At 50.0% G+C, this 57,671-nt stretch carries 53 protein-coding genes and 1 tRNA gene (2 of these 54 cut by a window edge); 31 read left to right on the top strand and 23 right to left on the bottom strand.

The window, feature by feature from the left end; all coding sequences use genetic code 11:
- The 5 genes from VB741_RS15855 to VB741_RS15835 form a co-directional block, all read left to right on the top strand.
- Window positions 1–202, top strand: partial view of a response regulator transcription factor gene (locus VB741_RS15855; RefSeq protein WP_323366149.1) — the 3' portion only. The gene continues 164 nt to the left of window position 1, outside the view; the window shows 202 of its 366 coding nt (coding positions 165–366); its start codon lies off the left edge, out of view; the stop codon is at window positions 200–202.
- A gap of 105 nt (window positions 203–307) precedes the next feature.
- On the top strand, window positions 308–775 hold the full coding sequence (locus tag VB741_RS15850) for a CheW domain-containing protein (RefSeq protein ID WP_323366148.1): 468 nt from the start codon (window positions 308–310) through the stop codon (window positions 773–775).
- A 45-nt stretch (window positions 776–820) separates the two neighbouring features.
- Window positions 821–3,694 (top strand): methyl-accepting chemotaxis protein, encoded by a 2,874-nt coding sequence (locus VB741_RS15845; protein WP_323366147.1) that lies wholly within the window; start codon window positions 821–823, stop codon window positions 3,692–3,694.
- Between the two features lie 47 nt (window positions 3,695–3,741).
- On the top strand, window positions 3,742–7,359 hold the full coding sequence (locus VB741_RS15840; protein ID WP_323366146.1) for a hybrid sensor histidine kinase/response regulator: 3,618 nt from the start codon (window positions 3,742–3,744) through the stop codon (window positions 7,357–7,359).
- Entirely contained in the window at window positions 7,356–7,805 is a 450-nt protein-coding gene (locus VB741_RS15835; protein WP_323366145.1) for a hypothetical protein, read from the top strand. Before VB741_RS15840 ends, VB741_RS15835 begins: the two co-directional genes overlap by 4 nt.
- Before the next feature lie 69 nt (window positions 7,806–7,874).
- On the opposite strand, the gene VB741_RS15830 is transcribed toward VB741_RS15835, so the two are convergent.
- Together VB741_RS15830 and VB741_RS15825 are read right to left on the bottom strand one after the other, a co-directional pair.
- Window positions 7,875–8,831 (bottom strand): alpha/beta fold hydrolase, encoded by a 957-nt coding sequence (locus VB741_RS15830; RefSeq protein WP_323366144.1) that lies wholly within the window; start codon window positions 8,829–8,831, stop codon window positions 7,875–7,877.
- Between the two features lie 48 nt (window positions 8,832–8,879).
- Window positions 8,880–9,710, bottom strand: coding sequence for a DUF4058 family protein (locus tag VB741_RS15825; protein WP_323366143.1), 831 nt, complete (start codon window positions 9,708–9,710; stop codon window positions 8,880–8,882).
- A gap of 390 nt (window positions 9,711–10,100) precedes the next feature.
- Between VB741_RS15825 and VB741_RS15820 the strand changes: the two genes are divergently transcribed.
- The 3 genes from VB741_RS15820 (at window position 10,101) to VB741_RS15810 (ending at window position 13,407) form a co-directional block, all read left to right on the top strand.
- Complete coding sequence (locus VB741_RS15820; RefSeq protein ID WP_323366142.1) at window positions 10,101–10,523, top strand: tetratricopeptide repeat protein; 423 nt, start codon at window positions 10,101–10,103, stop codon at window positions 10,521–10,523.
- Between the two features lie 402 nt (window positions 10,524–10,925).
- Window positions 10,926–11,894: a UDP-glucuronic acid decarboxylase family protein gene (locus VB741_RS15815; protein ID WP_323366141.1), complete on the top strand. Its 969-nt coding sequence runs from the start codon at window positions 10,926–10,928 to the stop codon at window positions 11,892–11,894.
- Between the two features lie 133 nt (window positions 11,895–12,027).
- Window positions 12,028–13,407 (top strand): UDP-glucose dehydrogenase family protein, encoded by a 1,380-nt coding sequence (locus VB741_RS15810; protein WP_323366140.1) that lies wholly within the window; start codon window positions 12,028–12,030, stop codon window positions 13,405–13,407.
- Between the two features lie 165 nt (window positions 13,408–13,572).
- Here VB741_RS15810 and VB741_RS15805 read toward each other — a convergent pair whose 3' ends face one another.
- Window positions 13,573–14,034 (bottom strand): T3SS (YopN, CesT) and YbjN peptide-binding chaperone 1, encoded by a 462-nt coding sequence (locus VB741_RS15805; RefSeq protein ID WP_323366139.1) that lies wholly within the window; start codon window positions 14,032–14,034, stop codon window positions 13,573–13,575.
- Window positions 14,035–14,192: 158 nt separating this feature from the next.
- Here VB741_RS15805 and VB741_RS15800 point away from each other — a divergent pair, with 158 nt between their 5' ends.
- From VB741_RS15800 to msrA, 9 genes are all read left to right on the top strand, one after another.
- A complete protein-coding gene (locus tag VB741_RS15800) occupies window positions 14,193–15,608 on the top strand; it encodes a GTP-binding protein (protein ID WP_323366138.1) in 1,416 nt (471 codons plus the stop codon).
- 217 nt (window positions 15,609–15,825) lie between these two features.
- Entirely contained in the window at window positions 15,826–16,548 is a 723-nt protein-coding gene (gene thyX / locus VB741_RS15795; protein ID WP_323366137.1) for an FAD-dependent thymidylate synthase, read from the top strand.
- Window positions 16,549–16,758: 210 nt separating this feature from the next.
- Window positions 16,759–17,142: a hypothetical protein gene (locus VB741_RS15790; protein WP_323366136.1), complete on the top strand. Its 384-nt coding sequence runs from the start codon at window positions 16,759–16,761 to the stop codon at window positions 17,140–17,142.
- 44 nt (window positions 17,143–17,186) lie between these two features.
- Window positions 17,187–17,456 carry a hypothetical protein gene (locus VB741_RS15785; protein WP_323366135.1) on the top strand — a complete coding sequence of 90 codons (270 nt, stop codon included), beginning with the start codon at window positions 17,187–17,189 and terminating at the stop codon, window positions 17,454–17,456.
- 591 nt (window positions 17,457–18,047) lie between these two features.
- Window positions 18,048–19,190: an RNA polymerase sigma factor RpoD gene (gene rpoD / locus VB741_RS15780; RefSeq protein WP_323366134.1), complete on the top strand. Its 1,143-nt coding sequence runs from the start codon at window positions 18,048–18,050 to the stop codon at window positions 19,188–19,190.
- Window positions 19,191–19,480: 290 nt separating this feature from the next.
- On the top strand, window positions 19,481–20,086 hold the full coding sequence (gene lexA / locus VB741_RS15775) for a transcriptional repressor LexA (RefSeq protein ID WP_323366133.1): 606 nt from the start codon (window positions 19,481–19,483) through the stop codon (window positions 20,084–20,086).
- A gap of 167 nt (window positions 20,087–20,253) precedes the next feature.
- Window positions 20,254–21,873, top strand: a complete 1,620-nt coding sequence (locus tag VB741_RS15770; RefSeq protein ID WP_323366132.1) for a DUF3352 domain-containing protein — start codon at window positions 20,254–20,256, stop codon at window positions 21,871–21,873.
- A gap of 175 nt (window positions 21,874–22,048) precedes the next feature.
- Window positions 22,049–22,369, top strand: coding sequence for an STAS domain-containing protein (locus VB741_RS15765; RefSeq protein WP_442786377.1), 321 nt, complete (start codon window positions 22,049–22,051; stop codon window positions 22,367–22,369).
- Between the two features lie 174 nt (window positions 22,370–22,543).
- A complete protein-coding gene (gene msrA, locus VB741_RS15760) occupies window positions 22,544–23,218 on the top strand; it encodes a peptide-methionine (S)-S-oxide reductase MsrA (protein WP_323366130.1) in 675 nt (224 codons plus the stop codon).
- A gap of 135 nt (window positions 23,219–23,353) precedes the next feature.
- Here the strand turns inward: msrA and pheS are convergent, their stop codons facing one another.
- Window positions 23,354–24,346: a phenylalanine--tRNA ligase subunit alpha gene (gene pheS, locus VB741_RS15755; RefSeq protein WP_323366129.1), complete on the bottom strand. Its 993-nt coding sequence runs from the start codon at window positions 24,344–24,346 to the stop codon at window positions 23,354–23,356.
- A 71-nt stretch (window positions 24,347–24,417) separates the two neighbouring features.
- Here pheS and surE point away from each other — a divergent pair, with 71 nt between their 5' ends.
- Both surE and VB741_RS15745 read left to right on the top strand, forming a co-directional pair.
- Window positions 24,418–25,263, top strand: coding sequence for a 5'/3'-nucleotidase SurE (surE, locus tag VB741_RS15750; protein ID WP_323366128.1), 846 nt, complete (start codon window positions 24,418–24,420; stop codon window positions 25,261–25,263).
- A gap of 331 nt (window positions 25,264–25,594) precedes the next feature.
- A complete protein-coding gene (locus tag VB741_RS15745; protein ID WP_323366127.1) occupies window positions 25,595–26,476 on the top strand; it encodes an MBL fold metallo-hydrolase in 882 nt (293 codons plus the stop codon).
- Between the two features lie 236 nt (window positions 26,477–26,712).
- Here VB741_RS15745 and VB741_RS15740 read toward each other — a convergent pair.
- The 3 genes from VB741_RS15740 to psbZ form a co-directional block, all read right to left on the bottom strand.
- Window positions 26,713–26,784 (bottom strand) — tRNA-Gly (locus VB741_RS15740).
- A gap of 197 nt (window positions 26,785–26,981) precedes the next feature.
- Window positions 26,982–27,473 (bottom strand): 6,7-dimethyl-8-ribityllumazine synthase, encoded by a 492-nt coding sequence (ribH, locus tag VB741_RS15735; RefSeq protein ID WP_323366126.1) that lies wholly within the window; start codon window positions 27,471–27,473, stop codon window positions 26,982–26,984.
- A gap of 201 nt (window positions 27,474–27,674) precedes the next feature.
- Complete coding sequence (gene psbZ / locus VB741_RS15730; protein WP_323366125.1) at window positions 27,675–27,863, bottom strand: photosystem II reaction center protein PsbZ; 189 nt, start codon at window positions 27,861–27,863, stop codon at window positions 27,675–27,677.
- Window positions 27,864–28,148: 285 nt separating this feature from the next.
- Between psbZ and VB741_RS15725 the strand changes: the two genes are divergently transcribed.
- The 6 genes from VB741_RS15725 (at window position 28,149) to VB741_RS15700 (ending at window position 35,985) form a co-directional block, all read left to right on the top strand.
- A complete protein-coding gene (locus VB741_RS15725) occupies window positions 28,149–30,917 on the top strand; it encodes a CBS domain-containing protein (protein WP_323366124.1) in 2,769 nt (922 codons plus the stop codon).
- 273 nt (window positions 30,918–31,190) lie between these two features.
- Window positions 31,191–31,838 carry a hypothetical protein gene (locus tag VB741_RS15720; protein ID WP_323366123.1) on the top strand — a complete coding sequence of 216 codons (648 nt, stop codon included), beginning with the start codon at window positions 31,191–31,193 and terminating at the stop codon, window positions 31,836–31,838.
- Window positions 31,839–32,065: 227 nt separating this feature from the next.
- Complete coding sequence (locus VB741_RS15715) at window positions 32,066–32,374, top strand: DUF6825 family protein (protein ID WP_323366122.1); 309 nt, start codon at window positions 32,066–32,068, stop codon at window positions 32,372–32,374.
- 197 nt (window positions 32,375–32,571) lie between these two features.
- Window positions 32,572–34,326 (top strand): ABC1 kinase family protein, encoded by a 1,755-nt coding sequence (locus VB741_RS15710; protein ID WP_442786376.1) that lies wholly within the window; start codon window positions 32,572–32,574, stop codon window positions 34,324–34,326.
- Window positions 34,327–34,352: 26 nt separating this feature from the next.
- Window positions 34,353–35,084, top strand: a complete 732-nt coding sequence (locus VB741_RS15705; protein ID WP_442786375.1) for a PP2C family protein-serine/threonine phosphatase — start codon at window positions 34,353–34,355, stop codon at window positions 35,082–35,084.
- Between the two features lie 31 nt (window positions 35,085–35,115).
- Window positions 35,116–35,985, top strand: a complete 870-nt coding sequence (locus VB741_RS15700) for a universal stress protein (RefSeq protein ID WP_323366119.1) — start codon at window positions 35,116–35,118, stop codon at window positions 35,983–35,985.
- A gap of 36 nt (window positions 35,986–36,021) precedes the next feature.
- Here VB741_RS15700 and VB741_RS15695 read toward each other — a convergent pair whose 3' ends face one another.
- From VB741_RS15695 to VB741_RS15675, 5 genes are all read right to left on the bottom strand, one after another.
- The gene (locus tag VB741_RS15695) at window positions 36,022–37,542 is read right to left on the bottom strand and encodes a serine/threonine protein kinase (protein ID WP_323366118.1); all 1,521 of its coding nucleotides are present in this window, start codon (window positions 37,540–37,542) and stop codon (window positions 36,022–36,024) included.
- 325 nt (window positions 37,543–37,867) lie between these two features.
- Window positions 37,868–39,376 carry a serine/threonine protein kinase gene (locus VB741_RS15690; protein WP_323366117.1) on the bottom strand — a complete coding sequence of 503 codons (1,509 nt, stop codon included), beginning with the start codon at window positions 39,374–39,376 and terminating at the stop codon, window positions 37,868–37,870.
- Window positions 39,377–39,516: 140 nt separating this feature from the next.
- The gene (locus VB741_RS15685; protein ID WP_323366116.1) at window positions 39,517–39,963 is read right to left on the bottom strand and encodes a hypothetical protein; all 447 of its coding nucleotides are present in this window, start codon (window positions 39,961–39,963) and stop codon (window positions 39,517–39,519) included.
- Between the two features lie 363 nt (window positions 39,964–40,326).
- Complete coding sequence (locus tag VB741_RS15680; protein ID WP_323366115.1) at window positions 40,327–41,451, bottom strand: anhydro-N-acetylmuramic acid kinase; 1,125 nt, start codon at window positions 41,449–41,451, stop codon at window positions 40,327–40,329.
- 68 nt (window positions 41,452–41,519) lie between these two features.
- The gene (locus VB741_RS15675; RefSeq protein ID WP_323366114.1) at window positions 41,520–42,224 is read right to left on the bottom strand and encodes a potassium channel family protein; all 705 of its coding nucleotides are present in this window, start codon (window positions 42,222–42,224) and stop codon (window positions 41,520–41,522) included.
- Window positions 42,225–42,465: 241 nt separating this feature from the next.
- Here VB741_RS15675 and VB741_RS15670 point away from each other — a divergent pair, with 241 nt between their 5' ends.
- From VB741_RS15670 to VB741_RS15660, 3 genes are all read left to right on the top strand, one after another.
- Window positions 42,466–43,629, top strand: coding sequence for a GuaB3 family IMP dehydrogenase-related protein (locus tag VB741_RS15670; RefSeq protein WP_323366113.1), 1,164 nt, complete (start codon window positions 42,466–42,468; stop codon window positions 43,627–43,629).
- Window positions 43,630–44,192: 563 nt separating this feature from the next.
- The gene (gene trxA, locus VB741_RS15665; RefSeq protein WP_323366112.1) at window positions 44,193–44,513 is read left to right on the top strand and encodes a thioredoxin; all 321 of its coding nucleotides are present in this window, start codon (window positions 44,193–44,195) and stop codon (window positions 44,511–44,513) included.
- 506 nt (window positions 44,514–45,019) lie between these two features.
- A complete protein-coding gene (locus VB741_RS15660) occupies window positions 45,020–46,084 on the top strand; it encodes an LOG family protein (RefSeq protein ID WP_323366111.1) in 1,065 nt (354 codons plus the stop codon).
- 47 nt (window positions 46,085–46,131) lie between these two features.
- Here the strand turns inward: VB741_RS15660 and VB741_RS15655 are convergent, their stop codons facing one another.
- The 8 genes from VB741_RS15655 to prfB all read right to left on the bottom strand — a co-directional run bounded on the left by VB741_RS15655 (window position 46,132) and on the right by prfB (window position 53,620).
- Complete coding sequence (locus VB741_RS15655; RefSeq protein ID WP_323366110.1) at window positions 46,132–47,685, bottom strand: N-acetylmuramoyl-L-alanine amidase; 1,554 nt, start codon at window positions 47,683–47,685, stop codon at window positions 46,132–46,134.
- Between the two features lie 457 nt (window positions 47,686–48,142).
- The gene (locus VB741_RS15650) at window positions 48,143–49,459 is read right to left on the bottom strand and encodes an aminopeptidase P N-terminal domain-containing protein (RefSeq protein ID WP_442786374.1); all 1,317 of its coding nucleotides are present in this window, start codon (window positions 49,457–49,459) and stop codon (window positions 48,143–48,145) included.
- A gap of 23 nt (window positions 49,460–49,482) precedes the next feature.
- Window positions 49,483–50,241 carry an MBL fold metallo-hydrolase gene (locus VB741_RS15645; protein WP_323366108.1) on the bottom strand — a complete coding sequence of 253 codons (759 nt, stop codon included), beginning with the start codon at window positions 50,239–50,241 and terminating at the stop codon, window positions 49,483–49,485.
- Between the two features lie 127 nt (window positions 50,242–50,368).
- A complete protein-coding gene (locus VB741_RS15640; protein ID WP_323366107.1) occupies window positions 50,369–50,980 on the bottom strand; it encodes an anthranilate synthase component II in 612 nt (203 codons plus the stop codon).
- A 28-nt stretch (window positions 50,981–51,008) separates the two neighbouring features.
- Entirely contained in the window at window positions 51,009–51,452 is a 444-nt protein-coding gene (locus tag VB741_RS15635) for a diacylglycerol kinase family protein (protein WP_323366106.1), read from the bottom strand.
- A gap of 277 nt (window positions 51,453–51,729) precedes the next feature.
- Window positions 51,730–52,242 carry an rRNA maturation RNase YbeY gene (ybeY, locus tag VB741_RS15630; RefSeq protein WP_323366105.1) on the bottom strand — a complete coding sequence of 171 codons (513 nt, stop codon included), beginning with the start codon at window positions 52,240–52,242 and terminating at the stop codon, window positions 51,730–51,732.
- A gap of 5 nt (window positions 52,243–52,247) precedes the next feature.
- Window positions 52,248–52,439, bottom strand: a complete 192-nt coding sequence (locus VB741_RS15625; protein ID WP_323366104.1) for a DUF3285 domain-containing protein — start codon at window positions 52,437–52,439, stop codon at window positions 52,248–52,250.
- A 55-nt stretch (window positions 52,440–52,494) separates the two neighbouring features.
- Window positions 52,495–53,620 (bottom strand): peptide chain release factor 2 gene (gene prfB / locus VB741_RS15620; RefSeq protein WP_442786371.1). Its coding sequence is split into 2 segments (ribosomal slippage): window positions 52,495–53,544 and window positions 53,546–53,620, totalling 1,125 coding nucleotides; the frame shifts between segments, so codons are not numbered across the junction.
- 80 nt (window positions 53,621–53,700) lie between these two features.
- Between prfB and VB741_RS15615 the strand changes: the two genes are divergently transcribed.
- Entirely contained in the window at window positions 53,701–54,327 is a 627-nt protein-coding gene (locus VB741_RS15615) for a TenA family protein (protein ID WP_323366103.1), read from the top strand.
- Between the two features lie 40 nt (window positions 54,328–54,367).
- On the opposite strand, the gene VB741_RS15610 is transcribed toward VB741_RS15615, so the two are convergent.
- Window positions 54,368–54,949 (bottom strand): 2'-5' RNA ligase family protein, encoded by a 582-nt coding sequence (locus tag VB741_RS15610; RefSeq protein WP_323366102.1) that lies wholly within the window; start codon window positions 54,947–54,949, stop codon window positions 54,368–54,370.
- A 137-nt stretch (window positions 54,950–55,086) separates the two neighbouring features.
- On the opposite strand from VB741_RS15610, the gene VB741_RS15605 reads away from it, so the two are divergent.
- A complete protein-coding gene (locus VB741_RS15605) occupies window positions 55,087–55,353 on the top strand; it encodes a YciI family protein (RefSeq protein WP_323366101.1) in 267 nt (88 codons plus the stop codon).
- A gap of 51 nt (window positions 55,354–55,404) precedes the next feature.
- The gene (smpB, locus tag VB741_RS15600; RefSeq protein WP_323366100.1) at window positions 55,405–55,890 is read left to right on the top strand and encodes an SsrA-binding protein SmpB; all 486 of its coding nucleotides are present in this window, start codon (window positions 55,405–55,407) and stop codon (window positions 55,888–55,890) included.
- Here smpB and VB741_RS15595 read toward each other — a convergent pair.
- On the bottom strand, window positions 55,887–57,422 hold the full coding sequence (locus tag VB741_RS15595; protein WP_323366099.1) for a peptide ligase PGM1-related protein: 1,536 nt from the start codon (window positions 57,420–57,422) through the stop codon (window positions 55,887–55,889). The genes smpB and VB741_RS15595 overlap by 4 nt on opposite strands.
- A 147-nt stretch (window positions 57,423–57,569) precedes the next feature.
- A protein-coding gene (locus VB741_RS15590; protein ID WP_323366098.1) for an RNA polymerase sigma factor SigF crosses the window boundary here: on the bottom strand, window positions 57,570–57,671 show its 3' portion. The gene runs 684 nt beyond the window's last position; the window shows 102 of its 786 coding nt (coding positions 685–786); its start codon lies beyond the right edge, outside the window; the stop codon is at window positions 57,570–57,572.

Below are 57,671 nucleotides of genomic sequence, written 5' to 3'. Positions count from 1 at the left end.
GCCAGACCGTAGTGGGTTTGAAATTTGTCGTGATCTCAAAGCGGAGGATGCCACGAGTAATATTCCTATAATTATCTGTTCTACAAAAGACACTGACATGGATAAGTTTTGGGGCAAGAAGCAGGGGGCAGATGCTTATCTGACCAAACCTATCGATCAAAAAGAGTTATCCAAAACGGTCAAACAACTGATTGGTCGTTAGAAATAGTTCGATCTACACTAAATCGTTGTTGAGCCTTGGGCTCATATTTAAGAGTCGTTGGAAACCATGAAATTGTACCCCCAGGACCTACCTCAAGCGTCAACCATGACGCAGTTTCTAAAATTTAACGTGTCCCCAGACATGACAGCGCTATTGCCAGTCGATCAGATGGTGGCAGTATTGAAAATTGAAGCAGCAAAGATTACAGCCATGCCCCATTTACCTCCTTGGGTAATGGGGATTTATAACTGGCGGGGTGAGGTCCTGTGGATTGTCGATACAGCAAAACTTTTGGGGGTATCGCCCTGGCAACAGCAACCTACATTAACCGCCCGCTACGATGTTTTGCTAATAGAAAAACAACTATCTGAAGAGACAGTCGAACGATGCTGTCTAGGCTTATGGGTTAGAGAAATAGAGGGAATAGAGTTGCTGTCCCTAGATGTTATCCAGTCCCCAACCGTTGTATCTGAGACATTGGTACCGTTTTTGCGCGGCTATTGGTTGAACTCAACTGGTGAGATGTTCACTCTGCTTGATAGTCCAGCAATTTTTGACCGTATGCCGGCTTAGTTCCACCAACTATTCAATCAATTATCCGAGTTCGAGGTATTTTCCATGACATTAAGCACACCAAAACAGCCTGACAGTAGTAATCTCTCCCATGAAGCTTGGGCTGCTGCTGCGACAAAACCATCCGATGACTTATTGAGTAGTTTAGTGACCAAGTCTCCCCTAGAGATGGTGACACACCGATCAGTTCAGGCTGCCCCTCGCCAAGGCAAGCTAAAAGCTTGGTGGCAACAAATGGGCTTAAGAACTAAGGCATCGTTGTTGGCAATACTGTTAGGAACACTGCCGGTGGTGGGGGTGGGAGCAATTGCCTATAGTATTGCCAACCAAGGGTCTTTGGAAAAGTTAGAAGAGCTGGAAAAGATCCGTGTGAATGATCTGCACTTAGTAGTGGATCTCTTTATGAAGGATCGCTATTCGGATATTCAAGTTTTAGCAGGTTTAGATATTTTTGCTGATCCTAAGCTACGGGTGACCGTTACGGATCAAGAAAAGACCGAGGCCCTTGATCAAATGATGGCCGCCTACAACGGTGTCTATAGTAGCATTGCCTTTTTTGACCTCTCCGGTAATCCCATCGCCCAAAGCTCCGAGGGCGAAACATTGAAGAATCACCTCGATCGATCCTATATACAAGCGGCGAAGGCCGCCAATGGGGCAATCCTGAGCCAGCCGTCAATTTCCGCTACATCCGGTGAATTTAGTATATATTCGGCATCCGTCGTAAAAGACCAAGTAACGGGTCAACCCATCGGATACGTGCGTGCTCGTATTCCGGTCAAAGCCTTACAAACATCCTTGACTAGCTTTGGTAATGAGGGTAACGATTATTATCTAGCGAGCGCGTCAGGAGAGGTCTTTCTTTCTAGTGACACGGATTATATTATTCCGGTTAATTCAACTGGCCAACCCGTGGACCTATCCACAGCCGTGGATGTCAAGGTTTTATCCCTATCCGATATTTTTCCAGATGTTGCGGGTGTTTTCCGTGGTGAGAGCAGTGAAACTGTAGAAGCGAAAAACGTTCTCACAGGTATAGACGAGTTGGTGGGCTTTGCCCCTGGAGTAGCTGTTGAGGGCCTGCCTGATTTAAGCTGGAGTGCCGTAACCTCAGTGGATTTGGCATTGTTGCAGGTCGCTCAGAAACGATTGTTTTTTGCAATCGCCCTAGGAACCCTAGCTGCCGCAGGTGTAGCAACAGGTCTAGCCGTTTGGTCAACTCGCCGCTTCACAAACCCAATTTTACAAGCCGCTGACGCGGTAACTAGAATTGGTAAAGGAGATTTACGCACCCGTTTAGAAGTTTCTGGCCAAGACGAACTCGCCCAACTGGGGGGTAACATCAACCAAATGGCCGCACAGCTAAAACAGTTTAACAATGAGCAACAGGCCACAGCACAGCAGTCAAAACTACTGGCCTCAGCTACTGCAATCACCGGCGATTTAGACAGTGAAAATAATCAGACTCAGCTCAATCTATTTGTTGAGCAGGTACGTACCTTTCTGCATTCCGATCGGGTGGCACTGTATCGCCTCGAAGATCATCAGATACTCAGCCAGAATGAATCAATCACAGCGAATCAACCCAGTATTTTTGATGAGAGCATACCGGCCTTAAATCTTTCTCAAACTGAAATTGAGAATTATACCAATGGTCAGTTGTTGATTGCCGATGATATTGCCATTGCCGAATTATCTGAGGAATTAGGCCAGCGATGGCAGGCTCTGCAGGTTAAGTCTGCTTTGGTAGTCCCAGTCATCAATCAATCTCGATTGTTTGGGTTATTGACAATTCATCATGCCCAAGGATTGCACATCTGGACAGCTCCAGAGATTAGCTTTTGTAGCCAGCTAGGCCGCCAGCTGGGCGTCCTTATGACGGTACAACAATTTTCCACCCTAGCAGCAGAACAAAAAGAGCTAAAAGAGAACCTTCAGCAACGTGCCCTAGCACTCATGCTAGAAGTCGACCCTGTCAGCCAAGGTGATCTGACCGTGAGAGCCCAGGTCACAGCGGACGAAATAGGCACCATTGCTGATTCTTACAATGCCACCATTTCAAGCTTGAAAAAAATTGTAGAGCAAGTACAGACGGCGTCGCAGCAGGTAACCACGACCGCCAGTCAAAATGAATCCTCCGTCCAAGATCTTTCCCTGGCCGCACAACAGCAAACCCAAGAGATTTCCACTGCCCTTGAGCAATTAGACCAAGTGGTTGAGTCTATTCGAGCGGTAGCTGCCAACGCCGATCAAGCCGAGGCCATTGTAAAACAAACAACAGCGACCGTAGCATCTAGCGATGCGGCCATGAACCGCACCGTAGAAGGCATTATTGCCATTCGGGAAACGGTCGCGGCTACGGCCAAAAAGGTAAAACGGCTAGGTGAATCATCCCAAAAGATTTCCGGCGTAGTTAACCTGATTAATGAATTTGCAGCCCAAACCAACCTGCTCGCCTTAAACGCATCCATTGAGGCAGCTCGTGCCGGGGAAGAGGGGAGAGGTTTTGCCGTAGTTGCAGACGAAGTACGTTCATTGGCACGACAGTCGGCAGAAGCAACGACAGAAATTGAGAATCTGGTGGCCGAAATTCAGGCAGAAACCAATGAAGTGGTCAAAGCAATGGAATTAGGAACCGAGCAGGTTGTTGTTGGTACCCAACTGGTGGACGAGACTCGTGACAGCTTGAATAGCATTGCCCAGGTGACCACAGAAATGAAGACCTTAGTCAATTCCATTGCCCAGGCCACCATGTCCCAATCCGCGAGTTCTGAGAGTGTTACCAACGTCATGAAAGATTTAGCTAATATTGCTCAGAAAACATCGTCCGATGCCAATAAAGTATCCACATCCTTTAGGGACCTGCTAGAAATCTCCCAAACTCTACAGGAAAGTGTCCGTCGGTTTAAGGTGAACTAGGCCAACACCATGCTGTTTCAAACCTTATCCTCAATGGCTAACTTGTTATGACCATCGATCCCGATATTCGCGATCAGGCCTATCAATTTTTTATTGAAGAAGCGTCTGAACTGTTAGACATTATCGAGACTGGACTGCTAGATCTGCGTCCAGATGTCAGTGTAGCGAAAGTGCATGAGATCATGCGAGCGGCCCATTCCATTAAAGGGGGGGCAGCCAGTGTCGATTTGGACACCATTAAAACTATTGCCCATCGCTTAGAAGATGCCTTTAAGGCGTTGTACAGTGACACGATAATCGTAGATGCTGAGCTAGAAACTCTGTTGCTGCGAGCCTACGATTGCCTACGCCACCCGCTTCAGGCACAAATCGACACGGGTACTTTTAATGAAAAACAGGCCCTAGCAGCATTTGACCTAATTTTTAGCAAGCTAGAAGAGCGCCTTGGCCCAGCTTTAAATGCTGCCGATAGCTTTATGCCAAGTGCCAGCGATCTGGGGATAGACATCGTAGCCTCAATTTTTGAGGTGGATGTAGCTGAGGTATTAACGCAGCTACAAGATGTGTGTGCGAATCCTCACAACTATGATTGTAGTGAAGAGTTACAGATACAACTTGAAGTCTTAGCTGGTTTTGCCGAGCTGGTCGAATTGCCAGGGTTTACGACGCTCATGAATACGGCCCAAGCAGCAGCAGGTCAAAATTTTAATCAACCATTACCGGTGATTGAGCAGATACTGAAGGACGTGGAAAATGCTCGTACCGCCATCCTTGCCGGCGAACGGGAAACACTTAGTGGTCCCTCTGACATTTTACTAGCGATGATCGGTGGTGCCATAGCTGGACCGGATGATCCGACCTGCAGCGATATATCTACCCCAAGGCAAATCAATGAATTGGATTTGGCCAATCTAGATCTTGATGCACTGGATGAATTGGCAACCTATGGAATAGATCCGCCCATAGCTTCATTCGACGCAACTGCCGCCAATCAGCTATCTACCCTAGAGGAAATCTGGTCCATAGAGGCCATGGAGTTTCCGTCCGTAGAACGGATAAATGATGAGATAGACTCGATTCCTAATCCGCCTAATATTAAAGCTCTAGAAGATATATGGGGTGAAGCTGAATCCTCAGCGGCAACATTAGACATTGAGGTCACCGATTTTGAAGCTGTCATGGAGGAATCTCCCCCAGCACCCTTAATAGAGCATTGGTCTGACCCACCATCGTCTCCGCCTCCATCCCCCGAGTCAGAGTCATTAGCAGACATGCCCAATGATTCTGAGGACTTCAACCCATACTGGCCAGAACTGGCTGAATTATCAGAACTGGCTGAATTATCAGAACTGGCTGAATTATCAGAACTGGCTGAATTATCAGAGCTGGCTGAACCAGATTTGGCTGACCCAGAGCTGGCTGACCCAGAGCTGGCTGAATTAGAGCTGGCTAAACCAGAGCTGGCTGCATCAAAGTTGGCTGAATTATCAGAGCTGGCTGAACCAGATTTGGCTAAACCAGAGCTGGCTGCATCAAAGTTGGCTGAATCAGCGCTGACTGAACTAGAACTGGCAGATTCAGAGCTCACTGAATCTGCGCTAACAGTAGCGAAAGTTCCTAACCCTAGCCCTAAAACGGTCCCCAACACCATTGAGTCTGCCGTAAACTTCATTGGCGATGTTTATGACGCATTGCCCAGTCTGCCGACTGAAGTTTTCCCTATCGCCCCACCACCTCAGGTAACGGCACCCGGTTTTAAATCAGCGGCCTCAAAGCCACAACCCAGGTTATCCGCTAAAGTTGACCTGAACCGCCTGGAAAGGATGGATAAGTTGGTGGGAGAGTTATCCATTAACCGCAACAGTCTATCGTTACAGAATGATCAGTTCCAGTACACGGTTCGCCAGCTGGGAAAAAGGTTTGCATCATTTCGCACCATTGTTAAACAGCTACAAAGTCTGTCGGATCAACTCTTGATCGCGCCTGACAGACCGATAGCTGAAGCAGTGTCTGATATGACCTCAACGGCTTTTGACTCTTTAGAAATGGACAGCTATGGCGAAATAAACTTCCTGCTCGAAGGAGTATTAGAAGAGGTTTTCCAATTAGCCGAATCGATTGATGACGTGGCTTTGTTCGCGGGCCAGTCAAATCAGCTACTCGAACATCAGCACCGTACCCTTACCCAGCTGAGAGAGGAGCTGATGTGGTCACGAATGGTGCCTTTAGATCGGATATTAAAGCGATTTCCCCGAGTGATGAGAGAGCTGGCAACCAGTTATCAAAAACCGGTTCAACTCAATCTCATAGGCACAGATGTTTTAGTTGATCGAGTCATGCTCGAAAAACTCTATGATCCGTTGTTGCATTTGTTACGTAACGCGTTTGATCATGGTATTGAGAACACCAACGAACGACTCGCGTTAGGTAAACCGGCAGAAGGGACCATCGAGGTCCGGGCATATCACCAGGGTAACTATACTGTCATTGAAGTTGGCGATGATGGCAAAGGACTGGATATTAATCGGATTAGCCAGCGGGCTGTCGACTTACAACTGCGTTCACCAGAGCAATTAGCGGCCATGTCAAAGCAGCAAATTCAGCAGCTGATCTTTGAGCCCGGTTTCTCCACCGCCAGTAAGGTCAGTGAACTCTCAGGGCGCGGAGTGGGGCTTGATATTGTGAAAGAGAATTTACAGGCTTTTAATGGCAAGCTCTTGCTCACAACACATCCTGAGAAGGGGACTACATTCTTTCTCAAAATTCCCCTTACCCTCACCCTGACAAAACTGGTCATCGGCAGCATTGGGACTACGGCAGTGGCACTTGCCTCGGACAGTATTGAGGAAATTATCAAGCCGACGGACAATCAACTGAAATTCTCCAGTGGCAAGCAATTTCTCCATTGGCGGGAGCAACTCATCCCTGTTTATGACTTAGCAGAGCATCTGAATTATCAGTGCCAAGTCTCTGAGCAACTACCCCAGGAGTTGCAGAGAAGACATAAAACCCAGGGGCAAAACACAATGCTGATTATTCCGCAAGGCGATGGAAGATTAGCGCTGGGTTTAGAGCAGATTGTGACTGAACAGGAGCTAGTGATTAAACCGCTGGGTAAGGCCATTGCCGCACCAAGTTATATCAATGGCTGTACATTATTGGCCGATGGTAGCCTGGTGCCGATTATTGATGGGGCAGCGGTGGTGCAGTTTGAGGCTAGATCATTTGGGACCAGAAAACTTGGAACCGGAGTATCAATGCCACGATCCAGCCAGTCCCAGCGGACACAGGCTCAAACCCTGATGATTATTGATGATTCATCCGCCCTCCGCCGCACCCTAGCCCTAACCTTGAGCAAGGCAGGGTATCAGGTACTGCAGGCAAAGGATGGTCGCGATGGGGTGGAGCAACTGCAAGGAGGTGCTCTGCCGGATCTGATCATCTGTGATGTGGAAATGCCCCGCCTGAATGGGTTTGAGTTTCTAAGTCAGCGGCGAAATAATGTGGCCTGGGCCAAGATTCCAACGGTGATGCTAACGTCCCGTGGTAACCACAAACACAAGACCCTGGCTAAACATCTGGGGGCCACTGACTACTTTACTAAACCCTACATTGAGAAGGAGTTTGTAGGTGCGATCGCAACCCATCTACAGCAACAGCCATGACTATCCAAACCCTTGCCAACGACGTCAAAACCCTAAGGCTCATCACCATGGGTCTCGGTCAATTAACCATTGCCTGCCGGATTGAGACCGTCTATAAGGTGGTCGCCCAATCTCAAATCCATAGCAGTGGCCTAGGATATACAGGATTGACCCACATCGATGGTCATGCCGTCGTGGTGGTTGATCTCCATCACAAACTATTCAACATATCCATTACGGAGCAGCGAGGCTACTTTGTCATCCTCAAACCCCAGGTAGGAGATCTGGTGGCGATTCCGGTGACAACATCACCCAATATGATGGACGTCCCCCGAGACCATATCAAGGTCTTACCAGAAGCCTATCGTCAATCCGACACCCTCAATATTGCTAGCCACGTGGCTGTAGTTCCCCAGGGCGATAAAACGCTTACCCTATTTGTGATCGATGAAAATATCCTAATCTAAGCACACCCCAAACCAGGAAAATCTTCTATCCCGTAAAGGTCTTCCCCAATAATGTTCCAGGGTTGCCAGTTAGAAATTCTGGGATTTCAGCCAATCCAATATCAACCCATTAACCAACTCTGGGCGTTCATCATGGGGGCAATGCCCTGTGTCCGGAATCGATTGAAACGTTACGGACTGCTCAGGATCATCGGCCATTGATTGATAGAGCTTCGCACCTTGAATCGGGGTCCAGGGATCGGTTTCCCCCCAAAGGACTAGCAGTGGGTGCTGAATCTGAGGCAAAAGTTCACTGGGACGGGGCCCTGGCGGAGCCGTCAAAATCGAAGCAAAAACCTTTTGAGCCCCCAGATCACAGGAAGGACGATAGAGGATTTCCACCAATTCAGGCGTAATGGCATCGCGGTTGCCATAGACCTGCTTGAGGGCACCACGGATGCGAAATCGCTGCCGTACCTGATCAAAAATCAGCGGGCCTAAGACCGAATTACTAACAACTTTACTAAACAGCCCCATGACAACACTGAGGGGGCGGGGTAAATCTTCGGGGCGATGGTTAAGGCTGCCAGCACAGTTGAGCAGCACCCCACCCTGGGCTATGTCAGGGGAGTTAGCCAACGTCATCAACACCAAAAGACCACCGATGGAATTTCCCACAAAAACAGCCGGAACACCGATGTGATAGTGCCAAAAATCCCGCAGGAGAACTTCCCAAAGATCTAACGAATAATCTAGGGCTGGTTTTTCAGATCCGCCAAATCCCAGTAGATCTAGGGCATAGACTTGATAGCCTGCTGCGGCCAAAACAGGAATATTTTTACGCCAGTGACCAATGGAGGCCCCAAACCCATGGATCAACACTAAGGGCACACCATATCCCTCAACGGTGTAACAAATGTCGTAACCTCGCCAGTTCCAAATTGTTTGCTGGCTTTGGCCAATTCCCTTAGCAGATGGGGGATTCGAGGAGCTAAGGGAATCTAAATCACGGGATGTCAGGGGATGATTAACGGTTTGGCCGGTCATGCCTACAGATACGCGCTATGATTTCGAGCTTTAACTCATCATATCTATTTATGATCTGGCTTGTATGATCTGGCTTGGTTGCCGCAGCCCCGATTGCTCCAATAGATTTGCCAGCCAAAGCTTGGCCTCCGGACGCAGAGGGGGAATGGGATCCCGTTCGTAGTTGATGGAAAAGTTATAGGTGGACCCGGCGCAGCTATCGATCAGCGCCTGTTTCAAATCAACCGTACAGCTAGCTTGGGCACCCTCTCCATCCTGGGGACGACTAAGGGGCAGGGTGAGCGGTGGAATCGGGGCGTTAACCTGCCAGGTGTATAGGTCGGCTTTAGGACGCTGATCGCTACGACTGACTAAAACTTGATAGTCAGTGTCACTGGGACCATAGGCAGAAATGGGTTCCCAAGCTCGTAATAAATCGATTTCAACAAAATGAGTGTCACCCCCAAAAATAGCCTCACAGCGCTGTTCGTAGTTTTCTCGACCACGACCTGGGCGCTTTCTCTGGGGCGTGAGGACCTCCACAATGGTAACCGTTGTACCAATTTGATGATCGACGACTTCGATATAGTCCTCTTTAATCGTTTGAGGCACAGCAATGTAAGTGGGAATAGGTTGTTGGGACGTTACGGCTGAACCGTTCACCCCGTTTACCGTTGCCCCCATTGAACCATTACTGGTATTTGCTTGGCCCGATTGCTCAACCACCAAGCTGTCTTCACCGCTGACACGATAAACCCGTTGGCGGATAATGACGTTATATCGGTCAGAAACGTCCTTCCGTAGAAGGTTAGCCAATGCGGTGACAAACCGTGGATGAATAGTCGGCCAAAGGTCGGGATGTTCCAGGTAAGGGTTCATGCCGGGAAACATATCAGGCATCAAAAAACCTCTAAATAATCAATGACTGAGTCTTTTTGGCAAATCAGACCATGCTAAATAAACCGTTGGGCACTGCTCCAAACGGCCCGGGGAACCTCATGGAATTCTAACAAGTAGACTATCCCATGGGGGGCCTTGCAGTTCATAGTTACGGGCATTTTAATCTAAGCATAACGCGATTCAACTATTGATATTTGATCACCGTTAAGAATAAAGATTTAATAAAGCTGCTCGTGATTTTCTAGGGCAGGCACAGGTTGAATCTTTAGGTAATGGGTAGGACTTCATAAAATCTTTTCACAAGGCTCATGGACAAACAGGATTTTAGCCAGATTTTATTAAGCACCCGATCACAGGAAAAACTAGGCTCTAGTCAAATTATGGTGAATTATGGAAGTTTCGAGTAACGGATGGGTTGTACTAACCGTAATGCTAGCCATTCTGGGGATTGGCGGCGGTGCGATCGCAACCACTACCCTACGGCCCTTGGGACGACGTACCCCCTTCACAACTCCGATTACTGACCTATCCACCCCCATTAGTGGCGAAGCTCGCCATCAGTTCAACCAAGGGGTATTAGCCTATCGAGAACGGGCCTATACCAAAGCCATTGACTGCTTTACCCAGGTACTTGCCTGCGAGCCCACCCTAGCTGAAGCATTTCATAATCGCGCCAGAGCCCAGGCCAACCTAGCCAAAAAGCAAGCGGCTGTGAGCGATTTTGTAGCAGCCAGCGATATTTATGACCGCCAGGGGACAAAATCAGGTATCGACTGGATCAAAACTGATTTAGAGACATTAATAAAGTTTTAAGATCCCCCTCCATCCCAGAACTTTTCTACCAGACCTCCAATCCATGGGCTCTACGGTAGGTTCCTGCGGCTTGGTATTTACAGCTAGGTTTTGGGTATTCCTGTAAAAAGGATTTGAAGTTGTAATAAATGTCCGTTTCAGCCTGTCGTTTAACCAAGCAACTTTGTTAAATTGCAAACATATTAGGGGTATTCCACGGAAATGGTGGCTTTCGCCCAATGGGCTAGTGATAGTATCAACGGCTCTCTAGGATGTTTGCTCCATTCCCTATGGTTGTTTTTATCAGAGATGTCCCTCGACTAGCATTCTGGACAAAGTCCTGGACAAAGTCCTGGCTGCCAGGAAGCATATAGGTTGCAAACATTTCAAATTTTATCGGCGTTTTACTAGTTCAAAAGTGCTATGAGAATTTTAGTTACGGGTGGTGCTGGTTTCATTGGCTCACACCTCATTGATCGGCTGATGGGGGAAAACCATGAGGTGATCTGTCTGGATAATTTCTACACAGGACGCAAGGACAATGTATTGAAGTGGTTGAATCATCCTCACTTTGAGCTGATTCGGCACGATGTAACAGAGCCAATCCGATTAGAAGTAGACCAGATATACCACCTAGCCTGTCCAGCTTCCCCGGTCCATTACCAATACAATCCGGTCAAAACCATCAAGACCAATGTGATGGGTACCCTCAACATGCTGGGCTTGGCCAAGCGAGTCAAAGCCAGATTTTTCCTAGCGTCCACCTCGGAAGTATACGGTGATCCCGAGGTGCATCCCCAGCCTGAAGAGTATCGGGGTAGCGTTAATACCATTGGTATTCGCAGCTGCTACGACGAAGGCAAACGAGTGGCTGAAACCCTAGCCTTTGATTACCATCGCCAAAATGATGTGGATATCCGGGTAGTCAGGATTTTTAATACCTATGGGCCGCGGATGTTGGAAAACGATGGTCGAGTAGTGAGTAACTTTATTGTGCAGGCGCTGCAGGGTATTCCCCTGACTATCTATGGTGAAGGTTCTCAAACCCGCAGTTTCTGCTACGTTTCTGACTTAGTAGATGGGTTTATTCGCCTGATGAATGGGGATTATATTGGCCCCATGAACTTAGGGAACCCAGGGGAGTACACCATTTTAGAACTGGCTCAGTCGGTTCAGAAAATGATTAATCCTGATGCTGAGTTGAAATTTGAGCCCTTGCCCCAGGATGATCCACGTCGTCGCCAACCTGATATCACCAAGGCTAAGAGCATGTTGGGTTGGGAACCCACAGTGCCGCTAAAAGAAGGATTAGAACTAACCATCGCCGACTTTAAAGCACGTCTAGAGGAAGCAGGTAAACTAGCAATACCTACCACCGCAAAATCTTCTTAGTTGATTTTGTTGGATATAGAGTTTCCCCTTGGCTCAGTAAAGCCAAGGGGGGCAAAGGTTTCAGCGACAGGCTTGAGCTAACAACCCTGAGGTTTACGTTCACTGAATTTATTTTTAAGTAAGGAGTATTTATATGCGTGTTTGCGTTATTGGTACGGGCTATGTTGGCTTGGTCACAGGGGTGTGTCTGTCCCATATCGGCCATGAAGTGATTTGCATTGATAACAATGCAGAGAAGGTCAAGCTGATGAAGTCAGGGCAATCCCCCATTTTTGAACCGGGACTGTCTGAGCTGATGCAATCCTCCATGGAGGCGGGTCGCCTAACATTTACCACTGACCTAGGAGCGGGGGTATCCCATGGCGATATTCTATTCATCGCAGTGGGGACACCCCCACTGCCCACTGGGGAAAGTGACACTCGCTATGTGGAAGCCGTAGCCCGTGGCATCGGTGAGCATCTCAACGGCGGCTATAAGGTGATTGTGAACAAGTCCACCGTTCCCATTGGTTCGGGTGACTGGGTGCGCATGATTGTGATGGATGGCATGGCTGAGCGTCAGCAGATACCGGTGGGTGCCGGTGCCCCCGTTGGTAAGCCAGAGACGCCTCCCTTTGACGTGGTTAGCAATCCGGAGTTTCTGCGGGAAGGCTCTGCGGTCTATGACACCTTTAACCCGGATCGGATTGTGCTGGGGGGCAGCAACCCCAAGGCCATTGCCATGATGAAAGAGCTGTATGAGCCCATTGTGGAGCGCAAGTTTGCGGAAGATCAGTCTGCCCCCCAGGTGCCGATTTTGGTCACCGATCTGAGCTCTGCCGAAATGGTGAAGTATGCGTCGAACGCATTTTTGGCCACGAAGATTAGCTTCATTAATGAAGTGGCGAATATTTGCGATCGCGTCGGAGCGGATGTGGTTCAAGTCGCCCAGGGTATCGGTCTGGATTCCCGCATTGGCAGCAAGTTTCTGCAAGCGGGCATTGGTTGGGGTGGGTCCTGCTTCCCCAAAGATGTTTCAGCGTTGGTTCACACCGCTGATGACTACGGCTATGAGGCCCAGTTGCTCAAGGCCACCATCGATGTCAATACGCGGCAGCGTCTGCTTTCCCTAGAAAAACTACAGCAGATGCTGAAAATTTTGAAGGGTAAGACCGTGGGGCTGTTGGGTCTCACCTTTAAGCCCGATACCGACGACATGCGGGATGCGCCCTCCCTGATTTTGATTGAGCATCTCAATCGATTGGGAGCCAAAGTCAAGGCCTATGATCCGATTGTTTCCCAAAGTGGAATGCGCGATGGCATGACGGGGGTCATCGTGGAGACGGATGTTGAGCGCTTGGCCGATGGTTGCGATGCCCTGGTGCTGGTAACTGACTGGGAACAGTTTAAGGATTTGGACTACACCAAAATGGCTGGCCTAATGCACACCCCCAACATGATTGATGGTCGTAACTACTTAGACCGCAACGTCCTGGAGGCAGCTGGCTTTACCTACATCGGTGTCGGCCATTAGATCCCCTAACAGGGGTCTAATCCCTGGCCCTAGGCAACTATAAATCTAGAATTTTCTAGAATTCTCTGGAGCCAAAGCAAAAGGCGGGTGATATCACCCGCTTTTTGCTTTGGCAACCTGACTCCCTATAGCTGTCACCCCCATAGCTCAAACCTTAAAGGACATCTAGCTTCTGTAATCGGGCGAAGCCCAACGGTCAAGGGCACGCTTCCCGCCCCAGCGCGCTACGATTTCATCATCATAATCATCAGCCAGACGAACCACCGTGGTGACGGAATGCCTAAGTTCGATGCGATCGCAGGTAGACCCCACGAGGCTGTGCTCAAAAACAACATCATCTTCACTATCGAGGGCAAAGCGGCCAAACAAGATATTATCGTTGGCCCTGAGTAAGTAGTAAGTCAGCTCAGGTGTAGCATCCACATCAGTCACCACATAGGACCGAGTGGTAATCAGGGCCTCATTTTCACCCCAGGGAACCACACGGGTGGAAGCCACTGCAGAGCCAATGGTAATAATAAATAAGGGTTCATCTTCGAAGGCGACCGTTGACTCCCCAAATAGCTCATCCATCCAGGGGGCAATGCGGTCATAGCAAGTGTTCTGAGCTGAACTTTGAAAATCCATGAAGAAGCAGCAAGATTGACGACGAAGTCAGACGATAAGCAATATTTATTCTCTCATCTATGTTCTATGGAGACTGAAAAGTTTCTTGATGATGTTAGCTCTGTAACGGCCGCATTAAACTGAGGGAACCACCAACGATTAGATAAAGCAAGACCACGTTGACTAATTTGCCTGATTCTTCGCCGTCAGCCCATACCCCAGTCGAGTTTTCACAACTCAACCTCCACTATGGCCAAGCCCAGGCCAGCTTAAAACAGGTGATTGAGGGCTTGGATCTAACGCCCCGGGAGCGGGAAGGACTACAGCCCGAAATTGATAACCTGCTGGGATTACAGCAGAAACTGGAGCAGGGAACCATCCACCTAGCCGTATTCGGCATGGTGGGTCGAGGTAAGTCATCCCTCCTCAATGCCTTAATTGGCCAACCCCTCTTTATCACCGGCCCCCTCCATGGCGTCACCCAAGCTGTCACCAGCGTGGACTGGCAAGTCCTGAATGAATCAGAAGATGGCCCCGTGCAGCGAGTATCCCTGACGGATAAGACGAATAAAACTGGCTCTCGAGTCGAACTGATTGATACCCCAGGCATTGATGAGGTGGGGGGGGAGCAACGACAGCAATTGGCGGAACGGGTAGCCCAACAGAGCGATTTAGTCCTATTTGTGATCTCAGCCGATCTGACCCAAGTGGAATATGACGCCCTGGGGTGGCTGCGTCAGGCGGGCAAACCAATTTTGCTAGTTTTCAACAAGGCCGACCAGTATTCCCCAGCAGAACAGGCCCTATTGCTGGAAAAAATACAACAGCGGGTCACACCCTTGAGTATTTTGCCTGGGGATATTGTGCTGACAGCGGCAGCCCCCTTACAAACCACGGTGGTGCACACCGACGGGGGTCGCCAACATCAACGCACCCGAGGCACACCAGAGATTCAAACCCTCAAGCTCAAAATTCTAGATGTCCTGGAACGGGAGGGCAAAGCCCTCATTGCCCTAAATACCCTGCTATATACCGATAACATCCAAGCCAAACTGGTGCAGCGCAAGCTAGAAATTCGTCAGCGACGAGGGGATGATCTGATCTGGCAAACCACGTTGACCAAGGCCATAGCGGTAGCGGTGAATCCTCTATTACTGACCGATGTGATCGGGGGAGTAGCGGTGGATCTAGCCCTGGTAGTGAGTTTGTCAAAACTCTATGGGCTACCGATGTCCCAGCAGGAATCCCTCAAGCTTTTACAGACCATTGCGATCGCTACCGGCAGCCTCTCCCTCAGCGAATTACTCATTACCCTGGGCCTCAGTTCCCTCAAAGGTATTTTGGGAGCAGCCGGTCTGGCCACAGGGGGGCTGAGCCTTGCCCCCTATTTCTCCGTCGCCCTGACCCAGGCCGCCGTAGCGGGTGTAGCCACCTATGCTCTGGGCCAAGTTACGCGCACCTATTTAATCAACGGAGCCAGCTGGGGAGAGCAGGGACCCAAGACGGTAATTGCCAACATTGTGAATGACTTGGACGAAGCCTCGATCATGGCCCGCCTCAAACATGAGCTAAAACAGAAACTCCATCGGCGTTAGGTCTGTTGCTCTGGGTAAACATTTGATCATCAAGCCCCGAGCTACGCCAAAGTTCGTTACTTGGTTTTAGGAAACTACACGTTCCGATAGACTTGCTTGAGCTGGTGCTTCTCTATCGATAGACTATATCGGTCGACGATTGATCGCATCCAGTATTGAGTCCCCCAGACTTAACCACTAGCATCGTCCTTTCCACCGTCCCTTTTATCCATTGCCCATGCAGCGGTTTACCGTCGAAGTCATTTCCCAAACCCCCAATCCCCAGCAGACTATTTATGCTGCGATGCATCAAGACTATGCCGAAGACTTTGTGTGGAATGATCGCCAGAATTGGCCCTCTGAAGAAAAATGCGGTGACCTGGTGATTCGCAATTTACTCAAGGGTGGGCGCGGCCACTATGGGCCCCTAGAGCATCCCCAAATTGTGCTCAACTGCGGCTGGTTACCCCATTCCACCATGCAGCAGATCCGCACCCACCGAGTGGGCGTTTCATTTGATGTGCAGTCGTTTCGCTATACCGGCTCGCGAATTTTAGACGTGGTTTCAGGCCAACGGTCTGTGGAGGAAGTCTTTTATCTACGGCCCATTGGCGACTATAGCGACCGACAAGGCAAAAAATATACCTACACCGAGGAGCTGCGACAGCAGGACGTTGACTGGTGCTTGGCAGCCTGTGAGCGCTATAAAACCCGCATTGGACAAGGTTTTTCCGAAGAGCATGCCCGCGGACTGATTCCTTTTGATGTGCGTCAACACTGGGTGATGTCAGCCAATGTCCGCTCCCTAATGCATTTACTCGATCTGCGCTGGAAAGCCGATGCTCAGCTGGAAGCTCAAAAGCTATGTGAGGTCATGTGGCCCCATTTTCAGGCCTGGGTACCTGCGATCGCAACCTGGTATGAAACCACACGCCTCAAAAAAGCACGTCTTGCCCCCTAAATCCCATTCCGTGCGACCAGAACGCGTAATCAGAACATGTAATCCGTTGCTATTCTTTTTGACAACCTTGCAATTCATTAACTTGAATGTACTAGTTCCCAACTTTAATAACCCACCCTAAGAAGCTTTTCAATACCTTGCACAGATCTACCGTTGCCCACATATCCCCATAGACTTAAGTGGCTAAAAAGGCCTAATGGGGTAAGGCATATGGGTAGCTCCAATGGTTACGTATTACTGTTAGGTCAATGCCTGGGTGCAGACCTAACATTGCAATCACTTTCTACACAAGTTGAGGGGCCTGTTTTTGTTGCCCAATCAGCGGAGCAAGCCGTCGCCCGCATCGAGCAAGGGATTCCCTATTTAGTGATTCTCTCAGGGACCGATCAAAACTGGTCACCGGCCTTCGTCAATCAACTCAGGGAAACTACCAAACCATCAGGCACCACCATTGTTGCCCTAACCCAGTTCCATGAGCCCAGCTGGTCACCACAAGAAGATCATCCAGGAATTGACGGTTTTCTAGTTGAGCCCCTCAGTCAAGATGTCTTGCATCTACTGGTTGAATCAGCTGTGGCTAAAACCACACTGTAGTCATTATTTGATGAATCAAGAATTTTCCATATCTTAGGCCCATAGTGACCAAATCAATTCAATCCCAGCACATCAGACGATTTAAGTTTTGGCTAGACCAAGACTTACAGACTGGCATGCAGTATCAGCACGCTCTATTTCAACGCATCTGTACCTTGGACGATAGTCAACGACACCAGATATATCAGCAGGCCAGTCAGTTTGCCCAACAGGGAGCTGATACCCTAGTTACCTACGAAGACAATTCCTGCCACCTTTGGCTGAACCTCAGGCATAAATCAGCAAACGCCACTAACCCAAGGTCTGGCTATTAGTCGGCATAAGCCAAAGTTTTGTTGACCTATGGTCTCTTTTTAGATATCTAAGTAGTTGTTAAAAACCCACTTTTGACACTGCAACTTTTATAGTCTGCATACAAAAAAAATATAATTTATTTTGATTTCGATAGGCAATATTTATGTGTACCTTGATACCGTCTCAGAATCCTTGAAATAAAAGGACCTGAGCTGAAAGGGGATTCACAGAAAGCTATAGGTTTCTGACAACTTGCTACAATTCCCCTGGGCGTTTTTATGTAAAGCATGTTACTACTGTAGAAACACGGATAAGCTCCGCAGTCAGTCCAGCATTTTTACATTGGTAGCGATCATTAAAAGCTTTGCTAACTATGGAATTCCTATTCAAACCGTTGGCAAATGTGTACCGTTGTAATAAAGTTTTTGTCTGCTGAGTAGCTTGTCTATTTTAATCAAGTAAGTCTTTCATCAACTAATAATCCGAATGAGGTTCATCCATCTGACTTAACGTTATCCGTTGTTGGGCGTCGTATGGGTGGCTCTACCGAGGTTGATGATCACTGTTTGATGTTTTGATCTGTTGCATTTAAGGAATACGAGGAAAGCGGCATGACCCAAGCAAATACTGTTCTTGAGGACTTGAGACCTAGCAATGATTTGGATTCGTTAATCGATCCTGATGCTGGGAAACCATTTACAAGTCCCGAGGAAGATGTCCAGGGTGCTAAAGCTGCTAAAGGCACATCTCGTCGTCGTAGCTCAACCACAGCAGCAGCAACAGCAGCGGCTCAGGCGAAAAAGAAGCATTACACTGAAGATTCTATTCGGCTTTATTTACAGGAAATTGGGCGTATCCGTCTGCTGAGGGCAGAGGAAGAAATTGAGTTGGCTCGTAAAATTGCTGACTTGTTAGAGCTAGAACGGATCCGTGATGATCTATCCGATGGAATGGATGAGGAACCGGACGATATGGATTGGGCAGCCGCTGTTGACATGCCCCTACCTGCATTTCGCCGTCGCCTTCATCTAGGGCGTAGAGCCAAGGATAAAATGGTTCAGTCCAATTTGCGTTTGGTGGTTTCCATCGCTAAGAAGTACATGAACCGTGGCCTGTCTTTTCAGGATCTCATTCAAGAAGGCAGTTTAGGTTTGATCCGTGCCGCTGAAAAATTTGACCATGAAAAAGGTTATAAGTTCTCCACCTATGCTACTTGGTGGATTCGCCAGGCGATTACCCGGGCCATTGCTGATCAGTCCCGCACTATCCGCCTACCGGTCCATCTGTATGAAACTATTTCCCGCATTAAGAAAACCACTAAGCTTTTGTCCCAAGAGCTAGGTCGTAAACCGACGGAAGAAGAAATTGCCACTCGCATGGAAATGACCATCGAGAAGTTACGGTTTATTGCTAAATCTGCCCAGCTACCCATTTCCTTGGAAACTCCCATTGGTAAGGAAGAGGATTCCCGCCTCGGTGACTTCATTGAATCGGATGGTGAAACCCCTGAAGATGAGGTTTCTAAGAGTCTTTTGCGTGAAGACCTTGAGGGTGTTCTGAGCACATTGAGCCCCCGCGAACGGGATGTTCTTCGGTTACGCTACGGTCTAGACGACGGCCGGATGAAAACCCTCGAAGAGATTGGTCAAATTTTCAACGTTACCCGTGAGCGGATTCGCCAAATTGAGGCGAAGGCTCTACGTAAGTTGCGTCATCCCAACCGTAATAGCGTTCTCAAAGAGTACATTCGTTAAATTTGGCTCGCTAAAACTAGCTCTAGCATCTAGTTAGCTTTAGATGCTAGAGCATAAAAAAGGTCAGGCTTGGACCATGGTCCAAGCCTGACCTTTTTTATGCTTTTATGCTTTTTCAGGCCAAGACCCTCAACATCTCAAAGCAGCGTCAAAAACGTCAAAAATGAGAAATCTCACTTTCACCCAAAAACGTCAATACATCAGGTAGACAGAATGAAGACTTTGTTGGTACTGTTGTTCTCATAGGGGTACGCCTGTTCCCCTACGGTTTATCCTACGAGTAGTACCCCATGGACACTCTGACCAATGCTCAAGAGGAGCTTTATAACTGGTTAGCTGATTATATTCGTGAACATCAGCACTCCCCCTCCATTCGACAAATGATGCGGGCCATGGGGCTGAAGTCTCCAGCGCCGATTCAAAGTCGGCTCGATCACCTGCGCAAGAAAGGCTACATCGACTGGAATGAGGGTAAAGCCAGAACGATTCGCATTTTGCAGGGGAATGGTGTCCCCATCAAAGGCACCATTGCGGCTGGTTCCATGGTGGAAGCTTTCGTAGACGTGGCGGAGGAACACCTGGATTTATCTTCATTACCCATTAAGTCCCATGACTATGCCTTACGGGTAAGAGGCGACAGTATGGTCGATGCCTTAATTGATAGTGGGGACTTTGTGATTATGCGTCCGGTGGAAGACCCTAAAAGCATTAAAGAGGGCACCATTGTGGCGGCCCGGGTAGAAAGTGCCACCACGCTTAAGTATCTTTACCGTCAAGGCAATAATGTGGTGCTTAAGCCTGCTAATCCTAATTATGAACCCATGGTCTATCCGGCTCAAGACGTGGATATCCAGGGTCGACTGCTGGCGGTTTGGCGCAATCAGGATTTAGGTTAGCGATCTGTCTTTAAGCAGCCTGCATTTGTGCCTATAGGTTATTTGGCGGCCACAGTCTGGACAAAGTCTAGACTGTGGCCGCTCGCTGGCAAATCTGATAATTGGGCCTAATTTCAAGGTCTTTGCTCTACTACACTAGAGGCGCACAGGATTGGGCACAGACATCTATGGTGAATTTGTTGAGGAGACCTTGGTGGCGTGGTTTTGCGATCGCACTATTACTCATCAGCCTAGGGCTCAATAGCTGTCAGTCGCTATCCCCAGAGCCGCACAGTTCCCAAAGCAATCACATCCTAGAATTTGTCCCGAAGCAAGCCCTATTGGCGGCGGTGGTAGATACCACGGTAAAACCCGGTAAAACCTGGCAAAAATCCCATCTTACCGAGGTCCTATCCCAAACCATAGACTCATTTTTCACCCCACTCGCCATTAACCCCAGGGCAGACATTCGTCCTTGGTTAGGCAAAACCATTGCCTTTGCCATTACGGATCAAGATCTGGATCGAGATCGGGACAATGGTCGTCAAACCGGTTACCTCTTGGTCACCGATACCACTGACGACGAAAAGCTGCGGGAGTTTTTAGAACTGTTTTGGCAGCGACAAACCATCGCTGGCAGCCATCCCGTTTTCACCGAAGGCAGCAGTGTACCGATTATTTCAGGTACATTAGCCCAGAGCACGCAGCAACTGGCAACCGCTATTGTAGGTGGAAGTACCCTGCTGGTCGCCAACGATGTCAGAGTTTTGCGCCAGAGTCTTCGAGTTGCTCAAGCCCCCGCTTTACAGATATCGGGGCCAGACTGCTGCACCCCGGTCTGGCTTAACCTACACATTCCAGACCTGATCGACTGGCTAGGGTTAGCCACACCGGAGCGACAATTACTGTCATCCTTGCAAGGACAGCAATTAAGCGCAACCACCACAATGAAACCACAGCAGTTGGTGATCAACACCCGACTCACAACATTAGCAGCAGCATTAGGCCCCCATGAGTTCGAGCCTGCCCCCGACAAACCCGATCCAACAGCCGTACCAGATATCGACCACAGCAAACCGCAACAGTATTTGCCAGCATCCGTAGCATGGGCCGCCATGGGGTATGATCTGCGTCCCCTATGGACAGAGCTAAGGGCTCAGATTGGTCACTATCAAGGATTACCCTTTCCCCTGCAACAAGGCCTGCAATGGCCATCGACCCAGCTAGCCCAATCCCTATCTGGCCCCCTCCATCAGCTTTTATCCAGGGACTATGCCATCGGTCAGTTGAACGATGGCACCTGGCTCATGGCAGTGACCAGCCCCAATCCAACCGTCATAAAACAACTGGATAGCATTGCCACCCAGCAAGGGCTGACCGTTAGTCAGTTAACCCTAGAGGATCGAGCAGTTACCGCTTGGAGCCGTTTAAAGACCCGGGTGGATAAGCGCAATAGAGAAACTACGGTTGAAACAGATCTTGTGGGTATCCATACTAAAGTCGATGACTGTGAGGTATTTGCCACATCCATCGGTGGTTTGACCGTTGCTTTAGCAGCCCCAGCTCATCCCCTATCCACCACCCAACGATTTCAGCGCACCACCCAGTCAATGGATAAACCAAATCAAGGGTATATCTACGGAACTTGGTCAGAACTAGATCGTCTTTTGGAAAGTAATCGCTGGTTTTCCTTGGTGAGACCGATTGTGCAACCTTGGAGCCAATCAATCGAGGCGATCTCAATCACCAGTTATGTCCAAACAGCCCATCAATCGACCGGAACAGTGTCAGTTTTATTGAAGAACTAGTTGTTCTACGCTGCAGTCAAGGGATCCTCTGGTGGGCAGCCTAGCGTAAATGGGGACGAACACTTTCAATACAGCAGGTTCAGCAGCCTCCACTGATGAGCCTGGTAAAAGTGCGAGTTTTGAACATCTGTAAAGCTAAACTAGAAATTATTGATATTTAGCCATGACAATATCTATGGACTTAGGTGTTCATGTAATTGAGCCCAGCGGTATCTTAGACGGTACTCAGACCAATGCATTTCGTCAGCAAGTGAACGTTGCACTGGAAAAAGGAATCAAAGTACTGCTAATTGACCTGAAGGACATCACATTTGTGGATAGTTCAGGTCTGGGGGTTTTGGTTGCCTGCTTAAAAAACGCACGCACCGCTGGGGCCAAAATGTATGTGTGCTCCATCAACGACCAAATCCGTATGCTGTTTGAACTCACCAGCATGGATCGGGTATTTGAAATCTTTGAGGATCGCGCCGCCTTTGACGCCGCCGTAGTCAAATAATTTCCATCCCATATTGTCCAATATGGCAGTTGAAGCCCGCTGGTGTACCAGCGGGCTTATTATTTGGCAAAAAATTGGCAAAAAGTTCGGGCTTCCACCTAAAGCGAGACCAACGATCCCATCTGGATTGAGTAGACTAAAGGTATCGGCGTCTTTGAAATTCATTACAAATCTATGGTGCTTTTTGGACTTGGTGGCTTAGGCAAAAAAGCGGCAATACCGTCTCCCTCAGAGGCGTTGCCGGGCCGTTCTGAAAAAATGCCTGTTCCTAAGCAGCATTACGTAAATGGCAACCCATTACAACCCCCATTCCCCGACGGGATGCAAACAGCTATGTTCGGTCTGGGCTGTTTTTGGGGAGCGGAGCGTCGCTTCTGGCAACAGGAAGGTGTGTTTTCCACCGCCGTAGGCTACAGCGCCGGCCACACGCCCAACCCCACCTATCGTGAGGTGTGCTCGGGCATGACTGGACATAACGAAGTGGTCCTGGTGGTGTTTGCCCCCAGCGTCATTAGCTATGACCAACTACTCAAAGTGTTTTGGGAAAGCCACAACCCGACCCAAGGTATGCGCCAGGGCAATGATACCGGCACCCAGTATCGTTCTGGAATTTATACCTATTCCCCTGGGCAAAAGGCTGCTGCCGAGAAATCCCTAACCCTATACCAGGAAGCCCTAAACCAGGCTGGCCATGGCACCATTACAACTGAAATTTTGGCTGCCCCTGAGTTTTACTACGCTGAGGACTACCATCAGCAGTACCTAGCCAAAAACCCTGGTGGATACTGTGGCCTGGGAGGCACCAATGTTTCGTGCCCCATTGGTGTTGGCGTGGCATCCGAGGGCTAATCGAGAGCTAATCGAGACACCATACAGCCTTTAGAAAATCCTTAGAAAATAGCCGTCGCTGTTGGGTAATCTGGAGCAAAAGCGACGGCTATTTTCTTGGAGGAAATGTACGGTCACCTATTGTCGGCCTAAACCCTAAAACTGTTTGAGGAAGCGCAGATCGCTGGCATAGAGTCGACGAATATCATCAATCTGGCTCTGTACCATCGCCAGACGCTCTACCCCCAGTCCGGCAGCAAAACCGCTATAGACCTCCGGGTCATAACCGACGGATTTGAGCACATTGGGGTCAATCATGCCGCAGCCCAACACCTCTAGCCATTTCCCTTTCCATTTCACATCGACCTCAGCCGAAGGCTCAGTAAAGGGAAAATAGCTCGGCCGTAGCCGCACTTCAATGTCCCCAAATAGGGCTTCTAAAAAGAGTTGGATGGTGCCGCGCAAATCGGCAAAGGTGATGTTTTTATCCACCGCAAAGAATTCAATCTGGTGGAAGACAGCGGCGTGGGTAGCGTCCACCGTGTCCCGTCGGTAGCAACGGCCGGTGGCCAATGCCCGCAGCGGTGGCTCATGGTTTTCCATGTAGCGGATTTGGGTATTAGAGGTGTGGGTACGCATCATTTTGCCGTTGGGCAGGTATAAGGTGTCCTGCATATCCCGCGCCGGATGGTCAGGCAAAAAGTTGAGTGCCTCAAAGTTGTAGTAGTCCTCTTCAATTTCGGGGCCACTGGCAACGGTGTAGCCTAGACCAATAAAAATGTCGGTAATTTGGTCAATGATGCTATTGATGGGGTGAACTCGCCCCTGGGGCAAGTAGGTACCTGGCATGGAAACATCTAGGGTTTCAGCCTCTAACTGGGCTTGGATCTGAGTGTCCTGCAACGCAGTTTTACGCTGATCAATACTGGTTTGCAGAGCTGTTTTAACCTGGTTGGCCAAGGCCCCAATGCGGGGACGATCGTCGTCGGACAGCTTGCCCATGCCCCCTAATATTTTAGATAGCTTCCCCTTTTTGCCCAGATAACCCACCCGAAACTGATCGAGTTCGTCTAGGGTACTCAGGGTAGCGATCGCATCGCTAGCTTCTTGCTGTAATGTACTCAGTTGCTGCTCTAAGTCGTTGGTCATGCTGGCCAAAAGGTCGAAACGGGAGGGGCACAAAAGACAATCTTTAGTCTACACCGAAGCTTTGATTCGCCATGAAACTATTAATCAGCAACGATGACGGTATCTTTGCCAAGGGCATTCGTACCCTCGCCAATACCTTGGCAACCCAGGGCCATGCAGTCACCGTAGTCTGTCCCGATCGGGAGCGCTCTGCCACCGGACATGGGATTACGATGCACCGCCCCATTCGAGCTGAGCAGGTAACCTCCATTTACCATCAAAACATTCCTGCCTGGGCCTGTTCTGGCACACCAGCTGATTGCGTAAAACTAGCCCTCGATGCATTGCTGGACAGTCCTCCTGACTGTGTCCTTTCAGGCATTAACCACGGAGCTAATTTGGGCAATGACGTGCTTTACTCAGGCACGGTATCGGCAGCGATGGAAGGCCTGCTAGAAGGAATTCCTAGCTTGGCCGTGAGCTTAGCCAGTTTTACCCATGCAGATTTCCAACCAGCCGCAGATTATGTTGGCCAACTTTTGCCCCAGCTAACCCAGTTAGCCCAGCCCCTACTGCTCAATTTAAATATTCCAGCAGTCGCCAAAACAAACATTCAAGGCGTAACATTGGCCCGTCTTGGAGTGCGTCGTTACCGAGATCTGTTTGAAAAGCGGATTGACCCTCGGGGAAAAACCTACTATTGGCTAGCAGGAGAAGTCTTAGAAGAGAGCGATAACGATGCCCTCCAGAGCCTGCCCAATGGCCTCAGTCCAACTCAAAATAGTGACCTCATGGTCCAATTCACCACGGATGTGAAGGCGATTAAAGCTGGCTACATCACAGTTACCCCACTACACTACGACCTCACGGCGTACAATGACTTAACCAAGCTAAAAGGCCTTCTGCCTGAGCTGATCCCTATGGAAAAAGATAACTAGCTCGCCTATTTTTGGGATGGCTTTGGGCAAACTGGCTGTAAGCAATATGGCCCAACCCATAGGATAGTCATCCGTAGGACCGAATCGTACTTGGCCCGTGAACCTGATCCAAAAATCTTAACCATTACAGATGTGCGCTTTATGGCTTGATCTATAAAGACAAGCCTAGATATATGGAGATTTTGCATAAAGCCCTAGGTAAGATTATTCCTGATTGACACCTATTTCTTCAGAAAAAAAGAGGATGCGCTGCGCTAGTGGGTTTCAGAAAGCCAGTCAACTACCATTAAGCAAAATTCGCGTCCCCCATTAACGTCATTTTTAGCCACTGATGTCCGACTCGAATACTCAATTCACGATTCACTTTTGGGGTGTCAGGGGAAGCATTCCCTGCCCCGGTGCCGAAACAGTTCGCTACGGTGGCAACACATCCTGCATAGAGATGCGGGTTAACGGTGAGCGGTTGATTTTTGACGGGGGCACGGGGTTACGGGAGCTGGGCCAGCAAATGTTATACGAAGGCCAGTCTGTCCAAGCCAGTATGTTTTTCACCCATTCCCATTGGGACCATATCCAGGGATTTCCCTTTTTTGTACCCGCCTTTTTGCCGAGCAATCAGTTTGAGGTATACGGCGTTATTTCTCCCAATGGCGCAACCATTGAGCAGCGCCTCAATGATCAAATGCTGCATCCTAACTTTCCTGTGCCGCTCCAAATTATGCAGGCGCAGCTAAAGTTTTGTGACCTATCCATTGGTGAAACGGTAGCCATTGGTGACATCAATGTGATTAATGCCCTGCTTAACCATCCGGGTGAAGCGGTCGGTTATCGGGTGGAATGGAATGGCTTAGCGGCTGCCTACATTACGGACACCGAACACTTCCCCGATCGACTAGATGAAAACGTGCTGCATCTCGCTCAAAATGCCGATGTGATGATCTATGACTGTACCTATACGGACGCAGAATATCACTCTGAAAGCAGTAGCAAGGTCGGGTGGGGCCACTCTACTTGGCAAGAAGCGGTCAAACTAGCCAAGGCAGCCAACGTGAAAAAGCTAGTGGTTTTCCACCACGATCCGCTCCACGATGACGATTTTATGGATGAAATCGGTCATAAAACAGCAGCAGAATTTCCCAACAGTATCGTGGCCCGTGAGGGAATGATTCTGGATCTTGCTGAGTTAAAAGCCCTCGAATTGGCCAGCCGCTAGGGTTAGGCCGTTTAGGACTCGTTAAATCTAAACCCTCAACGAGCTCTAAATAAACCACTAAATCCCATGAACAAGCCAGGACAACGAGTTGGCCAACTGTGTGCCTATGTGGGTAAACACATGGAAAAAATCTGTGCCCCAGCAGCTAGGGACATCCAAAGTTTAGAGGGAAAAACTTAACTACAAAGATCTGAGAGCCCAATTGACGGCAGACTATCTTTAGAGTGTTTTTAGAAAGCGGGTGACGCGATTCGAACGCGCGACATTCACCTTGGCAAGGTGACGCTCTACCACTGAGCTACACCCGCATTTGCCTGATTCGACTTTAACTAGGATCCCATAGAACGCTTTTCTTTGTCAAACACTTTTCTTGAAAAAGAGGATGCTTAGAAGCTGCCTATGTATTCTAGTTTACAGTTCAGAGTTGCTGTTTTTCTTAGGTTTCTCCAGAATTTGGACAAGGCTTTAAAGACAAAAAATTGAGTCAGTTCTGGGGAGAAATCGCTCAAGTCTTAGCTGTTTTGGGCAGCTGGGGCATCAAACTGGCCATTTCTAAGGCATTCATGGCGTAGTTCCAGCCTAAGTTGCTCTTGATGCCCGCCCGCTCTAAGGCCTGCTGCATGGAATCGGTGGTTAGGATACCAAACACGACCGGTACACCGGTTTGAAACCCAGCGGCGGCAATACCTTTAGACACTTCGGCGGCAACATAGTCAAAGTGGGGGGTATCGCCACGAATAACGGCACCTAGGCAAATAATCGCATCGTATTGACCACTCAGGGCTAACTGCCGCGCCACTAAAGGCACCTCAAAACTGCCCGGGACCCAAGCGTAGTCAACTTGGTTACCGTCGGGGTCGATGTTGACACCGTGGCGCTTCAGACAATCTTGACAACCCTCTAGCAATTTGGTGGTGACTAGATCATTAAAGCGACCAATGACAATGGCAAATTTAGCAGTGCTGGCGCGGTCGAAACTTCCTTCAAAAACAGCCATGGAATTACTCTATCTACTTAAAAAAAGTAAGGTGGTAGGCCCCAATGACCTTACCACCCAACAGTAAATGGTTTGCCGTTACTGATGCTGGGGAGAATCTCATCTGAAAAATGCTGCTGCACAGCACTTCCGATAGATTGTTTCCACATCTAAATCAGCAACGGCAGTGTTTTTTACTGGCAATGTAACCAACTACGGTATTTAAACCACAAAGTAATTGAGGCTGCCCACTAACACTACGAGGACGCCCCAAATGATAGAGCCGAGGAAAATTAGACTCTTAGAACTCTCCCAGTTTTTGGGTGAAGCATAGGCGACGGGGACACCGATCACCATGACAAAAGACCAAACTACCAGAATGAATAAAAACAGTTGAAATAGGATAGACATAACTCGCCACTCTCAAGACAGCAAAAGAGCTAACGCACCATGCCCAGGGGGAAAACTACCATGCTAGCTGAGCAGAATTTCGCTTCCAGGCTGGGACAAGCTTCTTAATCTATGGATGGTGATACAGTGTGGAGCACTGATCGACTTATTTAGTAAGCTATCAAACATTAGGCCCCTAGTGAAAGCGTTTTCCCTGAATCCATGGGGATTAATCTTTTTGAACTTTCTTTGAACTAACATTTGCGGATTGATGGCAAGTCTGCTGCTGGGGTCGAGGAATACGATATGGACTTAATCCTTTGCCATACCACGGCAGATTTTGACGCGTTGGGAGCAGCGGTTGGTCTGTCCTGTCTCTGTCCTGGTAGCCGCATTGTTTTGACTGGGGGGGGCCATCCAGCGGTTAAATCTTTTTTAGCCCTGCATCGGGATCAGTATCCGCTGATTGAACGTCGGGCCGTAACGGTATCGATGATTCGCTCCATTACGGTGGTGGATACTCACCAGCGCAGCCGGGTGGGGGCAGCGGCGAATTGGATTGAGCATGCGATCGCAACCCAGCTACCCATCACCATTTACGATCACCACATAGAATCCTGTCCGGATATTCCGGGCGAGCACCATATCGAAGCTGTGGGAGCTACCACCACTCTGGTGGTAGAAGCTTTGCAACGGTCTGGGCAAACAGTTTCCCCTACCCAAGCCACGGTCATGGCCCTCGGCATCCACAGCGACACGGGGTCTTTCACCTTTACCCAGACCACCCCGCGAGATATCTATGCCCTGGCCTGGTTGATGGAGCAAGGGGCCCATCAGCAGACCATTGCGGAAGCGGTGGAACCCGGTTTATCAGAGGTGCTCCAGGGCTTACTCAGCACCGCTCTAGACCGCACCACTATCCGCCAGATCCAAGGATATGCCGTGGGTACGATTTACCTGGAAACCTCAGATTTTGTGCCAGGGCTGTCTCGGTTAGCCCACCACCTGATGTCCCTCCTAGGGTTAGATAGCCTGTTATTGGGGGCCATTTACCCCACCAAGACAACATCCCAGCTGACCATCATCAGCCGGACGCGCCCCCAAACGGACGTGAACTGTCAGCAATTAGTCCAACCCTATGGCGGTGACGGCCACAGCAGTGCAGCAGCGGCCAGCCTCACCACCCAGGAGCCCGAGGTGGTGTTCAGCCAAATTTGTGACGCCCTCATCCAGTCCCATGGCCAGACCGTCACCGCCCAAGACATCATGTCCTCCCCAGTGCGGACTATTCGCCCTGGCACTACCGTGGCCGATGCCCAGCGTATTTTATTGCGCTATGGCCACTCGGGCCTATGTGTGGCCAATGATGCATCGCACCTAGTGGGCATTATTTCGCGGCGAGACATTGACCTCGCCCTGCACCATGGGTTTCCCCATGCACCCGTCAAAGGCTACATGACCTCCCATCTAAAAACCATTGTCACCACCACCACCCTCAGCGACATTCAATCCCTTATGCTCACCTACGATGTGGGCAGATTGCCGGTATTAGCTGGGGATGCCCTGGTGGGCATTGTCACCAGAACCGATGTTTTACGGCAGGTCTATCCGCTGCAGTCAGTGGATAGACAGCGGCAGGCACCGCTGCATCTGAATGGCTCCCAACGGTCCGAACGATCTCTATACGAGCGCCTACAAACCTCTCTACAGGCATACCCTACGGCGCTAGCATCCGGAGATTTATGGACCCTATTGACCCAAATTTCAGCGGCCGCCCACCAGCGGGGATGGCATTTGTATTTGGTAGGCGGTGCGGTACGAGATTTGCTGCTAGCCCCTGGGGATACCCTCGTGGCCCTCAAAGACATCGATCTGGTCGTCGATAGTTTTCAATCCCCCGTAGTGGAGGGGGCCGGCGTAGTTTTGGCCCAGCAGCTACAGCTGCAGTATCCAGACGCGGAGCTACAGATCCATGGGGAGTTTCAAACCGCCGCTCTGATTTGGCGCGCCCGGGCGAACCATGCCCCCCTAATGATTGACATTGCCACCGCCCGGACGGAATTTTATCCCTATCCGGCGGCAAACCCAGAGGTTGAACCCAGCTCAATTCGCCAGGATTTATACCGCCGTGACTTTACGATTAATGCTATGGCGGTGCGGCTTACATCCCCTCAAGCGGGTTTACTGCTTGACTTTTTTGGGGGCCATTTAGATATTCAAAAACGCCAGGTGCGGGTACTCCATGCCAATAGTTTTATCGAGGACCCCACCCGGATTTTTCGGGCCGTGCGCTTTGCGGTGCGCCTGGGGTTTGACCTGGATGCCCAAACGGAAACGTTTATCCGCTATGCAGTGGAAAGTGGTATCTATGCAGACCTACAAGCCCAGCAGACCCAAAAGCGGTTACCAGCCCTACAAACCCGCCTCAAGACTGAGTTGGGCTATATTTTCGCAGCAGACTACTGGGCCCAGTCCCTGGGCCTGCTAGATAAGCTAGGGGCATTAAGCTGTTTACATCCCTCCCTGACCATTGATGCCGAACTTTGGCGGCAAATGCATCGGGCAGGGCGCTGGCGACAGCGATTTGCCGATGAGGTGGGCAAAGATATTGCCATAGAACCCTGGCTACTCAGGTTGGAGGTGCTGCTAGCGAGGGTGGAGGTGCGATCGCACATAGCCACTAACCTACAACTACCCCTAGGCTCAATTCAGCGATTACAACAACTCACCACCCTTGAAAATAATTTGATAGCTCGGTTCAATCAGCCAGAGCCGCCCAAACCGAGCTTCATCTATCAGAGTCTGGTGCCCTACGATTTACCCAGCCTATTATTGGCAAGTGTGCGCCATCCCCAGCACATTGGGCCCCACGTTTGGCACTACATCACCCAGCTCATTCACGTGCGCCCCCCCATCGATGGCAATCACCTCAAACGGTTGGGATATGCCCCCGGCCCCCTCTATGGTCAAATACTGACGACCCTCACCCATGCCACCCTGGATGGTGAAATCACATCGGTAGCATCCGCCGAAAACCACCTCAAGCACTACTACCCATTAGGTACGGGTGAATAAATAATTTAATTGTTCTGAAACCCTGAGCCAGAATCTTTCATAGCAATTAAAAACGAAAATATACTTAGCCATACCATTGCCATTTCTCCACCGCTATCGGTAATGTTAGAAATTGAGCAAATGTTAAGTTTCATTCCGTCGTACACTCAACTGACCAGTCTGACATTACCCAGTTCTGACATGACGTAGGTGTTCAGATGGCAACTGCTCATCTTTTCGGTTCCACAGCCTCTGGCTGTTTTTTACCCAAGCTTTTTGTGCCCAATGCAGATTATGCCGCCGTCTGTTCAACCAACCGCAGAAGACCCTAAGCCACAGTTTGGTTGGTTATCGAAGCGGCGCTTATTGTTCCTTATAGCCACTGCAGCGACAGCCAGCGGTTTGGGCATGGCTCTAGGAGGTACGCTGCGCTTCCAGGTCGTATCCGTAGGCCAAGCACCACTCTTCAAGCCTCAACAAGACTTTCCTCCCCTAGCAGAATGGCCCCCTGAGGTACCCTCGGCCGAAGAACTGGATCACCTAGAGCCCAGTTCAGATGACGCCACCCCACCCCAATTGGTTTATAACGAACGACCTACCAGGGAAATTGAGCGTAACGATGTTGAGGAACCGGGATATGCCCCAGAGGATTCGTCTGACTCAGACGGATTGACCCCAACAGACAGTATCGATCCAACAACTTCGAGGACGGATTCAAGCACTGAAAGCACACCCGAGAATCTTGCTGATGAGGGTTTTGATCCAGATGCCTTACCCCCTGTAAGCTCCACCCAGAGGGGCAACCTCGATCACGGGCCGATCGATGACGGCCCACCGGGAGAAGTCGATGACCTGCCTAGAAATGGAAATGAGCCCCAATTTAATAAGCAACCTGCATCGGAATCTCAATTTAACGAGGCTCCAGATATTGAGGTCCCCTAAGCAGACATCCCACAGCTTTAAAGACTTTCCTTAGACTGAGTTAAACTACCTCCAAGCTGAAACCGGTAACGTTCCCTGGGCCAAAACGATAGGGCTGACAGGCACTAGGCTTATGTGCCCTCAAAAAAGAAGTCTCTATCTACAAAATAGTTTGGCGGATCGGGTATTAGGCCACAGCTAGTCTTAAACCATGGGTATAATGGCGCTTAGATATCCGTATTTTTTTTATGAGCAATCCAACGCTGCAAGCGTTCTTTCTGGGGCGTGCCTTAGCAACGGCTATCGGGGAACAAATTGAAGAAGCCATTACTACTGGAATGAGTGGTGTTGGCCGTTTTGATGCTGAGCAAAGAGAACGGCTACATCAATTCATCGAAAACGTTTTTGAACAGGCTCAGTCTTCGCAAACGGTCAACCATCAGGATGAAGCCAACGGTGCCAGTTCCGGTGAAGACCTCCAAGCCACCATTGACAACCTGAGAGCTGAAATTGCCCAAGTTCGGGTTGCGCTACAGCAATATCGGTCCTCTTCTTGACCGCACACATCCCCTGTCATATTTCCTATCAATGAAGCATTGCGGCCAAAAAACTCGATTCAGGGTCAACAGTCGTTTTCTATCCCATCCCTCATCATGCCGCTGACCATCTAGGAGACTGCGTGTCTACAGTTCCCAACACAACTGATCATCCGTCCCTGGGTGAGGGTTCTAACGAGTTCTCACTCACTCCTGATTTGGGGGAAGCTATCCCCCAATTAGCGTCAGTCGATTCTGACTCTACATCAGAACATCTTTCAGAGGCAGAACTCAAGGCCCCAGTTGAGAAACGTTATCGGTGGAATCGTCGCTATAGCCGTCCAGAACGGTTTATCGATATCTGGTCATTTTTCCTCACCCTACTGGGTAAGCGCTGGCTCTATGGCAAGGCCTGGAGTTATTCCGGGGGGATATCTGAAGAAAAGCAAGCCGCTCGCAGACGTGCCCAGGCACGCTGGATCCGTCTGACTTTTTTGAATCTGGGTCCCACATTCATCAAGTTAGGCCAGCTCTTTTCCACCCGCTCCGATTTATTTCCCATCGAGTACGTTGAAGAGCTATCGAAGCTTCAAGATCAGGTGCCGGCCTTCAGTTACGAACAAGGTAAGGCCATCATTGAGTCTGATTTGGGACGATCGATTGAGGAACTATATCAAACCTTTGATCCCATTCCCCTAGCCGCCGCCAGTTTGGGCCAGGTGCACCGAGCACAGCTGCACTCGGGAGAAGAGGTGGTGGTCAAAATTCAGCGGCCGGGGTTACGGAATTTATTTCAAATCGATCTGTCTATTTTGAAAGGCGTTGCCCACTATTTCCAAAGTCATCCTGAGTGGGGCAGAGGACGGGACTGGCTCGGGATTTATGAAGAGTGCTGCCGCATCCTATGGCTAGAAATCGATTTTTTACATGAAGGGCGTAATGCGGATACATTTCGCCGTAATTTTCGTGATATTGATTGGGTCAAAGCACCTCGAATCTATTGGCGCTATGCTTCTCAGCGTGTCTTGACGCTAGAATATCTGCCTGGCATTAAAATTAGTCATTATGAATCTTTAGAGGCAGCGGGATTAGATCGACAGCGACTGGCCCGGCTAGGGGCCCAAGCCTACCTACACCAGCTACTGACCGATGGCTTTTTCCATGCCGATCCCCATCCTGGCAATATTGCGGTGAATCCCGATGGAGCCTTAATTTTTTATGACTTTGGCATGATGGGCCAGATTCAGCCCATCACCCGCGATGGATTAATGCATACTTTTATGGGTGTGGCTCAACGCAATGCCGATATGGTCATGAGGTCCCTAATTGATTTGGGGGCGCTGACAGAAACTGATGATATGGGGCCTGTGCGTCGCTCGATTCAGTATATTTTAGATAACTTCATGGACAAGCCCTTTGAGGAGCAGTCCATTAATGCTATCAGTGATGATTTGTATGCCGTTGCCTACGATCAACCGTTTCGATTTCCAGCTACATTTACCTTTGTAATGCGAGCGTTTTCCACCCTGGAAGGTGTGGGGAAGGGGTTGGATCCAGACTTTAACTTTATGGAGGCTGCAAAACCGTTTGCCAATCAGCTTATGACTAACGTTTCTAACTCGTCTTCTAGTAACGGCCTGATTGGCGAAATCGGCCGCCAGGCTGCGCAAGTGGGTAGTTCCGCCTTTGGTCTACCGCGACGGATTGAGGATTCCCTCGATCGTTTGGATCGGGGCGATATCCGCGTCCGGGTACGATCGATTGAAACCGATCGGGCCATCCGTCGCCTCAGCAGTGTCAATTTGATGACAAACTATACTTTGCTGTTGGGCACGTTTACCTTGTCTGCCACCCTATTATGGATAAGTCAACTACCCTGGATAGCTTTGGGAATGGCGTTACCAGCTGTTGTTTCGGCCATAGCACTAATTCGTTCCCTGATGCGTCTTGGCCGAGCTGATCGTATGCCCTAGCTACTCCCTCTATGCCTAAGTGCTTTATGCAACGCTTTTTTGCCGGTTTAACAGATCCAGGATTACTCCGTACTAGTAATCAAGATGCTTATTATCTGGACGATTTAGGCCGTTTTTTTGTCGTTGCTGATGGCATGGGCGGCCATGCTGGTGGACAAGAAGCTAGTCGCCTGGCAACAGAGGCGATTTATCAATATCTGGATAATCATTGGGATAGTTCCGAGTCTCCGGATGTCATGCTACGAAAGGCTTTTATCGCAGCGAATGATGCCATTTTGAAGGACCAATATGGCCATCCTGAGCGGGCAGATATGGGCACAACAGCAGTAGCTGTTATGTTTCGTGACCATGACAGTGTACCTTGGTGTGCCCATGTTGGGGATTCCCGCCTCTATCGTTTACGTGGGGCAAAATTGGACCAGATCACAACGGATCACACCTGGGTCGCCAAAGCGATTGAAGATGGTGAGTTAACGGTGGATGAATCGAAGCATCATCCCTGGAGACATGTGCTTTCCCAATGTTTAGGGAGGGAGGACTTGAATCGGATTGACATTCAATCGTTAGATGTGGGTGGTGGGGATCGATTACTCCTGTGCAGTGATGGTTTAACAGAGGAGCTTTCTGACCCACTAATTGCTACCCATTTGAAGTCTATTCGCTCCTGTCCAACAGCTGCTGAATCCTTAGTTGATGCCGCTAAACAGCGGGGCGGACGAGACAACATTACGGTCATAGTTGTAGCCTTTCAAGACTAAGCTGTAAGTAATCAGGGTGGGGTAGAGCCAAATGTTTAAGCGTGCGTTAGTCTGTACTGACTTTGAAGATAGCCTGCAAAGGCTGATCATGTTTATTCCTGATTTGGTTCTGTCTGGCTTAGATAAGGTCGTTTTTTTTCACAACGTATCCCTGACTAACGAGCGTGAAATTCCGAAGGTGGATGACGAGGCGTTGGTTCAAGCACGTGAACGATTGGCGGCTGCAAGCGAGGCTGTCCTGCCGGAGGGAAAGTCAGTTATCGTTGATGTTCGCTCAGGTCGGGTGGGTGACAATATTTTAAAAGCAGCTCGTTACCATAGTGCTGACGTCATTTTTCTAGGCACCCCCACTCGGTCTCTCTTGACGGAAAAAATATTGGGTAGTACGGCGACGGGGATTGCCAATCAACTGGAGATACCGTTGTTAATTTTGCGTCCTCAGCTGGTGGCGACTTACCGAGATCAAGAACTAGCCCTACGTTGCCAAACGTTGTTTACCCATTTGTTAGTGCCCTACGATGGCAGTAATAGCGCTAAATACTTAGTGTCACAGATTAAGGCCGCAGCCCAATCGGCTGATTATCCTAGACAATGTACGTTGTGTTGGGTTATCGATGATTGCATCCGTGTGGAGTTGCAAGAGTCAAAGGATACGGTTCAAGCTCAGCTTGAGAGCATCAAGGCTGATTTGGAAACAACTGGAATGGAAGTATTTACTGAAATTCGCCAGGGCAATCCCCAGGGTGAAATATTAAAGTCGGCGGAAGTAAATGATATTTCTGCGATCGCAATTTGTTCAGGTAAATCTAAAGGCATCTTGAAATGGTCAGTGCCCAGTTTTACTAGTGCCCTACTGCGCTCAAGCTGGTATCCTGTAATCCATTTTCCCCGAGCGACCTAAGTCATGGGCTAGAGGCCGCAGACCTAGAGCAGCAGGTTAAACATCGGAGTGCATTGACTCAAAGCTGAGTAGCATCTGGGGCTTCAACTTATCATTAAGTTCCGTTTTGAGTATATTCTTACTTTCCTGGGGACCCCCTATGGGCATAATGCTTCGCGCCATCAGCACCCACTCCTTTAGAAGTTTGCGTTGAGGCGGAGCAATGTGTAAACGCCGAAAATTCATAAACTGGTTAGGAGCCTCCTTGGAGAAAAAGAGTACGCGGTAGGCCCCCTCTTCACCTAAGTGCCAAATGAATTTTTGATTTCCAGCATTTTTTAGATCCAAATAGCTCGATAGCCATCGCGCCCCTTGGGCCTTACTATAAAATGCCGTCACCCAAAGAATCATCGGATAGGGATTGCGCACACATAGAAAATTATTTGAACTGGTATTAGTAATCCGCTGCTCAATTTCTAGCGAACCTAACATAGCCCACAGAGTGGGTAACTCACTGTGGCTCATGGTGAGCAGTTTGGGAAAAGCAATCTCAGCAACAGGGGTATGGGGAGGCCAAACCTGTAGCCGACAAAACCGATCCTCCTCGGAACCGCTGAGGACCTCATGTTTAGGAACTACGCGTAGTTCTTTGAGGGTACCCCTGATTTGTCTACCCAGATCAATGGAGCGGCTAAATCGCTTTTCTAACGGAGACAGATGGTCAAGAAGTTGGCTAACGCTACTAGGACGATGGGAACGATCCTTAGCCAGGCAGCTCATAATAGCATCCTTAATCAGCCTAGGGATGGGACCGTAGGGCGATTGATCATCCAACGGAATGGGCTCTTGGGAGCGATGGGCCTTGTACCAACCACCAAATGTATTATTGTTGGGGCGAAAGGGTAAAGAACCCGTCAGCATTTGATACATCATGACACCTAGGCTATAAATATCAGAACGTCTATCTAGCTCTTGTCCCTCCATCTGCTCCGGAGATGCATAGGCCAAGGTCCCCATAAAGCTACTGGTTTGTTCTGTGTTATCAAGTTCCATTAGTTTGGCAATGCCAAAGTCCAGAATCTTAACCAGCTCACCGACACTGGCACTGTCGGTGACTAAGATGTTACTGGGCTTAATGTCTCGATGAATAATAGGAATGACCTGGCCATTTAGAATAATGCCCTTATGGGCTGTTTCTAGCCCTAAACAAATTTGGCGAATAAAGTCTAGAAAACGAGGAATGGGTAAGGGGCTAGGCTGAATCACTTGGCCTAAGTTTTGCCCCTTCAGATACTCCATGACATAAAAGGGAATTTCGTCATCGGTAACACCATAATCCGTCACCCGAACGACATGCATACTATTGTTACCCAGCTGAGCACAGGTCATGGCCTCCCGCAGAAATCGCTGGGTCATTTGCTCATTGAGCAAGGTTTGGGCTAAAAATTTAACCGCTACCGGAACACCCCCCAACAACATATCTTCAGCCAAATAGACTTTTCCCATGGAACCTTGACCAATGGAATCCATGAGTTCATAGCGATTAGCCAGTCTGCGACCGAAGTTATTTTCTGTCATTTAACGCTGCGATTCTAAGCCAATAATTACATAGCGTTGGGCCTACTACTCAAGACCTGGCAGTATCCTATAATCGCCCAGCTTGATCAGCCATAGGACTTGCAAATAGCCTACATCAAAGGATTTACCGTAGTCGCTGCCGTGCATACTTAAATAGGATTAAGGCAGACTAACCACCCTACTATTATGGGGGCTCGCCCCTAGGGAATGACTGTCAACTAGGCAATAATCACCACAAAAGAAAGGTGATGCAGAGTTACCCCTTCTTCAAAATACCCATTTTCCCTAGCATAGGGCTATTCATCACAGGTGGACATACCAACGTTCACCAAAGCATCTGGGGTTTTAAGCGATCATTTAGCTCTCTTCGCAGCATGGTTTTACTGTCATGGGGACGGCCCACTGACATCGCTGTGCGGGCTCTGATGGCCCATTCCTTGAGCAGTTTTCGCTGGGGAGATGCGATGTGTAGAGGACGCACATTAATAAACTGATTGGGTGTCTCTTTAGCAAAGAATAGAACTTGATAATGGCTACTTTCGCCTAGGTGCCAAATGAACTTTTGATGGGTTGGTTTTTTCAAATCCAGATAGCTTGAAAGCCATCGCGCCCCTTGGGTCTTACTATAAAATGCGGTCACCCACAGCACCATCGGATGGGGGCTAAGGGTACATAAAAAATTGTTGTACCCTGTGTTACTAATACGTTGCTCAATTTCCTGCCCTGGCAACATAACCCACAATGTCGGTAGCTGACGATTGTCCATTGTCAGTAGTTTGGGAAAAACGATCTCGGCAACGGGTTTGTCCTGAGGCCATGCCTGCTGTCGATAAAACCAATCCTCATCGGCTTGTAGAGTCGCTTGGATGGCAGCTTTTGGGGTCTGTTCAGCGGACTTGGAGTCGGCGGCGCTGGAGGAGGACTGACTGGAGGAGGACTGAATAGAGGAAGACTGAATAGCTCCTTCAATATAGGTCAGCAGTTGCCTAATATTGCTAGGACGTTGGGACGGTTTTTTGGCCAGACAGCCCATGACTGCATCTTTTAGACGCTTCGGCAAGGCTCCATAGGGCGATAGGCCATCTAACGGCTTAGGAGCTTGGGAGCGATGGACTCTATACCACCCCCCAAAGGAGTCAAGATTATCGGGACGAAATGGCAAAGAGCCTGTCAGCATTTGGTACATCACAATGCCAAGACTATAAATATCAGACCGATTATCGAGTTCTTGTCCCTCCATCTGTTCCGGGGATGAATAGGCCAAGGTGCCCAAGAATGTACTGGTTTGCTCGTTATTGCCAGCTTGCATCAGTTTGGCAATACCAAAGTCTAGAAGCTTGACAAGTTCCCCCACACTGGCGCTTTGGGTGACTAAGATATTGCTGGGTTTAATGTCTCGGTGAATAATCGGAATTAGCTGTCCGTCGAGGATAATCCCTTTGTGGGCCGTCTCTAAACCTAGACAAATTTGGCGAGTAAAGTCGAGAAATCGTTTGACTGGCAGGGGATATGGCTGGAGCACCTGACTCAGGTTTTTCCCCTTGAGATACTCCATGACGTAAAAGGGAATTTCGTCGTCGGTCACACCATAATCCGTGACTCTGACGACATGCATACTATTGTTGCCCAACTGGGCACAGGTCATCGCCTCATGCATAAATCGCTGGGTCATTTGCTCGTTGAGCAGGGTTTGGGCCAAAAATTTGACCGCAACCGGAACATCCCCTAGCAGCGTATCTTTAGCCAAATAGACTTTGCCCATGGAGCCTTGACCGATGGCATCCGTGATTTCATAGCGATTAGCCAGTCTGCGACCGAAGTTATTATCTGTCATTTAACGCTGCGTCTCATTCGAGCCCATAGCCCATACAATGGGCCATTTATCCATACACCCCTGGGGACAATTTCCCAGGGTGAATTTGGGTGCAACTTACAAAATGAACCATCACATGAGCCTGAAATGAGCCACAGGGTCTAACCCGGATGGCGCTCAACAATGGCTTCCATGGTGCTGGTTAAATGATGACCAGCCATGATGCCGCCGGAAAAATGGTATTGGTTGGGACTCAAGCGATAGAGGGTCTCAAACCCTGTACGCATCTGTCTATCCTGGAGCGCCCAATATTGTTGAACAATGGACATGGGAGCAATCCAGCCTTCACCTTCTACTCGACCGAGGACGCTATGTTGCAGAACAAAGGTGTATTGGCGATCGCTACCGGTGATTCGTCCTTTGTACTGTAGGGAAATATCGTCTAGTTCTCCATTGGGAAAAACGAGCTTGGTGACCATGGTGAACCAGTCATTACTGTTCCAGGCAACTAGGATTTTACCTTTGACGGTCATCGGCAGTAAATCCTTAGCTAACCAATTACCTTGAAGGGTCCAGCGTCCTGGTTCGATCAGAAAACTGTGATTCACGTGTTCTCCCTGATGGTTTTATGACGATTTGTACAGGCCACTATCGATCGTTTCTGGCTGGATTTGACTATCTGCTGAATAGGTTCGATGGATGGCCACCTTAGCTAATGCTATTTAATGGGTATGGTGGCCGCTGACTTTGTGCACTACGAACACAAAGTGATACACCTGGGGTGCTAACCCATGAAGCACTGGCTAATTCAGGTTGTCGGGTTGAGATTGCCAACGGTTTACGGATGATCTAACCCTGAAAATGATTGCCTCCTCAGAATAGATGAAGACCCAGAGTCTTGCTAGCGGGATTGAACGACGGCGTGCCTGAATCCCTGCCCTTTTTTCAAACTTTTTTGAACGACGTCATTCCTAAACCCTATGGACTTGCCCCAGTAAACAGGGTTGCCGGGCTCCGGTCACGGCCATCAGGTTGCCGGGGTGCTGGTGCCAACGCCAGTAGCCGAGAATGGCAAAGGCAATGGCTTCTTTAAAGCTGCTGTCAAGACCCACGTCATCGGTAGTGAGTAGGGGGATATTGGGTAGCTTGGCTTGTATTTGCGATCGCAAATACCCATTACAACTCCCACCGCCGCATAGCAAAACCTCATCGGGCAAACGAGGTAGCTGACGGTAGCCATGGACAATGGTGGCAGCGGTAAAAGCAGTCAACGTGGCGAGAAAATCGACCTGACTGAGGTTTATGGCCTGGGCCTCCTGCCAACACCGGTGACCATAGTCAGCCCCAAATAGTTCCCGCCCCGTGGATTTGGGTGGGGGCTGCTGAAAAAATGGCTGGGTTAGCCACCGATCGATCAAAACCTGGCAAGGGTTGCCTTGGGCGGCCCATTGCCCATTGTGGTCATAGGTGAGGGCCCCCTGACTAAAGTGGTCAACGGCCCAATCAATCAGGGCATTGCCGGGGCCGGTATCCCAACCCATAATGCCAGGGGGCGGGGCACCGGTTCTATCCCAAGGGGGTAAGTAGGTGAGGTTACCAATGCCACCAATGTTTTGCACACAGCGATGGCGGTGGGGATGGCTCAGGAGGCTGGCATCTACCGGGGGCACCAGGGGAGCCCCCTGACCTTGAGCGGCGATATCGGCAGCTCGAAAATTGCTGATGGTGGGGGTTTGAGTGAGCGACGCAATCAGTTCACCCCGCCCCAGCTGGCAGCTGTAGCCCAACTGACTGGCGGTAGGAGGACGATGAAAAACAGTCTGGCCATGGGAAGCAATGAGATCCGCTGCTCCCAACTGCTGGGCCGATTGGGCAAATGCGATCGCAATCTCATCATCCATGGTCGCCATGTCAGCCATGGACAATGAGGCTCCACCACAGACTGAGAGGATGCGATCGCGCAGCCCAGGTGGATAGTCAGCACTGTGGGTGGCCAGTAGCTCAAACTGGACACCATAGCCCGTGCCCGTAACCTCAACCAACGCCGCGTCAATACCATCAACGGAGGTGCCGCTCATGAGGCCAATGACTTTCATCCTTTCCTAACCACCCCAATCATGCAATATCCGCCGTAGAACTAGATCAATCCCCATCGCCCCATCACCTACATCGGCAATTTATCAATGCCCTTATTGGCTCCCACCACCACCATCAGAGAGCCCGCCCGCAGCCGCGTCACCGGGCTAGGATTAATATCAAACTTATCCATGGCATGCTCCTTGCTGACGGCCATCAACGTCAGACCGTAGTGGTTCCGCAAATCCAGCTCAACAATGGTCTTACCATCAAATTCCCGAGGCACCACCACCTCCACAATGCTATGGTCGGGATCGAGTTCAAATCGGTCCAGCACCCCTGGCCGGGTCAGGGAACGGGCTAATTCGCACCCCATCTCAAACTCTGGAAACACCACATGGTCAGCCCCCACCCGCTGCAAAAGTTTGCCATGGATTTCAGTGGACGCCTTGGCCACCACATTGGCCACCCCCGCCTCTTTCACATTCAGCGTAGTAATAATGCTCTCTTGAATGTAGTTGCCAATGGCCACAATCACCGTATCAAAATCAGGAATACCCGCTTCCTGTAACGCCGAGGGCTGAGTTGAATCCAGTTGAACCGCATGGGCAGCGATTTGATCCGTCAATACCTGGGCCACACGATACTCATCAGAATCAATCCCCAAAACCTCATAACCCATACCATGCAAGGTCATGCAGACCGCTCGACCAAAGCGCCCTAGACCAATAACCGCAAACTGACGATTATTAGCCCTCAGATTCCTAAAAAACTTTAGTGAAGATAAATTCACGGTGGTTACCCATAACTCAATAACAGGAAGGGATCTTGCTCTAGAAGGAAATCCATTCCATAAGTCTATGGTCGAGCATACCCTGATTAGTCCATTAGCATCGGGCTGTCATGAAACCAATAGAAAACCAATAGAACAGGCACAGACTCACCCAAATTCCTCAGCGACCTAGCAACAAACAATTGAGAATAGATTTCTTTCTTTGCTAGGCTTACCTAATGATCTTGGGAAGGAGAGATAAGTGAATATTCAACTTGGTCGTGGCAAAACAGCAAGACGTGCCTATGGCATTGATGAAATCGCATTGGTGCCCGGACCCAAAACCCTAGATCCCGAATTGGCCGACACCCGTTGGACCCTTGGCAATATAGAACGTGAAATTCCCATTATTGCCAGCGCAATGGATGGTGTAGTAGATGTTCGTATGGCGGTGGAACTCTCAAAGCTGGGTGCCTTGGGGGTACTAAACCTAGAGGGCATCCAAACCCGTTACGCCGATCCCAACCCGGTGCTGGACCGGATCGCATCCGTGGGAAAAGAAGCATTTGTGCCCCTAATGCAGGAAATCTACGCCCAACCAGTACAACCAGAACTAATTCAGCAACGGATTGCAGATATTAAATCCCAAGGGGGGATTGCAGCGGTTAGCCTCACCCCCTTGGGCGCGGCTAAATACGGTCAAACAGTAGCTGACACCGAGGCCGATCTCGTTTTTATTCAGGCAACAGTGGTGTCCACCAACCATCTATCTCCTGAAGCAGTAGTCCCTCTAGATTTAGCTAAGTTCTGCTCTGAAATGCCCATGCCAGTAATTTTGGGCAACTGCGTCACCTACGAAGTCACCTTAGACCTAATGAAGGCTGGAGCTGCTGGAGTACTCGTTGGCATTGGCCCTGGGGCCGCCTGTACCTCACGGGGGGTACTGGGTGTGGGTGTACCCCAAGCCACCGCTGTCGCAGATTGTGCAGCGGCTCGAGATGACTACCAGCGGGAAACCGGACGCTATGTTCCCGTAATTGCCGATGGCGGCCTGGTGACCGGGGGGGACATCTGTAAATCCATTGCCTCTGGTGCCGATGGGGTGATGATTGGCTCTCCCTTTGCCAGAGCCGCTGAAGCTCCTGGTCGAGGCTTTCATTGGGGGATGGCCACCCCTAGCCCTGTCCTACCGCGAGGGACGCGCATTCAGGTGGGGACCACCGGCAGCCTGCAGCAGATTTTAAGGGGTCCAGCGGGTCTGGATGATGGCACCCATAATTTGCTAGGGGCATTAAAAACGAGCATGGGCACATTGGGAGCTAAGGATCTGAAGGATATGCAGCAAGTAGAGGTGGTCATTGCCCCTTCATTGCTCACTGAAGGAAAGGTTTACCAAAAAGCTCAACAATTGGGGATGGGCAAATAGATTGGGTTTAAAACAGGCAATTTTTGTCAAGCAAGAACCCATTATTTTGGAAATGATAATAACGTTTTCAAAGGCAACCTTAGTTAACAAAAAATTGTTTTGTGAAGGCAGGATTTATCCCCCAGCATGATCGGCATCACTGCCCATGATGACCGCCATCACCACCCCCATTTTTTCTTGCAGACACAATAATACGAAACGTAAAGCCCTCACCAGACCTAGGATGTAGGGGATGGCAAAAGCTGAAACTTGACCTACAATAGTACAGAAAGCGGAGACGAAAGTTTCCGTTCACTCCTCACACCACACTCCGCCTAAACCTATTTGGTTTAGGCGGTTCCTATATGGAGCACCGATATAGATAAAATGCCAATGTTTTAGGCATTTGGATGCCCCTAGGAAGGTGGCCAATCATAATTTCAAATAAGTAATAAAACGTTGACAGAGAATACAGACGCTCATAACGAGTTATTCTTAAGGTTGATTTCTTCAGTGCTGATATGAGTCACAGGCCAAAATCAGCTATGGTAAGAATCTGATATTTGACAACAAGGAATTTAAGGATGTCAGCAGCACAAGTCACAGATTCGACATTCGACCAAGAAGTTATTAAGAGTGAGCTGCCGGTGCTGGTAGACTTCTGGGCGCCCTGGTGTGGTCCTTGCCGGATGGTTGCCCCCGTGGTGGACGAAATCTCTGAGCAGTACGACGGCAAAGTGAAGGTTGTCAAGGTCAATACGGATGATAACCCCAAGATTGCTAGTCAATATGGTATCCGCAGTATCCCCACACTGATGATTTTCAAAGACGGTCAGCGCGTTGACATGGTGGTTGGTGCTGTCCCGAAAACGACCCTGGCAAATACCCTAGAAAAGTATCTATAGATTCTGAATAGCTACACTTGAGGGATCAGCCACTTTTAGTAACTCCCTGAGAGATTGTGGGAATAGCAAGACATTTAGCTCACCTATAGGTGTGTTCTATGGATTCGGCAGCTCTAGTATTTTTAATGGTCTCAACAAGTAAATGTTGAGACCATTATTTTTGGCAATGTTTCAGAACAGCTTGAAAGCCTCGGTGAGAAAACTACAGGTTTGATCGCGTTGGTCATCTTGGTTAGAACAATTCATATCCCTTGAAGGCGTTAGGCTACAGAGCCAAGGTGACGCACAAACGTCCTAATGCATCAGGACGTTTGCTATAACTTGAGCGTGGTTTAGTTTTATTCTTTAAGGTGGAAAAGAACTTTACAAGGAATTAATTGACAGGAATTAATTGACAACTGCAGTAGCATACACAAGCGGCCCAATTGCTGAAACATTGCCAACCTGGTCAAAGGGCCCAAAGGCTTTGAATCATAAGGTCAAACATCTTCACTAATGTGTGTTTTATGGTCACTTCTCCCACAAAATTACCCACTCACTTGCAAGAAAAGATTTCTGAAATCGTCACCCAACTGCCCTCCATGGAACACGGGGCATTAATCCAACAGATTTTAGAAACTCTGGTGAGAATGATTGGTCGGGAAGCTGATCGCTTGGATTGGAAGATTTTAAGCAATACATTGCAGGATATGGAGCTGGGTTTCCAGGGTTTTTATCCCCATCGCCACACGCGCAAAATTGCCATTTTTGGCTCGGCTCGCACTCCAGCAACCCATCCTGACTATCAGTTGGCCAAGGCATTTGCCCAACGGGCAGCCCACCAGGGATTTATGATGATGACCGGGGCAGGTCCCGGCATTATGGAGGCGGGGAATGAAGGGGCAGGGGCAGAGCACTCCTTTGGCCTAAATATCCAGCTACCGTTTGAACAAGGGTCTAATCCTATTATGGAAAATGATCCGAAGCTGCTCACCTTCAAGTACTTTTTTACGCGCAAACTGTTTTTTGTGCGCGAGTGTGATGCCCTGGCCGTCTTTCCAGGCGGCTTTGGCACCCAGGATGAAGCGTTTGAATCCTTAACCCTGGTGCAGACGGGCAAGGCAGAGCCCATGCCAATTGTGCTAATTGATCATCCCGGTGGCAACTACTGGAAAGGCTGGGATAGCTATGTGCGTGACCACCTCATGGCGAATCAGTTGATTAGCCCGGATGACCCCAGCCTGTACGTCATTACCGACAACATCGATGATGCGTGGCATGAGATCACCCACTATTATCGAGTGTTCCACTCCAGTAGATACGTGGATAATCGCTTAGTATTACGCCTCAATTCCTGTCTGAGGCCCGGAGCTTTAGAGGAACTGAATAACTTGTTTGGCGATATTGTCGCGGCGGGGAAAATTGAGCTGATAGACGCTTTGCCAGAAGAGGAAAAGGACGAGACGGCAGCCCTACCTCGCCTAGCTTTTCAGTTTAACCACCGGGATTTTGGCCGCTTACAGCAGCTAATTCGCACGATTAACACCCTAGGTGAGGCCTGTGAGGCGGCGGAGCACCCGGAGCATAAATAGGCAGGCCATTTTTGGTTAGATACTTAGCCTGGCCTAAAAAACCGTGCTCAAAACTCCCGCTGAATGTGGGTCAGAATTCCCTGTGCGATCGCATTAGCCATCCGACTGCGCCACTCCGGATCCCGCAGGTTATGAATGTCCTCAGCCCCTGTGACAAATCCAACTTCAATCAAAATGGCGGGCATAGAGGTCTGGCGAATCACATAGAATCGAGCCTGGCGCACTTGCCGGTCAGACATGCCCATGGTACGGAGCACAGTGTCATGAACCGTACGGGCAAAACGAGCCCCAGCATCTGAGTAATAGTAGGTTTCCAAGCCATTCACATCAGGCCGACTGAGGCTAATGGCATTGGCATGGAGACTGACAAAAAGATCAGCATTGGCCCGTTCCGCAACCTGAACCCGTGGGTCCAGATCTACCTCAATGTCACTATTACGGGTCATGACCACCTCCACCCCCTGCTCCCGCAGAATGGAGGCCACCTGTTGGGAGATCGGAAAAATCACCTGCTTTTCCTGCAAACCACCGATGCCAACGGCCCCGGGATCACGTCCCCCATGCCCCGGATCCAGTGCTACAACAATGCGCCCCTGGGGTACCTGGGGTAGAGCATTAGAGTCAGATGGCTCCTCCACGGAGGATGGGCGACGCGGCAATTCCCGAGGCGGTAAATTGTCGCCTGGGGGGCGAATGGTAATCGGATCGGCAGGGGCCGGAACAGTATCCCTAGGGGCGCCGCTATCGGGAATATCCCGAATCGCCACACCATCAGGCAGCACAGCAATCCCCCGAAAATTAGGGCTAATATCAGTCACAATCGCCCGCCAGTCAGGACTATCATCCCCCAGGGTAATGGCAATTAACACCGATGAATCGGTCTGGGATACCTCCCAGGTCTCAATGCTGTAGCGATTATTGGGTAACGCCTCTGGCGTTAGATTCGGAGCAATGGAACTGTTGGGTAGTTCGAAGATGATTTTGCGTTCTGGATCACGGCGGCGGGAACGACGAAGTCGGATCTCCGGCGCTTTGCCTGCCACCCGAATAAAAAAGCCATCGGCTGTGGCAACAATACTTTGCACCTGGGTGGCGGTGTCAGACAGATTACTAGCCCCATTATTATCGTCCGTCACCTGATTAGTAGACTGGTTAGTCGCCTGGGCCGTTTGCTCGGAACGGTCTGTATTGGCTGCTATCGAGCCATCGTCGGCGATTAAATCGGGCAGTTGGACAAACCACCGGCGATTGGTCTCGCCCCGCACCTGCACCTGCTGAGGATCTAGGGTATAACCCGGTGCCAATTCAATCACAATCCGAGCCGTTTGAGCATCCAGCTGCCCCACGCGAACTTCCTGTAGACCGGCCTGAAGCCGCTGTCGAGTAGTGGAGCTGGTCACCTGGGTATCCGGCAGATCAATCACCAGACGGGTGGGGTTAAAAATCAGCTGGGCCCTGGGCTGTACCTGGGTATCGGTGGTAAATGTCAGCCGATTTTCCTGTTGGTCAAAGCGCCAAAACTGAAGATTTGCCGCCTCTGCTGGCAAAGCAATCAAGGCCGCCCCCACAATACCCACAACACCGGCGGTCAACCTAGACATCCCTCGGGTGAACGCTTTAGAAAATAAAGGATTCCAATGCACAGCTTTAGTTCCTTTCAACAGTGATAATCCAAGGACTCGGTACATGCCTGGATCAGTCCAGAACATGCTCAGGTAAGCCCAGGATCAGCGTTGCAAAACAAGAGTAACCGCATTTGCGCAATGTTTGAGATATTGAACATCAAATTTGCGCGGGTTCTTGAACGGTTGATCTTGTGCGGTTTATTAAATGCCCCTTCCCTTGATTCATTGGACTTTGATCATTTCAGACAAGAACCTAGGCGCGACCCTAACGTCCGTCCATAGCCCACTCTCCATCCCTAGCTTCTCCAGATGAAACAAGCCATAGGGGAGGATCAACTGCTGGCCCATGATCGGCTGCTGACCCGTGGCTTAGAGTACCCTTAACAAAATCATTAAATGCAACCGGCCGCCAGCTCCCTAGGCGGTACTGAGTCTAACCCCGTTCTTCCATGGCGGCAAGGCTCTTGGGTACGGCTGCGGTGAGAATCTCGTGCCCCGTTTGGGTGACCAACACATCATCTTCAATCCGGATACCAATGCCAAGCCAGCGCGCGTCTAGGACTGGCTGACCTTCCTCTGGCTCATAGTTAGGGGAAATGTAAATACCGGGTTCAACGGTCACCACATTACCAGGGGCAAAGGGCTGCCACGTTTTATCTGGGTTGCGCAGGGTGCCCGCATCATGGACATCAAGCCCCAAAAAGTGGCCCGTGCCATGCATAAAAAAGGCCTTATGCTTTTTATCTTCAATCAGCGTGGCCACATCACCCTGGAGCAATCCCAAGTCTACCAATCCTTCGGTAATCGTCCGGGTAGCCGCATCATGGAAGTGATTAAAGGGCCGTCCGGGTTGGACCGCTTCAATGGCCTGCAGCTGGGCCTCTAAAACTAGCTCATAAAGGATACGCTGCTCAGGGGTAAAGCGCTCCCCCACGGGAAAGGTGCGGGTAATATCAGCGTTGTAATAGCCATAGGCGCAGCCTGCATCGATCAGCAATAGATCGTCCGGCTCCATTTGGCGCTCATTTTCGATGTAGTGCAAAATGCAGGCGTTGACACCGGAGGCCACAATGGATGGATAGGCCGGTCCTAGGGCTCCTTCCAGGCGAAAAATGTGCTCCATTTCCGCTTGGATCTCGTATTCATAGCGACCGGGGCGGGCCATGGCCATGGCATGGTTATGGGCCTTGGCAGAGATGGCAATGGCGGTGCGCATTTGATCGAGTTCGCTAGCGCTTTTGACCCGGCGAAACTGCTGCATCAATAGTCGACTGTCTTCGATGGCCACGGGGCCTCGGCCCCGCTTTGGGTACTTGCCTAGCAGCAGTCGCCATAGGGACAGGATACGCTGGTCTAGGGGGGCATCGTCCCCGAAGTGGTAGTACAGTCGGTCCGCATTTTCGACGTATTGGGGCAGCTTTTCGGCCAGTTCTTCAATCGGATAGACTGCATGGGCCCCATACTTTTCCTTGGCCAGGTCCACCCCCGCGCGATAGCCCGACCAGGTTTCTTGCTCCTTATCTTTGGGCCTGACGAACAGAACAAACTGATGCTCCCCATGGTGGGGGGCAAGGATTGCGATCGCACCCGGCTCATTAAACCCCGTCAAATAGAAAAAATCACTATTCTGACGAAATGGGTGATCCACATCGTTATGCATAACAGCGGTTGGCGCACTCCCAAAAATAGCCGTCCCTTGGCCAATGGCGGCCAAGACAGCCTGTCGCCGTTGTTGATAGTCTGGATTCATTGACATGTCAGCCGTTAAACCATTTAGGAGATCACCTTAATCCGCATCCCACTAGTGGGCAGACTCCTCGCTTGAATGGTTAGGCTACTGCCTACCCGATCCACGGGCGTGCCCGCCATCAGTCCAAGGAACTCATCCACAGCCTCCAGTTCACAGCTGCTACTGGCGGCACTGGTGCGATATTGGGTGGGGATAACCACCTTGGGTTGTAAACTCTCGACCGCAGCAACCGCTTCAGCCGGATTATACGCCTTGGGTCCACCCCCAACGGGCACTAGCAAAACATCAGGGCGACCAATTAAAATCTTATCCTCCAGGTCAATCGGAGCCGCGGCTCCCCCCAAATGCACAATTTTAATTCCAGCCTGGGACCACAGCCACGCTGTATTGGTGCCAAAGCGTCTGCCCCCCTCTCGATCGTGGGGCATCCCTACCCCCTGAACACTTAAACCATTAATTTCGTAAGCGCCGGGTTCATCCAGCAGTCTAACCGTCACCGACTCAGGAATAAATCCTTCATCCAGCAATCGGCTGCTGACTAAGACCAAGTCTGCCCCACCTAGGGAAGGTGCACTGTAGCCCTCGGTACAGCCCCGTGGATCAAAGGGATTAGTCAAAATAGTTTGACCACCACCAGCAAACTTGAAACACATGTGCCCCAGGGATGTAACCGTCAAGCTACCTGTTTGAGCTTGGTAGGTTTGCCAGTTAGAGGCAATTCCCAGACCCAGGGTACTAACCAATGCCGCACTGGCATTCTGAAGCAATTGCCGCCGTTTCATATGTCCTTACATCCCATTCAAATCAACTGTCCATGACTTGTTATAGTGCCATAGCCTTGGGACACTCGCTAAGCAAGATAGACAGTTTTATGGTTAGCCTGCCATGGCATAGGAATAGCGTACGCCCCTAAACGGCCACCGATAACCGCCTAGGAATAGCACTCAAGAAGTTCTGCAGTAGCCGTTTGCCAGACTGGGTCAACACACTTTCGGGATGAAACTGCACCCCTTGAATATGGGGATACTGTCGGTGCCGCAGCCCCATAATCGTGCCGTCCTCGATCCAGGCGGTGATTTCTAAACAATCAGGACAGCTATCGCGGTCCACTATCAGGCTGTGGTACCGGGTGGCCGTCAGGGGATTTTCCAAACCGGCAAATACCCCCTGGTTGGTGTGAATCACGGGAGAGGTCTTGCCATGCATCAGTTCAGAAGCCGCTGTAACGGTGCCACCAAACACCTGACCAATGCTTTGATGCCCCAAACACACCCCTAAGATAGGGACCGTCGGACCCAATTCCTTAATCAGTTCTAGGGAAATACCCGCATCGTTAGGAGTACCCGGCCCGGGGGAAATCAATATCCCGTCTGGTGCCAGGGCACGAATCTGTTCCAGGGTAATTTGATCGTTACGAAAAACCTGGATATCTGCAGCAAGGGCGAGGGCCTGCCCCAACTCACCTAAATACTGCACCAGGTTGTACGTAAAACTATCGTAATTATCAATGACTAAAATCATTGCTTGCCTAAAACTCAGTTAGCCTAGCTTAAGCGATTCCTACATTTAACAGCACCAACAGCGGCGGCAAGTAAATAAACATCGCCACCAGCAACGCCGCCATGGCCGAGATAAAGACAGCGCCAGCGGCACAGTCCTTCGCAATCTTAGCGAGTTCATGATAGGTCTGCCCCACGGTTAGATCCACCACGGACTCTAGGGCCGTGTTCATCAGTTCCATCACCAAAACAGCACTGATGGTGACCACCACCACCGCCGCTTCAATCGCTTGAATATGCAGCAATATTCCCAGACACAAGGCCACTAACCCAATAGCTAAATGAATCCGGAAATTTCGCTGGGTTCTAACGGCATATACAATGCCGGCCCATGCATAGCGAAAACTCGTAAACAGATCAGGCGCGACCTGCCAAGCAGTTTTGCTTTCCTTTTTACTTTTAGGAGCGGCTTGAAGGTTAGAGGAAATAGACATACACAAACCCTAGAGATGACATATATCAGTCCGTACAACAGCACTAAAACTGTGCAATTTAGTGGACAGAACCCACCACAGAATGTGGCAGTTTACCTAACTGGTCCATCAAACAAACTTGACTGCTTTTCGGACCCTTAATTAATCAAATCCCAGAACTGCTTAATTAGTTCCCAAAACAATTACTATTCAGTCATTTTTGCAAATTTTCATTAAAATCCGTAACCGTATATTACCTACCCAGGTTCAGTGATTAACATCTAAATCCTAAGAAATCCTAAGAAATTAAGTCGAGTTGCCTCAAAAGACTACTTTGCCTATCCAACATACTATTGAGGCTAGAGTCGTCAGGATGGTCCCATCCTAGTAGATGTAAGAGGCCATGGGTTGCTAACCAGGCGAGTTCTTGGGTGATGGAGTAGTTGGCCCCATGACGCTGGCGCTGGGCCGTTTCTACGGAAATAATCACATCCCCCAGGGGTAGGGGAGCGGCTTGGTACATTTCCTCAGCGCCCGGCATATCCGTTTCCTGGGCGGCAAAGGCCAAGACGTCAGTGGCTTTGTCTTGGTGGCGATAGGTGGCGTTTAACTGCTGAATAGTGGCGTCGTCCGTGAGTAAAAGACTGACTTCGTAGCGGTTAATGGGGGAGGCAGTGGGGGTGAGTTCAGTCAGCCACGCCCTGAACCAAGTTTGCCAAGTCTCCGGAGAAGGTAGTTCAGCCCGTTCTGTCTCCGACAGCGAGCCAACCGTCTCGACCCAGAGCTCTAATTCAAGGGGGGTAGGGGGCACTGAAATCATCGAGTGAGGTAGGCTAGGCCCACGAGTAACCCCATCAAGCCCACGGCCGTCAGAAAAAAATGGAATAGGGATTTACCGCCTTTTTTCACCATGTTGCGCATGGCTAGTTTGACGTAACTAGGTTGGGGCTCAGTGGGTTGAGGCTCGGTGGACTGAGCATCGACGGGAGGGAGAGGTGATTGGGTCATCGAGGGTACCAGTAAATATTAAGTAATGTATCAGTTCTGGCTGACAGGGTGCTGTCTACACTGGCGTGGCTTGGGTAATTTGATTTTCCTGGTGCAGCAATGCCTCAATAAACGGATCGAGATCTCCATTCATGACATCGTCCACCGCCGTAGTTTCGACATTTGTGCGCAGGTCTTTGACCATTTGATAGGGGTGAAAAACATAGTTGCGAATTTGGTTGCCCCAGGCGGCTTCTACCATGTCCCCCCGAATGTCAGCCACAGCCTGGGCCTGCTGTTCCTGGGCAATGATCAGCAACTTGGCCTTGAGTAGGGCCATGGCTTTTTCTTTGTTTTGTAGTTGCGATCGCTCCTGGGTACATCGCACCGACAGCCCCGTGGGCAGGTGAGTAATCCGCACAGCGGTCTCCACCTTGTTAACGTTTTGACCACCGGCTCCACCGGAACGGGATGTCTTAATTTCCAACTCTTTAGCCGGGATATCCAGGTTAATGGTATCGTCCAGCACCGGCATCACCTCAATCCCCGCAAAGCTCGTCTGACGCTTACCATTGGCATTAAACGGGGAAATGCGCACCAGGCGGTGGGTGCCCTTTTCCGCCTTCAGGTAACCATAGGCATAGCGGCCATCTATTTCTAGGGTGACCGATTTCAACCCAGCTTCATCCCCCTTAGATTCCTCCAACAGTTTGACGCCATAGCCATGCTGGGCACACCAACGGGTATACATCCGCAGCAACATCTCGGCCCAGTCCTGGGCATCGGTACCGCCAGCCCCAGCATTGATGGTGAGCACAGCACTATTTTTGTCATAGGGACCTGACAGTAACTGCTCTAGCTCCCACTGATCCAGGGCTTTCGCCAGGGTATTGACCGTTGCTTGAGCCTCGCTCAAAAGCGCTGGATCTGACTCCATTTCCAACAGCTCTGCGATGGTTTGAATATCCCCCAATTGGGTATTCCAGGTATGGAGCTGCTCCAGGTAAGACTTACATTCGTTCAGGATTTGCAAGGTTTGCTGCGCCTGTTCCTGATCATCCCAAAAGTCCGGTTGGGCAGCGACCTGCTCCAGGTCATCAATTTTTGCTTGGATGGCAGGCAGGTCAAAGATACTCCTGAGCTTTGCCCAGGCGGTTGGTCAATAGGTCGCTTTCTCGTTTTAGGTCGGCAAGATCTAGCATCGGGCAGTTAGGGCAAATCGGGTTGGAGGTATCCGTTAATTCTATAATGTCACCCGCAAACCAATTTGCCCCCATTCCCTATGGCCCTTTCCTCTAAGCTTTGGCAACAGCACCTAGATCTGGCCAACGATAGCCTGAACCATCCTTTTGTCCAAGGCATTGCGGATGGCACGTTACCCAAGGCGACGTTTGCCTACTATGTAGGCCAGGATGCTTTTTTTTTAGAAGCTTTTGCCAGGGCCTATAGCATTGCTGCGGCCAAAGCCCCCACATGGCAGAGTTTCCATGTGTTTCATGATTTGGCCGCCGGAGTCCTGGCGGAGCTTAAGCTACACCAAAGCTATGCCCAAAGCTGGCAGGTGGACTTAGCCCAGGTAACTCCAGGGACGGCCACCCGGCAATATACGGATTTTTTACTGGCGACTGCCTGGAGTCAGCCCATCGGAGTGACAGCAGTCGCCATGTCCCCCTGCATGCGCCTCTATGCCTACCTGGGGCAGCAGTTGGCCCAAGGGGGGGTGCCGACCCATATCTATGGGGACTGGATTGCCACCTACAGCAGTGATGAGTTTGAGCCCTTGGCCAGTCTGTTGGAAGCCATCGTGGACCAATATGCCGAAGACAGTGAGCTCATTCGGTCCACCTATCGTCATGCCATGGTGTGTGAACGGGACTTTTTCCAAGCCGCTTGGTGCTATCAAGGCTAGATTGTCACACTAGATCATCCCATCTGCTCCGAGGAGAACGCTAACTGGAGGTTACTTCTGGGTTGGAGGGCGGGGCCATAGGAGCCAGAGGGTAACGTTGAGAAATTTGCCAGTGGCGATCGTTATGGCACAGTAGGGTGAGCTCCATGGCCATGAAGTCAAACGTGATCGTCTTTTGCTGAAACTCTGGCCAAGCTTGGTCAAAAGCCGCTTTAGTCAAGTCCCGAAAGGCGACGGTCATGTGGGGGCAAAAGTTGGCATGGCGGCGATCTACAAAGCCGTAACTATTTTCCATGAACATCGCCAAGTCTTTCTGGAGGCCCATTAGGCCTGGACTTTGCACCACGTCAATGTAGATGACATGGGGTGGAAAGACTCCATAATTGCGGAGGGAGATCTCCATACCCGCTTGACCTGCCGCAAACCCCCTCAATCCCTCCGTCAGACTCCTAAGGTCCCGCTCGTTAGACCACTCAAAGGGTGCCTGTAATGTAATGTGAGGGGGCGAATTCAGGGCCTGACGGGAGCCATAGCACTGGTCAAAATAGCGTTTAATCTCATTGACTGAAGCTTGAATCTCAGGTGGGGGCACTAGGGCAATGAAGAATCGCTGCAAATCCATGGTTTGAACCCCAATGTTCCTACAATATGTCTTGAGTATATTTGCCAAATCTTTTGCAGTACCTATTTCCAGGGCGAGGTGCCAGGGGACTATAAATAGGCTGTTTTATCCACACCGTTTTATCAATCTGTTTGCTCATGGTCTGGTTTGTCAAAATTGAGCACGGCATTGTCAATAAAGCCACCTTTGATCAGTTTGTGCCAGCCCATGTGGACTATGTCAAAGGTCTCATCGCTAAAGGGCATCGGGCGAAAACTGGCTATTGGGCAGAGCGGGGCGGCGGCATGCTGCTATTCCAGGCGGCGTCCCTAGCCGAGGCCGAAGCCATTGTTCAAGCTGACCCACTGATTCAAAACGGCTGTGTAAACTACGAGCTGCATGAATGGTGTGTCGTCGTGGAATAGTTCGTATAATGGCAGACCGGGTGTTCTGGATAGTGGTGGGAAGTTAGGTCAATGGCGCAAACAAACAAAAAATCCCAGCCCAGTGACGGCTTTAAAATCATGGCTGATAATCGCCAGGCCCGGTTTACCTACGAAATTTTAGATAGCTATGAAGCTGGAATTGCTCTCCAGGGCACCGAGGTAAAGTCCATTCGGGCAGGCAAGGTTAATCTGCGTGATGGCTATGCCCAAGTCAAAAATGGTGAAGTTTGGCTGCTCAATGTCCACATTTCGCCCCATGACATGACCAACCAGGCCTATAACCACGAGCCGCGCCGCCCACGGCGGCTGCTGCTACACAAGGCAGAAATCCGTAAACTGATTGGCAAAGTGGAAGAAAAGGGCCTCACCTTAGTGCCCATGAAGCTGTACCTAAAAAAGGGGCGCGTTAAGGTGAACATTGCCATTGGACGCGGTAAAAAGCTCCACGATAAGCGGGAATCCCTGAAGCAAAAGCAGGAAAAACGCGACATTGAGCGCATGATGAAAAATAATTAGCTGGTTTCCCTATCTAGGACGGTGACCACCCGTTCATAAATCTGCTCCGCTTCTTCGGGGGTATTGCCAATGCAGGTAACGCCAAGTTTGCCATGTTCCGATAGGCAACCCATGAGGTGGAAAGCGGCGCCCGTACCGGCAATAGAATTAAAGTGCAGCTGTTCCACCATGATGATGTCCATCAAATCGTCCGGTAGCAGTCCCCGATATTGGTCTTTTTGTAGGTTATCCGAGGCTCGGTAATACTTGGGTTGACCTTGGGGGGTATAAAACTGGCCGTCTTTGAGGTTATAACGACCGTTGGTCAAGAGCTGTAGGGCCATAAAGGGGTGGGTGGTGCCGCCCTTGCGCAAATTGATTTCGATGGCATTTAATTCCCAGCATTGCCCTGATTTCACCGCAATGAAATCAACGCTGTAGCGCTCCAGGGCTCCGCGCTGAGCTAAGATTTCCCCCACCCGCAGCCCCATTTCCTGGAGTTCCATACGATAGGCCTGATCGGCGGGGAACCGACAGCCCAAAAAGATTTGGCCATCTGGCCCACCGAGGATTTGGTCGTGGGTGGAGAGGATCTCCACATCGCCAAACGGATTGATATGGCCCTGGACACTAGGGGAGCGCTTGATGTCGCCTTCAATGAAGGCTTCTGCGATCGCACCCAACTCCCCAATTTTGCGACTAAAATGCTGCCAAGTTTCATGCACATACTGAAAACGCATATTCATCAAAGCCTTCAGTACAGCATTCACCCGGTCATGATGGGATGCCATACCAGGAGCAACGCCAGCTAATGGCTCCAACATCAGCAGGGCATTCCCCTCCCCCGAAAATCCTTCATTCAGCTTAATAACAATGCGCTTTAAACCTGGTTGCCGCTCCCAAAGCTGAGCCGCAGCCCTAGCCAGATCCTGAGGAGCCTGATAGAGACCACTTCCTTCTGGATGAGGCACACCACAGGCAGCAAAAATCTCCCGACTACCGGCCTTAGTCCCTAACTCCAACAAGGTTGGAGGCAAAGCCATGAGCGGAATATTTAAGGCCAGAGCCAACCGCTGCTCCCAGTCCGTAGAGTTGTAACACACCATGTACGCCTCCTGAGGGGAAAGGCAATGACGAATACGCTCGATTAAACGCGGTCGGCCCAAAATTTTCTCAGTCAAGGGCCGCTGCGAGCCATCATAGGTAGAAAATAAGCGCAAGCGTTTCTGGGCATGGGAACTAGGAATCCCCGGCAATAGCTCCAAATAATAATCCACAATGCTGGGATGCAGCGGTTGGGACGTCACATAGATCAAAGACGTATTGGGGTTCCGCAGATGAAGCAACGCAAATAGCAAACGCTCTTCATAGTGATGCACCCCCTCTACCTTGGCTAATTCCTCCTGATCCAAACTGAGGGAAGGCACAACCAAAATCTGTCTAGGGGCCCGATCAAAACAATCAATCGCTTGCCAGCATGTAGCCAACTGAGCCTGCAGCTGGCTACATGCTGCTTTATCCGTGGCGTTCCAGTTATTCCCTTTAGGTGCCACGCTTCCTATCTCCCCTATGCCACACCTATTGATTTTATTACACCCGTTCAGGAGACTGCCCCTCAATACACCTCAATACACAAGTGGCGGCGTGGGATAACCCACGCCGCCACTTATAGCCACTGATGATTGATGCTGCCGACTAATTTAAGGGTCCGTTTGCAATGCCTGGGGTTGCAAATAAGTAATCATTTGATCCACCCCCCGTTGAATGCGACGAGTTACCGTCATCGGACTAACCCCAATGCG

The organism is Leptothoe sp. PORK10 BA2 (assembly GCF_034932105.1).
Lineage (GTDB): Bacteria > Cyanobacteriota > Cyanobacteriia > Phormidesmidales > Phormidesmidaceae > Leptothoe.
This window is presented reverse-complemented; position numbering and strand designations above follow the sequence as displayed.

What these genes read in the sequence shown, in the direction of transcription:
- VB741_RS15850 (WP_323366148.1), top strand. Translation starts at nt 308, where the DNA reads ATGACGCAGTTTCTAAAATTTAACGTGTCCCCAGACATGACAGCGCTA.
- VB741_RS15845 (WP_323366147.1), top strand. Translation starts at nt 821, where the DNA reads ATGACATTAAGCACACCAAAACAGCCTGACAGTAGTAATCTCTCCCAT.
- VB741_RS15840 (WP_323366146.1), top strand. Translation starts at nt 3,742, where the DNA reads ATGACCATCGATCCCGATATTCGCGATCAGGCCTATCAATTTTTTATT.
- VB741_RS15835 (WP_323366145.1), top strand. Translation starts at nt 7,356, where the DNA reads ATGACTATCCAAACCCTTGCCAACGACGTCAAAACCCTAAGGCTCATC.
- VB741_RS15830 (WP_323366144.1), bottom strand. Translation starts at nt 8,831, where the DNA reads ATGACCGGCCAAACCGTTAATCATCCCCTGACATCCCGTGATTTAGAT.
- VB741_RS15825 (WP_323366143.1), bottom strand. Translation starts at nt 9,710, where the DNA reads ATGCCTGATATGTTTCCCGGCATGAACCCTTACCTGGAACATCCCGAC.
- VB741_RS15820 (WP_323366142.1), top strand. Translation starts at nt 10,101, where the DNA reads ATGGAAGTTTCGAGTAACGGATGGGTTGTACTAACCGTAATGCTAGCC.
- VB741_RS15815 (WP_323366141.1), top strand. Translation starts at nt 10,926, where the DNA reads ATGAGAATTTTAGTTACGGGTGGTGCTGGTTTCATTGGCTCACACCTC.
- VB741_RS15810 (WP_323366140.1), top strand. Translation starts at nt 12,028, where the DNA reads ATGCGTGTTTGCGTTATTGGTACGGGCTATGTTGGCTTGGTCACAGGG.
- VB741_RS15805 (WP_323366139.1), bottom strand. Translation starts at nt 14,034, where the DNA reads ATGGATTTTCAAAGTTCAGCTCAGAACACTTGCTATGACCGCATTGCC.
- thyX (WP_323366137.1), top strand. Translation starts at nt 15,826, where the DNA reads ATGCAGCGGTTTACCGTCGAAGTCATTTCCCAAACCCCCAATCCCCAG.
- VB741_RS15790 (WP_323366136.1), top strand. Translation starts at nt 16,759, where the DNA reads ATGGGTAGCTCCAATGGTTACGTATTACTGTTAGGTCAATGCCTGGGT.
- rpoD (WP_323366134.1), top strand. Translation starts at nt 18,048, where the DNA reads ATGACCCAAGCAAATACTGTTCTTGAGGACTTGAGACCTAGCAATGAT.
- lexA (WP_323366133.1), top strand. Translation starts at nt 19,481, where the DNA reads ATGGACACTCTGACCAATGCTCAAGAGGAGCTTTATAACTGGTTAGCT.
- VB741_RS15770 (WP_323366132.1), top strand. Translation starts at nt 20,254, where the DNA reads ATGGTGAATTTGTTGAGGAGACCTTGGTGGCGTGGTTTTGCGATCGCA.
- VB741_RS15765 (WP_442786377.1), top strand. Translation starts at nt 22,049, where the DNA reads ATGGACTTAGGTGTTCATGTAATTGAGCCCAGCGGTATCTTAGACGGT.
- msrA (WP_323366130.1), top strand. Translation starts at nt 22,544, where the DNA reads ATGGTGCTTTTTGGACTTGGTGGCTTAGGCAAAAAAGCGGCAATACCG.
- pheS (WP_323366129.1), bottom strand. Translation starts at nt 24,346, where the DNA reads ATGACCAACGACTTAGAGCAGCAACTGAGTACATTACAGCAAGAAGCT.
- surE (WP_323366128.1), top strand. Translation starts at nt 24,418, where the DNA reads ATGAAACTATTAATCAGCAACGATGACGGTATCTTTGCCAAGGGCATT.
- VB741_RS15745 (WP_323366127.1), top strand. Translation starts at nt 25,595, where the DNA reads ATGTCCGACTCGAATACTCAATTCACGATTCACTTTTGGGGTGTCAGG.
- ribH (WP_323366126.1), bottom strand. Translation starts at nt 27,473, where the DNA reads ATGGCTGTTTTTGAAGGAAGTTTCGACCGCGCCAGCACTGCTAAATTT.
- psbZ (WP_323366125.1), bottom strand. Translation starts at nt 27,863, where the DNA reads ATGTCTATCCTATTTCAACTGTTTTTATTCATTCTGGTAGTTTGGTCT.
- VB741_RS15725 (WP_323366124.1), top strand. Translation starts at nt 28,149, where the DNA reads ATGGACTTAATCCTTTGCCATACCACGGCAGATTTTGACGCGTTGGGA.
- VB741_RS15720 (WP_323366123.1), top strand. Translation starts at nt 31,191, where the DNA reads ATGCCGCCGTCTGTTCAACCAACCGCAGAAGACCCTAAGCCACAGTTT.
- VB741_RS15715 (WP_323366122.1), top strand. Translation starts at nt 32,066, where the DNA reads ATGAGCAATCCAACGCTGCAAGCGTTCTTTCTGGGGCGTGCCTTAGCA.
- VB741_RS15705 (WP_442786375.1), top strand. Translation starts at nt 34,353, where the DNA reads ATGCAACGCTTTTTTGCCGGTTTAACAGATCCAGGATTACTCCGTACT.
- VB741_RS15700 (WP_323366119.1), top strand. Translation starts at nt 35,116, where the DNA reads ATGTTTAAGCGTGCGTTAGTCTGTACTGACTTTGAAGATAGCCTGCAA.
- VB741_RS15695 (WP_323366118.1), bottom strand. Translation starts at nt 37,542, where the DNA reads ATGACAGAAAATAACTTCGGTCGCAGACTGGCTAATCGCTATGAACTC.
- VB741_RS15690 (WP_323366117.1), bottom strand. Translation starts at nt 39,376, where the DNA reads ATGACAGATAATAACTTCGGTCGCAGACTGGCTAATCGCTATGAAATC.
- VB741_RS15680 (WP_323366115.1), bottom strand. Translation starts at nt 41,451, where the DNA reads ATGAAAGTCATTGGCCTCATGAGCGGCACCTCCGTTGATGGTATTGAC.
- trxA (WP_323366112.1), top strand. Translation starts at nt 44,193, where the DNA reads ATGTCAGCAGCACAAGTCACAGATTCGACATTCGACCAAGAAGTTATT.
- VB741_RS15660 (WP_323366111.1), top strand. Translation starts at nt 45,020, where the DNA reads ATGGTCACTTCTCCCACAAAATTACCCACTCACTTGCAAGAAAAGATT.
- VB741_RS15655 (WP_323366110.1), bottom strand. Translation starts at nt 47,685, where the DNA reads ATGTCTAGGTTGACCGCCGGTGTTGTGGGTATTGTGGGGGCGGCCTTG.
- VB741_RS15650 (WP_442786374.1), bottom strand. Translation starts at nt 49,459, where the DNA reads ATGAATCCAGACTATCAACAACGGCGACAGGCTGTCTTGGCCGCCATT.
- VB741_RS15645 (WP_323366108.1), bottom strand. Translation starts at nt 50,241, where the DNA reads ATGAAACGGCGGCAATTGCTTCAGAATGCCAGTGCGGCATTGGTTAGT.
- VB741_RS15640 (WP_323366107.1), bottom strand. Translation starts at nt 50,980, where the DNA reads ATGATTTTAGTCATTGATAATTACGATAGTTTTACGTACAACCTGGTG.
- VB741_RS15635 (WP_323366106.1), bottom strand. Translation starts at nt 51,452, where the DNA reads ATGTCTATTTCCTCTAACCTTCAAGCCGCTCCTAAAAGTAAAAAGGAA.
- VB741_RS15625 (WP_323366104.1), bottom strand. Translation starts at nt 52,439, where the DNA reads ATGACCCAATCACCTCTCCCTCCCGTCGATGCTCAGTCCACCGAGCCT.
- VB741_RS15615 (WP_323366103.1), top strand. Translation starts at nt 53,701, where the DNA reads ATGGCCCTTTCCTCTAAGCTTTGGCAACAGCACCTAGATCTGGCCAAC.
- VB741_RS15610 (WP_323366102.1), bottom strand. Translation starts at nt 54,949, where the DNA reads ATGGATTTGCAGCGATTCTTCATTGCCCTAGTGCCCCCACCTGAGATT.
- VB741_RS15605 (WP_323366101.1), top strand. Translation starts at nt 55,087, where the DNA reads ATGGTCTGGTTTGTCAAAATTGAGCACGGCATTGTCAATAAAGCCACC.
- smpB (WP_323366100.1), top strand. Translation starts at nt 55,405, where the DNA reads ATGGCGCAAACAAACAAAAAATCCCAGCCCAGTGACGGCTTTAAAATC.